This is a genomic window from Streptomyces sp. cmx-4-9 (assembly GCF_046548835.1).
Lineage (GTDB): Bacteria > Actinomycetota > Actinomycetes > Streptomycetales > Streptomycetaceae > Streptomyces.
In genome coordinates, this window is the sequence record NZ_JAEBEE010000004.1 from 450,766 (window position 1) to 507,227 (window position 56,462).

General features: G+C 71.1%; 50 protein-coding genes and 1 pseudogene (1 of these 51 running past the window's edge). 25 read left to right on the plus strand and 26 right to left on the minus strand.

Annotated elements, in window-relative coordinates:
- Nucleotides 1-413: 413 nt before the first annotated feature.
- Complete coding sequence (locus ACLJTM_RS15745; protein ID WP_411104181.1) at nt 414-881, plus strand: hypothetical protein; 468 nt, start codon at nt 414-416, stop codon at nt 879-881.
- A gap of 189 nt (nt 882-1,070) precedes the next feature.
- On the opposite strand, the gene ACLJTM_RS15750 is transcribed toward ACLJTM_RS15745, so the two are convergent.
- The 5 genes from ACLJTM_RS15750 to ACLJTM_RS15770 form a co-directional block, all read right to left on the minus strand.
- Nucleotides 1,071-2,195: an FUSC family protein gene (locus ACLJTM_RS15750; protein ID WP_411104182.1), complete on the minus strand. Its 1,125-nt coding sequence runs from the start codon at nt 2,193-2,195 to the stop codon at nt 1,071-1,073.
- Nucleotides 2,196-2,336: 141 nt separating this feature from the next.
- Nucleotides 2,337-3,926: a phytoene desaturase family protein gene (locus ACLJTM_RS15755; RefSeq protein ID WP_411104183.1), complete on the minus strand. Its 1,590-nt coding sequence runs from the start codon at nt 3,924-3,926 to the stop codon at nt 2,337-2,339.
- Nucleotides 3,919-4,371 carry an SRPBCC family protein gene (locus tag ACLJTM_RS15760; RefSeq protein WP_411104184.1) on the minus strand — a complete coding sequence of 151 codons (453 nt, stop codon included), beginning with the start codon at nt 4,369-4,371 and terminating at the stop codon, nt 3,919-3,921. The genes ACLJTM_RS15755 and ACLJTM_RS15760 overlap by 8 nt, the downstream gene beginning before the upstream one ends.
- Nucleotides 4,372-4,455: 84 nt before the next feature.
- Complete coding sequence (locus ACLJTM_RS15765) at nt 4,456-4,929, minus strand: hemerythrin domain-containing protein (protein ID WP_411104185.1); 474 nt, start codon at nt 4,927-4,929, stop codon at nt 4,456-4,458.
- A gap of 162 nt (nt 4,930-5,091) precedes the next feature.
- Entirely contained in the window at nt 5,092-6,318 is a 1,227-nt protein-coding gene (locus ACLJTM_RS15770; protein ID WP_411104186.1) for a spore photoproduct lyase family protein, read from the minus strand.
- Between the two features lie 222 nt (nt 6,319-6,540).
- Here ACLJTM_RS15770 and ACLJTM_RS15775 point away from each other — a divergent pair, with 222 nt between their 5' ends.
- Nucleotides 6,541-7,584, plus strand: a complete 1,044-nt coding sequence (locus ACLJTM_RS15775; RefSeq protein ID WP_411104187.1) for a YihY/virulence factor BrkB family protein — start codon at nt 6,541-6,543, stop codon at nt 7,582-7,584.
- A 15-nt stretch (nt 7,585-7,599) separates the two neighbouring features.
- Here the strand turns inward: ACLJTM_RS15775 and ACLJTM_RS15780 are convergent, their stop codons facing one another.
- The 4 genes from ACLJTM_RS15780 to ACLJTM_RS15795 form a co-directional block, all read right to left on the minus strand.
- Nucleotides 7,600-8,811, minus strand: a complete 1,212-nt coding sequence (locus ACLJTM_RS15780) for a PP2C family protein-serine/threonine phosphatase (protein ID WP_411104329.1) — start codon at nt 8,809-8,811, stop codon at nt 7,600-7,602.
- A 164-nt stretch (nt 8,812-8,975) separates the two neighbouring features.
- Entirely contained in the window at nt 8,976-9,260 is a 285-nt protein-coding gene (locus ACLJTM_RS15785; RefSeq protein WP_411104188.1) for a hypothetical protein, read from the minus strand.
- A gap of 251 nt (nt 9,261-9,511) precedes the next feature.
- Nucleotides 9,512-10,870: a geranylgeranyl reductase family protein gene (locus ACLJTM_RS15790; protein ID WP_411104330.1), complete on the minus strand. Its 1,359-nt coding sequence runs from the start codon at nt 10,868-10,870 to the stop codon at nt 9,512-9,514.
- 212 nt (nt 10,871-11,082) lie between these two features.
- The gene (locus tag ACLJTM_RS15795; protein ID WP_411104189.1) at nt 11,083-12,297 is read right to left on the minus strand and encodes a DUF1152 domain-containing protein; all 1,215 of its coding nucleotides are present in this window, start codon (nt 12,295-12,297) and stop codon (nt 11,083-11,085) included.
- A gap of 197 nt (nt 12,298-12,494) precedes the next feature.
- Between ACLJTM_RS15795 and ACLJTM_RS15800 the strand changes: the two genes are divergently transcribed.
- On the plus strand, nt 12,495-13,898 hold the full coding sequence (locus ACLJTM_RS15800; RefSeq protein WP_411104190.1) for an STM4012 family radical SAM protein: 1,404 nt from the start codon (nt 12,495-12,497) through the stop codon (nt 13,896-13,898).
- Nucleotides 13,899-14,019: 121 nt separating this feature from the next.
- On the opposite strand, the gene ACLJTM_RS15805 is transcribed toward ACLJTM_RS15800, so the two are convergent.
- On the minus strand, nt 14,020-15,042 hold the full coding sequence (locus ACLJTM_RS15805) for a DMT family transporter (RefSeq protein WP_411104191.1): 1,023 nt from the start codon (nt 15,040-15,042) through the stop codon (nt 14,020-14,022).
- A 297-nt stretch (nt 15,043-15,339) separates the two neighbouring features.
- On the opposite strand from ACLJTM_RS15805, the gene ACLJTM_RS15810 reads away from it, so the two are divergent.
- The gene (locus tag ACLJTM_RS15810) at nt 15,340-15,609 is read left to right on the plus strand and encodes a hypothetical protein (protein ID WP_411104192.1); all 270 of its coding nucleotides are present in this window, start codon (nt 15,340-15,342) and stop codon (nt 15,607-15,609) included.
- Between the two features lie 156 nt (nt 15,610-15,765).
- Here ACLJTM_RS15810 and ACLJTM_RS15815 read toward each other — a convergent pair whose 3' ends face one another.
- Nucleotides 15,766-16,599, minus strand: a complete 834-nt coding sequence (locus ACLJTM_RS15815) for a hypothetical protein (protein ID WP_411104193.1) — start codon at nt 16,597-16,599, stop codon at nt 15,766-15,768.
- Between the two features lie 571 nt (nt 16,600-17,170).
- On the opposite strand from ACLJTM_RS15815, the gene ACLJTM_RS15820 reads away from it, so the two are divergent.
- Nucleotides 17,171-17,395 (plus strand): response regulator transcription factor, encoded by a 225-nt coding sequence (locus ACLJTM_RS15820; protein ID WP_411104178.1) that lies wholly within the window; start codon nt 17,171-17,173, stop codon nt 17,393-17,395.
- Nucleotides 17,396-17,511: 116 nt separating this feature from the next.
- Here the strand turns inward: ACLJTM_RS15820 and ACLJTM_RS15825 are convergent, their stop codons facing one another.
- The gene (locus tag ACLJTM_RS15825) at nt 17,512-18,261 is read right to left on the minus strand and encodes a hypothetical protein (protein WP_411104194.1); all 750 of its coding nucleotides are present in this window, start codon (nt 18,259-18,261) and stop codon (nt 17,512-17,514) included.
- 115 nt (nt 18,262-18,376) lie between these two features.
- Between ACLJTM_RS15825 and ACLJTM_RS15830 the strand changes: the two genes are divergently transcribed.
- The 4 genes from ACLJTM_RS15830 (at nt 18,377) to ACLJTM_RS15845 (ending at nt 23,592) form a co-directional block, all read left to right on the plus strand.
- Nucleotides 18,377-19,027 (plus strand): TetR/AcrR family transcriptional regulator, encoded by a 651-nt coding sequence (locus ACLJTM_RS15830; RefSeq protein WP_411104195.1) that lies wholly within the window; start codon nt 18,377-18,379, stop codon nt 19,025-19,027.
- Nucleotides 19,028-19,249: 222 nt separating this feature from the next.
- Nucleotides 19,250-20,611, plus strand: coding sequence for an LGFP repeat-containing protein (locus tag ACLJTM_RS15835; protein WP_411104196.1), 1,362 nt, complete (start codon nt 19,250-19,252; stop codon nt 20,609-20,611).
- Nucleotides 20,612-20,667: 56 nt separating this feature from the next.
- Nucleotides 20,668-21,315 (plus strand): DUF402 domain-containing protein, encoded by a 648-nt coding sequence (locus ACLJTM_RS15840; protein ID WP_411104197.1) that lies wholly within the window; start codon nt 20,668-20,670, stop codon nt 21,313-21,315.
- 159 nt (nt 21,316-21,474) lie between these two features.
- A complete protein-coding gene (locus ACLJTM_RS15845; protein ID WP_411104198.1) occupies nt 21,475-23,592 on the plus strand; it encodes an MMPL family transporter in 2,118 nt (705 codons plus the stop codon).
- 120 nt (nt 23,593-23,712) lie between these two features.
- Here the strand turns inward: ACLJTM_RS15845 and ACLJTM_RS15850 are convergent, their stop codons facing one another.
- On the minus strand, nt 23,713-24,264 hold the full coding sequence (locus ACLJTM_RS15850) for an EF-hand domain-containing protein (protein ID WP_411104199.1): 552 nt from the start codon (nt 24,262-24,264) through the stop codon (nt 23,713-23,715).
- Nucleotides 24,265-24,399: 135 nt separating this feature from the next.
- A complete protein-coding gene (locus ACLJTM_RS15855) occupies nt 24,400-26,709 on the minus strand; it encodes a molybdopterin-dependent oxidoreductase (RefSeq protein WP_411104200.1) in 2,310 nt (769 codons plus the stop codon).
- Between the two features lie 224 nt (nt 26,710-26,933).
- On the opposite strand from ACLJTM_RS15855, the gene ACLJTM_RS15860 reads away from it, so the two are divergent.
- A complete protein-coding gene (locus ACLJTM_RS15860) occupies nt 26,934-27,914 on the plus strand; it encodes an SDR family oxidoreductase (RefSeq protein WP_411104201.1) in 981 nt (326 codons plus the stop codon).
- Here the strand turns inward: ACLJTM_RS15860 and ACLJTM_RS15865 are convergent.
- The 5 genes from ACLJTM_RS15865 to ACLJTM_RS15885 form a co-directional block, all read right to left on the minus strand.
- Entirely contained in the window at nt 27,905-28,963 is a 1,059-nt protein-coding gene (locus ACLJTM_RS15865; protein ID WP_411104202.1) for a helix-turn-helix transcriptional regulator, read from the minus strand. The two genes, ACLJTM_RS15860 and ACLJTM_RS15865, sit on opposite strands and share 10 nt — an antisense overlap.
- Before the next feature lie 122 nt (nt 28,964-29,085).
- Nucleotides 29,086-29,394 (minus strand): hypothetical protein, encoded by a 309-nt coding sequence (locus ACLJTM_RS15870; RefSeq protein WP_411104203.1) that lies wholly within the window; start codon nt 29,392-29,394, stop codon nt 29,086-29,088.
- Between the two features lie 268 nt (nt 29,395-29,662).
- A complete protein-coding gene (locus tag ACLJTM_RS15875) occupies nt 29,663-30,622 on the minus strand; it encodes a hypothetical protein (protein WP_411104204.1) in 960 nt (319 codons plus the stop codon).
- A gap of 10 nt (nt 30,623-30,632) precedes the next feature.
- Complete coding sequence (locus ACLJTM_RS15880; protein WP_411104205.1) at nt 30,633-31,196, minus strand: papain-like cysteine protease family protein; 564 nt, start codon at nt 31,194-31,196, stop codon at nt 30,633-30,635.
- A 334-nt stretch (nt 31,197-31,530) separates the two neighbouring features.
- Entirely contained in the window at nt 31,531-32,787 is a 1,257-nt protein-coding gene (locus ACLJTM_RS15885) for a PP2C family protein-serine/threonine phosphatase (RefSeq protein WP_411104331.1), read from the minus strand.
- Nucleotides 32,788-33,332: 545 nt separating this feature from the next.
- On the opposite strand from ACLJTM_RS15885, the gene ACLJTM_RS15890 reads away from it, so the two are divergent.
- The 4 genes and pseudogenes from ACLJTM_RS15890 (at nt 33,333) to ACLJTM_RS15905 (ending at nt 35,968) form a co-directional block, all read left to right on the plus strand.
- Nucleotides 33,333-33,536, plus strand: a complete 204-nt coding sequence (locus ACLJTM_RS15890) for a cold-shock protein (protein WP_030325187.1) — start codon at nt 33,333-33,335, stop codon at nt 33,534-33,536.
- A gap of 241 nt (nt 33,537-33,777) precedes the next feature.
- Entirely contained in the window at nt 33,778-34,188 is a 411-nt protein-coding gene (locus ACLJTM_RS15895) for a VOC family protein (protein ID WP_411104206.1), read from the plus strand.
- A 39-nt stretch (nt 34,189-34,227) separates the two neighbouring features.
- Nucleotides 34,228-35,004: pseudogene (locus ACLJTM_RS15900) on the plus strand (class I SAM-dependent methyltransferase).
- A 661-nt stretch (nt 35,005-35,665) separates the two neighbouring features.
- The gene (locus ACLJTM_RS15905; protein WP_411104207.1) at nt 35,666-35,968 is read left to right on the plus strand and encodes a hypothetical protein; all 303 of its coding nucleotides are present in this window, start codon (nt 35,666-35,668) and stop codon (nt 35,966-35,968) included.
- An 86-nt stretch (nt 35,969-36,054) separates the two neighbouring features.
- Here ACLJTM_RS15905 and ACLJTM_RS15910 read toward each other — a convergent pair whose 3' ends face one another.
- The 3 genes from ACLJTM_RS15910 to ACLJTM_RS15920 all read right to left on the minus strand — a co-directional run bounded on the left by ACLJTM_RS15910 (nt 36,055) and on the right by ACLJTM_RS15920 (nt 38,688).
- Nucleotides 36,055-37,290 carry a PP2C family protein-serine/threonine phosphatase gene (locus ACLJTM_RS15910; RefSeq protein ID WP_411104208.1) on the minus strand — a complete coding sequence of 412 codons (1,236 nt, stop codon included), beginning with the start codon at nt 37,288-37,290 and terminating at the stop codon, nt 36,055-36,057.
- A 164-nt stretch (nt 37,291-37,454) separates the two neighbouring features.
- The gene (locus ACLJTM_RS15915; RefSeq protein ID WP_411104209.1) at nt 37,455-37,976 is read right to left on the minus strand and encodes a DUF4142 domain-containing protein; all 522 of its coding nucleotides are present in this window, start codon (nt 37,974-37,976) and stop codon (nt 37,455-37,457) included.
- A 244-nt stretch (nt 37,977-38,220) separates the two neighbouring features.
- Nucleotides 38,221-38,688: a hypothetical protein gene (locus ACLJTM_RS15920; RefSeq protein ID WP_411104210.1), complete on the minus strand. Its 468-nt coding sequence runs from the start codon at nt 38,686-38,688 to the stop codon at nt 38,221-38,223.
- Nucleotides 38,689-38,837: 149 nt separating this feature from the next.
- Between ACLJTM_RS15920 and ACLJTM_RS15925 the strand changes: the two genes are divergently transcribed.
- The 3 genes from ACLJTM_RS15925 to ACLJTM_RS15935 all read left to right on the plus strand — a co-directional run bounded on the left by ACLJTM_RS15925 (nt 38,838) and on the right by ACLJTM_RS15935 (nt 41,200).
- Nucleotides 38,838-39,311, plus strand: coding sequence for an SPW repeat protein (locus ACLJTM_RS15925; RefSeq protein WP_411104211.1), 474 nt, complete (start codon nt 38,838-38,840; stop codon nt 39,309-39,311).
- A gap of 342 nt (nt 39,312-39,653) precedes the next feature.
- Complete coding sequence (locus ACLJTM_RS15930) at nt 39,654-40,250, plus strand: hypothetical protein (RefSeq protein ID WP_411104212.1); 597 nt, start codon at nt 39,654-39,656, stop codon at nt 40,248-40,250.
- A 671-nt stretch (nt 40,251-40,921) separates the two neighbouring features.
- On the plus strand, nt 40,922-41,200 hold the full coding sequence (locus ACLJTM_RS15935; protein WP_411104213.1) for a GlsB/YeaQ/YmgE family stress response membrane protein: 279 nt from the start codon (nt 40,922-40,924) through the stop codon (nt 41,198-41,200).
- 125 nt (nt 41,201-41,325) lie between these two features.
- Here the strand turns inward: ACLJTM_RS15935 and ACLJTM_RS15940 are convergent, their stop codons facing one another.
- On the minus strand, nt 41,326-43,122 hold the full coding sequence (locus tag ACLJTM_RS15940) for an oleate hydratase (protein ID WP_411104214.1): 1,797 nt from the start codon (nt 43,120-43,122) through the stop codon (nt 41,326-41,328).
- 263 nt (nt 43,123-43,385) lie between these two features.
- Here ACLJTM_RS15940 and ACLJTM_RS15945 point away from each other — a divergent pair, with 263 nt between their 5' ends.
- Nucleotides 43,386-44,084, plus strand: coding sequence for an esterase/lipase family protein (locus ACLJTM_RS15945; RefSeq protein ID WP_411104215.1), 699 nt, complete (start codon nt 43,386-43,388; stop codon nt 44,082-44,084).
- Nucleotides 44,085-44,597: 513 nt separating this feature from the next.
- Here the strand turns inward: ACLJTM_RS15945 and ACLJTM_RS15950 are convergent.
- Nucleotides 44,598-46,028: a pre-peptidase C-terminal domain-containing protein gene (locus ACLJTM_RS15950; protein ID WP_411104216.1), complete on the minus strand. Its 1,431-nt coding sequence runs from the start codon at nt 46,026-46,028 to the stop codon at nt 44,598-44,600.
- 352 nt (nt 46,029-46,380) lie between these two features.
- Here ACLJTM_RS15950 and ACLJTM_RS15955 point away from each other — a divergent pair, with 352 nt between their 5' ends.
- The 7 genes from ACLJTM_RS15955 to ACLJTM_RS15985 all read left to right on the plus strand — a co-directional run bounded on the left by ACLJTM_RS15955 (nt 46,381) and on the right by ACLJTM_RS15985 (nt 54,230).
- A complete protein-coding gene (locus ACLJTM_RS15955) occupies nt 46,381-47,343 on the plus strand; it encodes an ABC transporter substrate-binding protein (RefSeq protein ID WP_411104217.1) in 963 nt (320 codons plus the stop codon).
- A 27-nt stretch (nt 47,344-47,370) separates the two neighbouring features.
- Nucleotides 47,371-48,309, plus strand: a complete 939-nt coding sequence (locus ACLJTM_RS15960; protein WP_411104218.1) for an amino acid ABC transporter permease — start codon at nt 47,371-47,373, stop codon at nt 48,307-48,309.
- Nucleotides 48,306-49,070: an amino acid ABC transporter ATP-binding protein gene (locus ACLJTM_RS15965; protein WP_411104219.1), complete on the plus strand. Its 765-nt coding sequence runs from the start codon at nt 48,306-48,308 to the stop codon at nt 49,068-49,070. Before ACLJTM_RS15960 ends, ACLJTM_RS15965 begins: the two co-directional genes overlap by 4 nt.
- A complete protein-coding gene (locus ACLJTM_RS15970; protein WP_411104220.1) occupies nt 49,067-50,299 on the plus strand; it encodes a M20 family metallopeptidase in 1,233 nt (410 codons plus the stop codon). Before ACLJTM_RS15965 ends, ACLJTM_RS15970 begins: the two co-directional genes overlap by 4 nt.
- A 16-nt stretch (nt 50,300-50,315) precedes the next feature.
- Nucleotides 50,316-51,611: a cyanophycinase gene (locus tag ACLJTM_RS15975; RefSeq protein WP_411104221.1), complete on the plus strand. Its 1,296-nt coding sequence runs from the start codon at nt 50,316-50,318 to the stop codon at nt 51,609-51,611.
- Nucleotides 51,612-51,721: 110 nt separating this feature from the next.
- Complete coding sequence (locus ACLJTM_RS15980; protein ID WP_411104222.1) at nt 51,722-52,594, plus strand: MurR/RpiR family transcriptional regulator; 873 nt, start codon at nt 51,722-51,724, stop codon at nt 52,592-52,594.
- Nucleotides 52,595-52,688: 94 nt separating this feature from the next.
- Nucleotides 52,689-54,230, plus strand: coding sequence for a PucR family transcriptional regulator (locus tag ACLJTM_RS15985; protein ID WP_411104223.1), 1,542 nt, complete (start codon nt 52,689-52,691; stop codon nt 54,228-54,230).
- Between the two features lie 70 nt (nt 54,231-54,300).
- Here ACLJTM_RS15985 and lysA read toward each other — a convergent pair whose 3' ends face one another.
- Together lysA and ACLJTM_RS15995 are read right to left on the minus strand one after the other, a co-directional pair.
- The gene (gene lysA, locus ACLJTM_RS15990) at nt 54,301-55,623 is read right to left on the minus strand and encodes a diaminopimelate decarboxylase (protein ID WP_411104224.1); all 1,323 of its coding nucleotides are present in this window, start codon (nt 55,621-55,623) and stop codon (nt 54,301-54,303) included.
- A 25-nt stretch (nt 55,624-55,648) separates the two neighbouring features.
- On the minus strand, nt 55,649-56,462 hold the 3' portion of the coding sequence (locus tag ACLJTM_RS15995; protein ID WP_411104225.1) for a M20/M25/M40 family metallo-hydrolase. The gene runs 512 nt beyond the window's last position; the window shows 814 of its 1,326 coding nt (coding positions 513-1,326); its start codon lies beyond the right edge, outside the window; its stop codon occupies nt 55,649-55,651.

Genomic DNA, 56,462 nt, shown 5'->3' on the forward strand with positions numbered 1-56,462 from the left:
CACTCGTCGAGCCAGGGGCCGGCCCCGGGTCCGGGCCCGCGGTGGGCGCAAGCTTCTTCGCCTCGATCCAGCTCGTGATGAACTGGACCTCCATCTGCGCCTTCTCCAGCCTCCGGCGGTAGTGGTGGTCGGCGCTCCGTGCCTCCCGCCGGTCCCGCAGCACCAGGCTGATCCCGCCCACCAAGCCGGTGATCACGGGCACGAAGAACGGCGCGAACGACACCAGGGAGTCCAGGGAGGGCACCGGGAACGCCTCCTCACCCGCTCGGCCCGACGCGGGCCTCTCCTCCAGACTCGCACCCCGTACGCCGCCCGCCACCCCGCCGCCCGCCGCCCCGGTCGACACGCTTGAGGGCCCGGAGGACGATGAAGGAGCTGCGGCCGCCGATGCCCGGGCAGATCGGAGAAGCACCATGCACCGACACGCGCGCACCACCGCCGTCCTCCTCGCGCTGGCCGTCCCGGCTCTCGCCGTGCCCCAAGCGGCGTCCGCCCGGCCCGCAGCGACCTGCACCGTGTCCGCCGCCGACGCGGCGGGCCGGGTGACCGTCACGGGTGCGGGGTTCACCGCCGGGCAGGCCCGGCTGTCCTCGCCCTCGGCGGCCCCGACGTCCTTCACCGTCCCGGACGGCGGCGCCTTCCGGATCGGCGGCAAGGCGGACGACCGGTACGCAGTCACCCAGGCGGGCAGCACCACCGCGTGCAAGGGAGGCACCGAAGCCGCCACGACGCCCGGCAGCACCCGCAAGGCCGGTCTCACCGCAGGCTGGGACGCCGTCCAGGACGACTGCGCCGCGCGGCCCCCGGCCTCGGCCAACCAGGCCTTCCTGGAGGGCTGGAACAAGGGCGCGGCCGTGGCCCGTGAGGTCTTCTGCCCGTGACGGGCCACCGGCGGGTCGAACCCGTACGGGTCCCTCCTCCCCGGCACGTATCGGCCGATGGTGAGCCGGTCGAGGTCGTCGAGGTCGTCGAGGTCGACCAGGTCGACCAGGTCGGCCAGGGACACCCGGACCGGCCACAGGGGGCCGTCGTAGCCTCCGCCGCCGGGAGGACCACCAACACGCCGGCCCTCAGACCGCGGGGTCCAGGGTGCGGCAGCCCTGGCGGAGGTCCTCCACCAGACGCCCCGCGTCGGTGAGGAGCGTGCCCTGCAGCGCCGACACGCTCGGCCGGGCGCCCGGCGAGGGCAGGGTCCGGCGGTGGGCGTCCTCCAGTTCGGCGGACGCCCGCCCCAGGACCTCGCGCACCAGGCTCGGGTCGATGCGTTCCGCCCGGCCCACCTGCTCCATCGCGTCCGCAGCAGTCCGCAGCAGGGTGGCGTAGAGGCTGCAGAACGGGTCGGGCAGGGCTTCCAGTTCCCCGCTGTCCAGGGCGTAGGCAAGGCTGCGGCTGATCGAGCGCACGTGGTCGAGGCACCGCTGGACCACGTCGACCGCCCGGTGGGCCCGGGGGAGGGCGTCATGGGCTCCGTCGACGGTGCGGCGCGGGTTGAGGCGGCTGTTCTCCGTCTCCGCGTCGATGGCGAACCGGATGCGGTCGGCGTCCGCGGACAGCCTGCGCCACTCACTGCGCAGGCGGCGCACCTGCTGCTCGTCCGGGGCGTCCGCCTCGAACAGGTCGGCCAGCTCGCCGACCCGCTCGTGGACGCCGCCGAAGAGCTCGGCGACGGCCTCCTGCCGGTGGCGGGTGTGCCGGGCCGGCGCGAGGACCAGGTGCGCGGTGAGCCCGAAGGCGGCGCCGATGGCCACCGACGCGACGAGGTGCCCGATGTAGTCGATCCTGCCGTGTCCGGAGGAAAAGGCGAAGAAGCCGACGATCGCGACCTGCGTCCCGTGGGCCCCCAGCGGCCGGAACCGCCCCACGGCCAGGGCCAGCAGGGTGAGCAGGCCGAAAGTCCAGCCGTGGATGCCCGCGGCGGCCGCCAGCGTCGCGGCCAGGGCCGCGCCCACGGTCATCGCGATCAGGTACTGGGTGCAGTCGCGCACCGAGCGGTACAGCGTGGCCTGCAGCGCCACCAGGGCGGTGAACGGGGCGAACGTGGACACCGCCGGCGGCAGCAGGTAGCGGGCCAGCACCCACGCCCCTGTGGCCGCCACCACGGTCTTCGCACTCAGCAGCAGGTCATCCCGTTCACTGCCCGGTCGCGCCACCCCCCGCCGTACGTACCCGACCGCGTCGTACCCGGTCGTCCTCACCCTCGCCAGCATGTCGCGCCACAGCGGCATATGCCACCTCCCGGCAGGCGTCTGCCCCGCGACGGCGGGACCACGCGCGATGTCCCCGGGTCCCGGCCCCCTGCGCAGCCGGGACCCCGGAACATCCCCCGCGTACGGCCGTCAGACCCGCTGCGCGCGGTGGAGCAGGGAGTGCAGGCCGTGCGACCGCAGTGCGGCACGGGCCGCATTCGCCCCGGGCGCACCGTGGACGCCGCCGCCCGGGTGGGCGGCCGCGGACGCCAGGAACAGGCCCTTGACGGGGGTCTCGGGACGGCCGGTGCCCGGCGTGGGACGGAAGACGGCCTGCTGGTGGAGGGCGGTGGTGCCGTTGTTGATCGCACCGTTGTGGAGGTTCTCGTTCAGCGCTTGCAGGGTGGTCGGCGCCAGGATCCTGCGGGCCGCGATCCGCGCCCGGAAGCCCGGCGCGAACCGCTCCACCTGCTGTTCCACCCGGTCGGCCATGGCCTCCTGCTCCCGGGCGTCCCAGCAGCCGGTGATACCGTCACGGCCCGCGTCGGAAGTGATCCGCTGCGGAAGGTGGGTGTAGGCCCACGCCGACTCGGTGCCGACGGGCGAACGGCTCGGGTCGGCCGTGGTCATCTGCCCGAACAGGACGAAGGGCTCCTCGGGCACCTGCCCCATCGCGAGCTGCGCCGCGAACCGGGTCAGGCCGTCGACGCCGTCCGCCAGGTGCACCGTACCGGCCCCGGCGGCCTGCGGCGCCGTCCACGGCACCGGACCCGTCAGCGCCCAGTCCACCTTGAACGTCGCGAAGTCCCACTGGAAGCGCTCCAGATCCCGGACCAGCCGGCCCGGGAGGTGCTCCTCGCCCACGAGGTCCCGGTACAGGGCGGGCGCCGAGGTGTCGGCGAGCACGGCCCGGTGCGCCCGTACGCTCTCGCCCCCGGCCGTCTCGACCCCCACGGCCCGGCCGCCCCGTACGGCCACGGACACGACCCGCTCCCCGCAGCGCAGGACACCGCCGCGGCGCCGCAGACGGTTCACCAGGGCCGCGGTCAACTCACCCGAACCGCCGGCGGGCACCGGAAATCCGTGGCTCTGCCCCAGCATCGACATCAGCCAGCCGAAGCCGCCGCTGCCGGCCGCCTCCGGAGCCAGGTCCGCATGGAGGGCATTGCCCGCCAGCAGCAGCCGCCCGCCCTCCCCGGCGAACACCTCCTCACCCAGGCGCCGTACCGGCAGGGCCAGATTCCGGGCCAGCCGCAGCCCGCCGGCGGTCCGCAGGCGCGCCGCCAGGCGCAGCCCGGACCGCACCGGCGGGAACGGAGCGAACAGGGAACGCACCAGGTCGGGCCCGAGGCGGGCCCACCCCTCGTACAGGGCCCGCCACGCGTCGCCGTCCGCCGCAGCGAACCCGGCCAGCCCCGCGCAGGTGTCCTCCACCCGCCGCTCCAGCACCGCGCACCGCCCGTCCGCCAGCGGATGGGCGAGCACCCGCGGTGCGTGGCTCCACCGCAGGCCCTCGGCGGCCAGGTCGAGCCCCGCCAGCACCGGGGAGGCGACGGCCAGCGGGTAGAACGCGCTGAACACGTCCGAGACGTAGTCCGGGTGCACGCCCCGGTCGCTGCGCACCGCACCGCCCGGCTCCGGCTGCGCCTCCAGGACCTCGACCGACCAGCCGGCGTCGACCATCAGGTTCGCCGCCACCAGACCGTTGGGGCCGGCCCCGATCACCACGGCGTCAGGCACGGGCGGCCTCCGCCGGACGCCGCTCCACGGTCTTGGCCAGACGGGCCAGCATGCCCCGGTGGCGGATCTGCAGCAGGGCCTCGCTCGCCGGATTGTGCAGGGCGCCGCCCAGGCCGCGCAGCGGGTGCTCGTCGCAGACGACCAGGGTGTCCTCCCCCCACGGCCGGAGCTGGAGGAAGATCCTCGCCGTGCCCAGCCCCTTCGCCATCGCCTCCAGCTCCAGCTCCCTGCCGGGCTCGTTGTGGCGGACCGTCGTCACCCCCGCCGCCGACCAGGGTCCCAGCCGCACCGTGTAGCGCAGGCGCGCCCCGACCGCGGGCCATGCCTCGTCGAGCGGCTCGGACTCCGAGGGGCCCACCACCCACTCCCCGTACAGGGTCGGATCGGCGAGTACGGACCACACCGCCTGCGGGGGGCGCCTGATCAGCTGATGACGAACGGCCATGGGGACTCCAACCCTGCTGTCCGGGACGAGGTGACGGAAGACGGCCCGGTACGGCCGACCGGGCCGTACGCGCCGCGGAACCTGCTACTGGTCGGCGCTGGGCACGGCGAGCGGATCGCCCGGAGCGGTCTTCTTGGCCGCCTCCATCTCCGCGCCGAGCTCGGTGAGCCGGTTGCGGCCCATGGCCTTGCGGACATCGGGGAACCACTCCTTCTCCTCCTCCTCGACGTGGTGGCGCACGTTCTCCATGAGGACGGACATCTTCGCGTCGAAGCGCTCGTCCGACGGGTCGAGGCCCTTGAGTTCGGACAGCATCCACAGGACGACGTGGTGCTCCTCGACGCTCTCCAGGACGTGGTCCTTGGTGTCGGGGGCGGCCTCGCGGGCGGCCGGATAGAAGATCTTCTCCTCGATCCAGGTGTGCGTGGTGAGCTCCTCGATCACCTGGTCGGCGATCCGGCGCTTCTCCGCGTGGTCCTCCTCGCCGGCCTTCTCGAACTGTTTGAAGAGCTTCTCCACCGTCTTGTGGTCTTCCTTGAGCAGCACGATCCCGTCCACAGCGCTTCCTCACGTCGGCCTACCGGGGACGACGAGCGCCGCCCGGGACCCGTGTACCCGATCCGGCGGGCACCAGACGGCCGCGGGCCGCGGGTTGCCCCGGAATGGCGACGCCACTGAGCCGTACGCCGCTGACGGCGGGCGTTGCGGGGCGCGGGCCCGTCAGAAGGCGTAGCGGATCCGCAGCCAGGGGGCCCGGGCGGCCACCAGGCCCCGCAGGGTGTCGACGGCCCGCGCCTTTTCGGCGTTGCGGTACCGGACGTTCCAACTGCCGTTCTCGGAGCGCTTGGCCTGCTGCAGCTCCGGGCGCCACAGGGTGTCCTCGGCGCGCGGATGCCAGGCCAGGTTCAGTTCGTGCAGGTCCCGGTTGTGGGTCAGCATGATCACTTCCGCGGCGGCCTGCTCCTTGACCGCCGGCGGCAGGACGTCGTCCAGGTGACTCAGCAGCAGACCCCAGTCCTGTTCCCACCCGGGCCGGATGACGACGGGCGAGAGGTTGAAGTGGACCTCGTACCCGGCCTCCAGGAAGTCGGCTGCCGCCGCGATGCGCTCCTCTACGGGGCTGGTGCGGATGTCGAGCAGCCGGGAGTCCTGCGGCGGCATGACGGAGAACCGCACCCGGGTGCGGCCGCGCGGATCGAGCAGCAGCAGATCGGGGTTGACGTACTTGGTGGCGAAGGAGGCCTTCGCGGTGGGCCGGCGGGCGAAGGCGTGCACGAGGTCCGCGACGTTGTCGCTGATGAGGGCGTCCACGGAGCAGTCGCTGTTCTCGCCGATGTCGTAGACCCAGGCGCTCGGGTCGCACTGGTTGGGCTCCCGTTTGGGGCCCTGGCGGGCGATGTGCCGGTCGAGGTGGGCGGTGATCTGCTCGATGTTGGTGAAGACGGTGATCGGGTTGGCGTAGCCCTTGCGGCGCGGCACGTAGCAGTACGCGCAGGCCATCGCGCAGCCGTTCGCCGGGCCGGGGGCGATCCAGTCGGCGGACCGGCCGTTCGGCCGCGTGGCCAGCGTCTTCTTCTCGCCCAGGACCAGGACCTCGCTCTTGATCCGCACCCAGCGGTCGAGGTTCCCCTCGTTGCCGTGCAGCTGCGGGATGCGCCAGTGCGAGTCCACCTCGATGACGCGGGCCTCCGGGAAGCGGGCGAGCACCTGCCGGCCGCGGGGCGACGCCGCGGCCGCGGGCTCGGCGTGGATCTCGCGCACGGACAGCAGGCGGCGGGCGGCCGGGGAGTCGCGGAACGACGGGCCGACCAGGGGCCGGGCGCCGCCCGGTGCAGCCTGTACGGGACCGGGGAGGTCTTCGAGGCCGAACAGCGCGTCCGCCTCCGGGCCGCCCCCGGACGGCCCGCGGGACCGGCCGGGGCCGCCCGGTGACCGGGACTCGTCCATGAGGTGCGCTCCGGGATCCGCGCATCGCCGGACCCGCGTGCGACGGTCCCACGATGCGCTGCGGCAGTGACAGCAGGACCTTCCACTCTAGTGCCGTGCCCGCCCTCGCGGTCAGCCCGGATCCCTGCCCGGCGGACGCCGAACGGGGTGCCCGGCGCTGATCGATCGGATTTATCCCGCGCTCACGGACATGAGCGCGGCGCTCGTGGACAGCCGCTGGATATGACACGACTGACGAAGCCGGACCGCGGGGGAGAAGACGAGCGCCCGGTCACCCGCGAGGAGGACACCCCGGGGCCCGGCCCCGAGGTGGAGGACCGGGCCCCGGACCAGCCCACCGACCTGCCCAAACGCTCCTGGATGGCCGTACTGCGGGGGACGGTCAAGGAATTCGGGAAGGACGAGCTCTCCGACCGCGCCGCCGCCCTGACGTACTACGGGGTGCTGGCGCTCTTCCCCGCCCTGCTGGTCCTCGTGTCCCTGCTGGGCATCGCCGGCGAGTCGACGACCCGTAAGGTGCTCGACAACCTGCAGAAACTGGCCCCGGGGTCGGCCCGGGACGTCATCACCGACGCGGTGCAGCAGCTGCAGGGCCGCAGCGGCGTCGGATCGCTCGTGGCGATCGTCGGCCTGCTCGTCGCCCTGTGGTCCGCCTCCGGCTACATCGCCGCGTTCATGCGCGCCTCGAATGCCGTCTACGACGTCCCGGAAGGCCGCCCGATGTGGAAGGTCCTGCCGGTCCGCCTGGCCCTCACCGTCACCCTGATGGTCCTCGCCTGCGTCAGCGCCCTGATCGTGGTCTTCACCGGAGGCCTGGCCCAGCAGGCGGGCTCCGCCCTGGGGATCGGGGACACCGCGCTGACGGTGTGGTCGATCGCCAAGTGGCCGGTCCTGGTCCTGCTGGTCACGATCATGATCGCGCTCCTCTACTGGGCGGCGCCGAACGCCAAGGGCCGGGGATTCAAGTGGGTCACCCCCGGAAGCTTCCTCGCCCTGCTGATCTGGATGGCCGCCTCGGCGGGCTTCGCGTTCTACGTCGCGAACTTCGCCTCCTACAACAAGACGTACGGCACGGTCGCAGGCGTGATCGTCTTCCTGGTCTGGCTGTGGATCACGAACCTGGCCATCCTCCTCGGCCTCGAATTCGACGCGGAGATGGTGCGCCAACGCGCCATCGCCGGCGGATGGCCCAAGGGCGAGGAACCCTACGTCCAGCCCCGGGACACCCGCGCCTGGAGTGACGACGAACGCCGCCGCATGGAGTGAGCCCCCCCCGCAGGGTCAGGTGGCGGCCGGCAGGCCGACCCGGCTGCCGGCCTCGGAGCGGCCGCCCTCGGACCCCAGCCACTCGGCGACCAGGACGGTGGCGTCGTCCGCGAGGCGACCGGCGTGGTGCTCCATGATCGCCCGCATCAGGCGGCGCAGCGTCTCCGGAACGGGCAGTCCGTCGCTGTGGTGCCGGATCAGGAAGTCGACGAAACCCTCCAGCCCGAACTCCCGGCCGTCAGGGTTGCGCGCTTCGGTGATCCCGTCGGTGTAGAGGACGACGCGGTCGCCCGGCTCCAGCTGCTCCCGGCAGACGGTGGGACGCAGCCCCAGGTCGGTGCCCATGGGATGGGCCGGCGGGCACTGGAGACGGGTCGTCCAGCGGCCGCCCCTGATCACCACCGGCGGGTGGTGGCCCCGGTTGACCCAGGTCAATGCGCCGGTGGCGGTGCCGAGTTCGGCCAGGACTGCGGTGACGTACCGCTGCCGGCCGAACTCGGCGATGAGGGTCTGCTCGATCGCCACGGACGTCTCGGCCAGGCCCAGTCCCTGACGCCGGCCGTTGCGGCAGGCCGCGACCGCCAGATTGGCGGTGACACCGGCCGAGGTGTCGTGGCCCATGGCATCGAAGATGCCCAGGTGCAGTATGTGCCCGGCGCGCGCGTAGTCGAACGCGTCCCCGCCGACCGCGTACGCCGGCTCCAGCACACCGCCGACCACCACCCGGGGGTCGGCGTACGTCGTGGGCGGCATGAGGTGCCACTGCATCTCCGCGGCCACGTTCATCGGCCGGGTCCGCACCAGGCGGGCGTGCGTGTCACTGGACGCGCGCTTGCTGACCACCAGCAGCGCCACCAGTGCGGCCAGGAAGCCCAGATCCTCGCGGGTGGCCCGGTCATCGGCCTTCGTCACCGCCCGCATCACGCCCAACCGTTCGGTGCCGTCCAGCAAGGGCACCCACCACAGCACGCCCTGCTGCTCCGGCAGGGCCAGCGGCAGGAGCCGGCCGAGCTGGAAGGAACGCCCGGCCACCGTCGTGACCACGGACAGCTCGCCCTCACCCGCCTCGCCGGTCCCGCGGTCCAGCAGGCGCAGGACGTCCTCCTGGAGGTCGCAGAGGTAGATCCCGACCTGCCGGATGCCGGCCTCGGCGGCCCGCTCGGCGACCTGCCCGGCCAGTTCCTCCCACGCCATCAGGTGGCTGGTCTGGAGCAGCCCGCCGAGCATGTCACGGACCCGGCGGGCCCTGCCGTCCCCGGCCGGAGCCGGCTCGGGGCCACCCGTACGACCTGCATCCCCGACCGTCACGCCGCACCGCCTTCAGGAGTCGGGGCGCCGGCTGCACCCGCTGCCACAGCGGGTGCAGCCCGACACCCGTGACGCGTACGCCCTCAGGTGCGGAGGGGGAGGGTGGCGCCGCCGCCGGCGCGTACCGCGCCGAGGACGGCCTCGTGGAGCCCGCGGCTCGCCTCCTCGCTGCTGCACGCGGCGGGGCTGCCCGCCAGGGTGAGCCACTCGGAGCCGCCGCTGTACTGCACGGCGACCTGGGCCAGTCCGTCGTCCTGCGACCACGTCGTGTGGACGTCGAGCTCGCCGGTGAGGAGGGGCCCCGCCTCGGTCTTCACGCCGCCCCGGCCGGTGAAGACACCGCATGTGGTCCATGATGCCCAGCTCATCCGACCTCCAGACCCCGGCCCGACCGCAGGGGAGTCTCCGCACCAGCCGGCGGCGCCCCTGCCTCGGTCCGTCCTGTCGTGCGGAACGACAGCCCGGGTCCCTGCGGCTGCCCCTCACACCATCCTGCGGCGCGTGCCGTCCTGCAACCCGGACGGCGGAACGAGCCGCTCGTCTCCCCGCCGGGTGCCCGGTCAGCCCCGCGGCACCGGCCGGAGGCGGCTGGTGCGCCCGCCGGCTCCCGGCCGGGCGCTCAGGCCCGGGGGGTCGTGCGGCGGCCCCGCGGCAGGCTGCGCGGTACGGCGCGCAGCAGCGTGTGCAGCACGGCGTCGATGGTGTCGCGCGCCGGCTCGTCGGCCACGTGGGTCAGGAGGCGGGCGAGCGTGCGGACCAGGGGCGGGGACGCCATGACCCGCGGGTGGAGGATCGGCCGGTAGCCGTAGCGGCCCAGGATGAGGTCACCGGTGAGGTTGCCCAGGCGGTAGTAGCGCCCCCAGCGCCGGTGGATCTCGGCCGGGTACTGGCGCAGGGCGTGTTCCCGGCCGGCTCCGGCCGGCCGGGCCAGGGCCAGGGCGATGGTCTCCGCGGCGACTTCGCCGGCCTCCATGGCCTGGCCGATGCCCTCACCGCTCCACGGACTGACCATGCCCGCGCTGTCGCCGACCAGGAGCAGCCCCCGGTGGTACTGCGGATGCCGGTTGAACCCCATGGGCAGGGCGGCGCTGCGCAGGGGAGAGGTGGCGTTCTCCTCGGTCACCCCCCACTGCTCGGGCAGGCGGGTCAGCCAGCGGTCCATGGTGGCCCGCAGTTCCACCGGGCCGTGGCTGCGGTGCGGCATCGCGCCGAGCCCGATGTTGACGCGGCCGTCGCCCATGGGGAACACCCACCCGTACCCGGGCAGGTCCCGGCCGGTCCTGCTGCACAGCAGGTCGGCCCACAGTTCGAGGTAGGGGTCGTGGGAGCGGACCTCGCTGCGGTAGTAGCGGCGGGCGGCGGTGGCGATGTGGCGCCGGGGGTCGCGCTCCAGGCCCAGCATCAGGGCGGTCCGCGCCGACGCGCCGTCGGCGGCGACCACCAGCGGTGCCCGGTAGTGCACCGGCCGCTTCTCGGGACCGGCCAGGGCCGATACCCCGGTGATCCGCCCCGCGCGATCGGTCGAGGGGGCGGTGACCTTCACGCCGGTGTGCAGCCGCGCCCCGGCCGCCCGGGCGTGGGAGGCCAGGATGTCGTCGAAGTCGTGCCGGCTGCGGGTGAGTCCGAAGTCCGGGTGGCTGCCCAGGCGCGGCCAGTCGATGTCGACCTGCCGGCCGCCGCTCACCCACCGCATCCCGCGGTTGCGCGTCCAGCCGGGGGCGTTGATGTCGATGCCCATCCGCACCAGCTGCTGGACGCCACGGGGGGTCAGCCCGTCACCGCACACCTTGTCCCGGGGGAAGGTGCTCTTCTCCAGCAGGACGACGTCCACGCCCGCCCGGGCCAGGTGGAGCGCCGTGGCGGACCCCGCAGGGCCTGCGCCCACGACCAGGACCTCTGCTTGCTCACCGTCTTGGCCGGACGGGCGGTCGCCCGGACCGTCGGCCCCGTCCGTGCCCTCGTCATCGAGTCGCGTGATCACACGATCACTATGGACGATTCCCCGCCGCGCAAACGCTGATTGGTCCATTTCCCCTCCCCAGCGAGCCCGTCCCCAGCGAGCCCGCCCCCAGCGAGCCCGTCGCCAGCGTGCCCGCCCCCGCCGAGGCGTCACGTCCCTGCCCCGGACACCCCCGGACACCCCCGGGCGCCCCCGACCGCCGGGCTCCGGGGAGCGGATCCGGCGACCGTTCAGTGCGCGGCCAGCCGCCACAGAGGCGCCGAGCTCCGCATTGCACCGCCTGTGCGCAGCCCGTCCAGGAGCTCCCGGGCGCGCACCGCGTCCAGGTCCAGCTCCTCGACGATCCGCCGCGTGGTGACGTAGGCGAGGCCCCCGGCCCGTGCCTCGCGCTCCCAGGCCGCGAAGCGCGCCCGTACGGCGGGGGCGTCCTGCCGGTGCCTACCGCCCGGACCGGGCGGTACACGGACACCGGCACCCGCACCGGTACCTGCACCGGGACCAGAACCGGCCTCCCCGCCGCCTTCAGCACCGCCGCAGGCACCGCCACCGCCACCGGGGCCGCGGCCGGCAACCCTTGCGGCAGCCGCGCGTCCGCGTTCCCGGGCGATCTCGGAGAAGCCGCACACCGACCGGGACACCTCCTCCGCCTCCTCCAGGTCCGTCGTCCCGGCGAGTCCCCGGCCCAGCGGGCTCAGCGCGAGGACGCGCTCCAGGGTCAGCCGGTGTACGCCGCCGGCCGTGTCGTCCAGGGACACGGGCCGCGGGGAGTCCCGGGTGCCGCACACCCCGCGTACCCCGCGCGCCGCGGCGACCAGCAGGGCGCTCGCTTCGGACGGGTGCCAGTCGAAGACCCCGCCCACCACCCGGGTGTGCGCGGCTTCGAGAGCGAAGGCCGGCGGTCCCAGCCGGGGCAGCAGGTCGGGCAGGGGGACCTCGTTGTCGAGGCCGGGCCCGGCCACGTACACCGTGGTGTCCAGACCCGCGGCGGCGCAGGCGGCGACGGCGAGTGCGTCGCCCAGGGGGCTGCGCAGGGTGGGTTCGTCTCCCCGGGCGACGATGTCGCCCCCGACGTCGACGAGGTCCACCCGGTCGGCGCCGCACCAGCGGGCGGCGGCCCGGATCCGCCGGGCCAGGCCGGCGACGCCCTCGTACGGGTCGAGCAGCCCCAGGCGTGGGGCCAGCTCACCGGAGAGCCGCGGCAGCAGGGAGCCTGCGGGGGAGCGGGGCGCACTGGCCGGGGTGATCAGATCGAGGCCGGGCGCGACCCGGTCGAGGCCGGCGAAGTCACGGATGCGGCGCGGCCCGGGGACGGGGTCCACGACCAGCCGTTCCCACGCGTACGTCAGGACGAGGGCGGGAGCGTCCGCGCCGTGCAGGGCCGCGTGGATCACTGCGGCCGTGATCGCGTCGCCGCCGCCGCCGGCCGCTATCAGGAGTTTCGTCATGGCCGACACCGATACCGCACATTCCACTTGCGGCACGCGCGGAATCAATCATTCCGCAAAAAGTGCATATGAACCTCTACAGCCGAGAACGGATCTTCTCCCCATCACACTACAGAAATCGGCCCACGACGACCCTAGGGTGACGGAATGTCACGAACGGTGATGCGATCTCCCCTGAAAGAAGGTCAATTCCCTCTATGAGAACCCCCGTTGCCTTACCCGTCCCGTCCTTCCCGACCCCCCGGAACACGGCCGAGCTGCAACCGGCCACGCCCTACGAGCAGTACGTGTATGCCTACCCGCACCAGAAGGCGTACCGCCTGATGGAGGACGGACCCCTCCTCGGCGACCTGTGGTCCCGCGAACCCCTCGACGCGCTGTCGCTCTACGTGCACGTCCCCTTCTGCGAAGTGCGCTGCGGCTTCTGCAACCTCTTCACCCGCACCGGAGCCCCCGAAGAGATCACCACCGCGTTCCTCGCCACCCTGGAGCGGCAGGCACGCGTCACCCGCGAGGCCTTGGAGGCGAAGGGCGAGCCCATCCGGTTCACCCTCGCCGCGTTCGGAGGCGGCACCCCCACTTACCTGACGGCGCGCGAACTGACCACCCTGTGCGACATCTCCGAGAACGTCATGGGCGCCGACCTGCATGCCGCCTCCTGGTCGGTCGAGGCCTCCCCGGAGACGGCGACCGCCGACCGCGTGGCCGTACTCGCCGAACGCGGCGCCACCCGGCTGAGCATCGGCGTACAGAGCTTCATCGACGAGGAGGCCCGCGCCGCCGTCCGCCCGCAGAAGCGGGCGGAGGTCGAGGCCGCCCTCGCCCGCCTCAAGGAGGCCCGGTTCCCGATCCTCAACATCGACCTCATCTACGGCATCGAAGGCCAGACCGAACGCACCTTCCAGGTCTCGCTCGACGCCGCCCTGGCCTGGGAACCCGAGGAGATCTACCTCTACCCCCTGTACGTACGCCCCCTCACCGGCCTGAGCACCCGCCACGCCACGTCGCTCCAGGACTGGAACGACCAGCGGCTGCGCCTGTACCGCCACGGTCGCGACCACCTGCTCTCCGCCGGCTACGAGCAGACCTCCCTGCGCGCCTTCAGACGCCTGGGCACCGCCGCCGTCGACGACAGCGAGGGCAGCGGCATCAACGAGTACAACCAGCAGGCCGGCATGGTCGGCCTGGGTGTCGGAGCCCGCTCCTTCACCACCGACCTGCACTACACCACCGACTACGCCGTCGCCGTACCGGAGGTGCGCCGCATCATCGACGACTACATCGCCACCCCGACCGAACGCTTCCGCCGCGCCCAGTGGGCGTACCCCATGGACGCCTCGGAGCGGCGGCGGATGTACGTCCTGCAGCACCTGCTGGAAGCCCCCGGCCTGCGCACCGCCGCCTACGAGGAGCTGTTCGGCACCCGCTTCGAGGACGACTTCGGCCCGCAGCTCGCCACCCTGAGGAAACGTCACTGGGTGCGGGAGGCGAACGGGGCAGCGGCCCTGACGCCCGAAGGCATGGCCTGGGCCGACGCGGTCGGCCCGATGTTCTTCTCGGAGCAGGTCAGGCACAACATGCACACCTACCAGGACCGCTAAGCCCGGCCGCCGGGACCGTCCCCCCGGCCGCACGGTCGGTCCGCCGGGACCGTCCCCGCCCGGCCGCACGGTCCGGTCATGACGATCGGGACGGTCCGGTCGGCGGGGCCCGGCCACAGCACTAGGACGGGGGTGCCTCGACGGTGCGCGCCCCCTTCGGGCCGGGCCCCGGCCCGGGCGCACGCCCGGCCCCGCCCGTCGTCTCACCGGCTTCCCCGCCCGCCCGGCCGTCCCCGGGACGGGCTCCGGAAGCGGTCCGCGCCGCGTGGCGCTCCGGCAGGGACACCAGGACCAGCCCCAGCAGCAGCAGGCCCGCGCCCCCCGCCGCGGCCGCGCCGGGCCGCTCACCGAGGACCAGCACCCCCAGCACCGTCGCCACCAGCGGCTCGGTCAGGCTCAGCGTGCCCGTCGTCGCGGCGCTGAGCCGCCCCACCCCCCGCGTGAACAGCAGGTACCCGAGCGCCGTCGTCACCAGACCGAGCCAGCCGATCAGCGCCACCGACCGGACCGAGCCGAGCCCTTCCGGCGCCACCAGGACGTACGGGGACACCAGCAGCCCCGCGCACAGCACGCTCGCCGGAGCCGCCGCACCGAGGTCGGCGCCCCGCACGCCCAGTTGCTTCGACGCGGCGATGTAGACGCCGAAGCCGGCCCCGGCCACCACCGCCAGCAGGACACCCGGCAGGTCGACCCGCGCCCCGCTGCCCGGGAGCAGCAGCAGCGCGATTCCGGGCAGCGCGCACCCCGTCCCCCACCACCAGCGCGAGGTCAGCCGCTCGCCGGACAGCAGCCATGCGCACAGGCCGCCGACCACCGGCACCGTCCCGAAGGCGACGGCCGTGGCCAACGCGGCCCCCGAACGCTCGACCGCCTGGAGGAAGCACACCTGGAACGCGGCCGTGACCAGCACGCTGAGCACCAGCCACGGCCCCACCCCGGGCAGCCGCAGCGTCCGCAGCCCCGCCGGGCGTACCGTCAGCAGGCTCAGCACCGCACCCCCGAGCACCATCCGGCACGCCCCCAACGCCACGGGGTCGACACCGGAATCCGCCCAGAGTTGCGCCGGCCCCACCGTCCCCCACAGCACAGCCGCCGCCAACACCGACGCCACCGCTCCCACCAGAACCCCCCACGCCGCTACCACCCCTGCCGCTGCCCGGGAACGAACGTATCGAGGAGGGACCGACCAGACCTACTGGGTGAAACCCCGATGATCCGGCTCCCGAAACGCCAGGCTCCGTCGCATCACACCAAGACCGAGCCCGACGCCCACTACTCGGACGCCGGGTAGTGGTCGCCATGCCAGTGCCGCCTGTGCCTGTGCCTGGGGCCGTGCCTGTGGCCGTGCCGGGCGGGGGAGTCGTACCGTGCACCGTTCAGACTGGCCCGGATGCGGTCACTTTGTGGTGTCACTCTGTCGCGGTGTGGTCGTTGTTGATACATGACCGATGCCATGGTGAAGATCGCTGCCGACCGGCTCGCCCAAGTGTTCCTGCTGCTGAGGCGCAGCAGCGAGGGTGGGGCGCAGGCCGCTGCAGAGCAGCTGCAGACGTTCACGGAGAAGCCGGGACAGCGCGTGCCCGTTCCGCGCTCGACCGTGCTGCAGGCCGAAAAGGCGCTGAACAGAGAGCTGGAGCAGGAAACCGAGGCCGCCCGACGGCTGCTCCTGTCCCAGATGTCCCACTACCTCGGCAGTGCCCGCCTGGAGTGACGCCCAGAGGGTCGGACCCCGGCGCCCTCCGCGGCCGCGCCGCCGAGGGGTCGGGGCTCCCCCGACCGGGCCGGGGGAGTCGCCGGGTCGCATCCCGGCACGCCCCGGCAGCCGGTGCGCCGTCAAGGACAGTGCCGGCTCACCCTCCCGCCTTCCCTACCGGGACGGTGTGGCGACGGCCCCGGAATCGGGCGACTGCTGGAGGCCGGAGGCGTCGACGGCTTCAAAGTCGGTGCCCTTGAACGCTTTGAGGGCATCGAGTTGAGCGTTGTCCCAGGCGGAACTCTGGTCGCCGGAGATGTACCAGGGCGAGCCGTTGTCGGCGACGATGGCCCCGTACGTCTTGAGCGCGTCGGCCACGGCCTTGGCCTGCGGAGGCAGGTGTGCGGTGTCGACGCTGCTCTTGAGGCGCAGCCGCAGCCCCATGGGAGGCAACGACGCGTCGGCGGCGGCGCCGGCCTGGTGCCGCGCGGGCCACAGGTGGCTCTGGTCGGAGCGGGGGACGGTGATCCGGATGGCGTGGTCGATCCGTCCGGCAGCGGCTTCCTCGGAACGGGCCAGGCCCGGCAGGATCGCCAGGCCGGCCGCATCGGCCGAGGTCCAGCCGTCAGGCCGCAGCGCGTGGCTCTTCAGGTCGAACACCGCGCCCGAGCCGGCATGCCAGGTGCCACCGGACTGCGGCACCGCGTTCCACAGCTCGTAGGCCTTGCAGAGGGCCTTGTCCCAGACGACGACATGGCGGTCGCCCCTACTGGCGGGGCCGTCCTCGATGGCGGCGCCGGGCGGGACCCGGTAGCCGGACGGGTCGCTCTCCTCGGGATAGTCGAAGCCGACCTTGACCTCGGGCAGCTCGGTCTCCGTGACGGTGACGGGAATACCGAAGGGCCGGCCTTCTGTGAGCCCGGACCCGAAGTCCGGGTGGAGGGGTTCGTCCGCGCCGATGGAGGCGACGTAACGGGCAGAGCCGGGGTGGACGGGCAACCGGTCCACGGGAGCACGCCAGAAGCTGTCCGGCAGTGAGGTCGCGCAGGATGTGTCGACAGCGCCTCTCGCTGCGACCCCCGACGCCACCCCGACGCCCGTGCTTGTTTTTGTGCCGGTGGCCGCGTCCGCTCCCGCGCCGGGGTTCTGCGCCCCGGTCAGCAGACACGCGGACGCCAGTGCGGAGCAGGCAGCAACAGCGGGCCGCCACCCCCGGCCCGAGCGCCTCGGCGTTCCACGCGCTGCTGTCATCGGTCGTCGTCCTTGGTGGTGCCGGTGCACCTCAATCCGACGGAATCCCTGCCAACGGCTCCGCTCCATTTTAATGCGGGAGATGGTTTCGGGGCTGTCAGGAACGGTCCACACGACGGGGTGGCCGTGACGCCCGTCGCGAAGGCGGCACACACCCCCGGGGCGCGGGGCGGGGGCCTGTGACGTGCCTGTGACAGTCGGCGGACAGGGTCATGAAGTCGCCCGAACAGGCTTTTTAACAGGGACGAAACGCCGCATTTGGCCCAAAGTCTCCTGCTTCCGAGGATGTGAGCAGTGGTATCCGTACCGATACGTCGGAGGACATCCCATGAGCCTCACCCTTGCCGCCCCGCCCGCCGAGACCCCCGTACTGGCCCCCCGCGAGCAGGAGGCCCTGCGCCACATCGCCGCCGGCTGCACCTACCTGCAGACCGCCCGCCAAATGGGCCTGTCCCGGCACACCGTCGACGCCTACCTGCGCCGCATCCGCGCCAAGCTCGGCATCAACAGCACCGCCGAAATGACCCGCCTGGCCATCTCCATGGGCCTCTGACGGCGCCCCAGCACCCTTTCTGTACCGGGCGTGAGGTGGCTCTCGGTCGTACCAGGGGGAGTCGACGGATTGAGGTGCCGGACCGCCGGGGGCGCCCCGGCGGTCCGGGCGGGGGCTCAGGCGCGGGCGGCCGCTGCGGCGACGATCCAGTTCCGGAACTCGACGGCGTAGTGCCGCAGATGGTGGTCCAGGACCTCGTCCGGGCAGGTGACGGGGAAGTAGACGGTCAGGTTCGAGGTGAAGCCGTCAGCGGTGTCGCCGAACTGGATCAGCGCCCGCCCGATGACGGTGCCATCCGTCAGGAAGAGGTTCGAGGACATCTTGTGTGGGAAGTCCGACTCCGGGAGGAGTTCGGCCGCGTCCTTGGCCCAGTCCAGCGCGTCGGTGCCCCAACCTCCCATGTAGAAGGAAGCGACATGGGGGCCGATGTTCTCCACCACGCGGGCACCGATCTCGTCGGTGCCCATCACATAGTGCTCGGGGTGCGCGGCGAGGAGCGACTTCTCGTCGCCGGCGAAGGCCTTGTCCATCCAGGCCAGGAACTCGGCCGAGGTGAGGCCTCGGGTCGCCAGCACGGTGGTGCCGGCCTTGAAGTGGCCGTCGGAGGAGCGGGCGTTCTCGCGCAGGAAGGCATTGCCCTCCTCGATCTCCGCGGCCAGGAGGTCGAGCAGCCCCTGGCGGCCCAGCAGTGTCCGGAAGCGGTCCAGCGAGCGGCGGGCGTAGAAGAGCTCGAAGTCGTCTATGTTCTCGGCGCCTGCGGCACCTGCGGGTCCTGCGAGTCCTGCGGCACCTGCGGGTCCTGCGGGTCCTGCGGGTCCTGCCTCAAGGGTCACGGTGACGGGCTGGAGAGTCTGGTTGTCGGTCATGGTCGCACCTCCATAGATGCGAATGTGAATTCACGTTCGCATCAGTAGGGTACGCCGGGACGTGCGCCCGTTGTCAAAAGTTCCTGTTGAGAGCGCTCCGGATACGATGCCGGACATGACTGAGGAGCCCGACCGCCCGGCCGCCTACCGGGAGCCGCAGCAGGCCCGCAGTGCCGCGACCCTGGCGCGCGTCCTGCACGCGGCCGAGGAGATCGCCTCCGATGCCGGCTTGGAGGAGCTGACGATCGCCGGCGTCGCCAAGCGGGCCGGTGTCGCGGTCGGGACCATCTACCGTCGCTTCGAGGACAAAGAGCAGCTGATCACTGCTCTGACCGGGCGGATGCTGGAACGCCGCGAGGAATACGTGGCCGAGCGGCTGCGCGCGGCCGAGCCCTCGCTCTCCGGGGTCATGGACGCCTACGCGCACGCCTTGCTGCAGTCCTTCGCCGACAGCAGCAGCCTCTTCCCCGAGCTGTTGCGCACGCGCGGGGCCAGGTCACTGGATCGAGGCGCCCGCACCATCACCGAACTCCACCAGCTCCTGCTCGAAGCAGCAGCCCCGTACGCCGACCAGGTCCGCCGTGCCCGGCCTCAGCAGGCGCTCGACACCGCGGCCCGCGCGATCCTCGGCGCCTGCTTCCACAATTCCGTGCGCCCCGACGCCGCAACCGGCGAAGAGGCCACGCACCGGTACGCCGACGAGCTCGCCGACATGGCCGTCGCCTACCTGCTCACCCCCGACCTGCACCGCAGCGACCGAGGATGACGGAGCGCCGCACCGGCTGCCCCCGCCGCGGCGGGTCTGCACCCGACGCTCCGACATGGACGGGCAGCGCCGCCGGCCACTGTGCCAGGGCGTCGCGCATCGCGCCCGTGAGGCCTCGGCGGTTCTCGCTCGTGAAGCAGCTGGCCGGAGGTCGGTATCCCGACTCACCCTTGGCTTTGAGGGCACTGTCATGTTGTTGGCATGTGCACGAAAATCGCTCGGGTGAACGCCATCGAAGCACACTCAACCCCCCGCAGACGAAGCCGAAGTCGAGCCCGCGGACGGGGAGCGAACATCTCGCTCCTGCTCACCGTCCTTCTCGCCGGCTCCGTCCTCTTCCCGGCGACCGCCTCCGCCGCCGGGCCGGAGCCGGAACACATCTGCGGCCACATCGTCCAGGGCCGCATCCTGGAGAAGTACCGGGAGTACCGGGACACCCTCGGCTGCCCCCGGACCGGCGAGCTGACCGCTCCTGACGGGGTGGGCCGGTTCCACCACTTCGAGCGCGGCTCGATCTACTGGAGCCCTTCCACCGACGCCCACGCCGTCTGGGGACTCATCGGCGACAAGTGGGCCGCCATGGGGTGGGAGAAGGGCTCCCTCGGCTACCCCACCAGCGACGAACTGCCCCTCCCCGACGGCGCCGGTAAACGCCAGGTGTTCCAGGGCGGCTCGCTCTACTGGCATCCGACGCGCTCCAACGGCGTCCACCCGGTCTGGGGCCTCATCGGCCAGCGCTGGGGGCAGGCGGGCTGGGAAGGCGGGGTGTACGGCTACCCCGTGACCGACGAACTCCAGCAGGAGGGCGTCACCCAGATGTTCGAGCACGGCCCCATCCGATGGTCGCCGAACGAGACCCCGAACCCGTTGATTCCCCGCGCGAAAGCCAAGCTCTTCGACGGCAGGCCCACCCCGGGTGACCTGAACGAAAGCGCGACGCTGCTGCCCAAGGGCCCGGACCGCGGCATCGTCGTCGTACGCGGCTACATCGGCGACGACGGCAACCCGGTCAACCACTCCATCGGCAACCACCGCCTGTGGAGCACCGAACCCGAGGCCAGCTCCAAGGTGGTCTTCGCCTGGGACACCGCCACGGGTCAGGTCGGCGTCTACGTGGAGCGCTCCTGCGTCGGGGATCTGCCGTGCCGCAATGCCAAACCGCTCGTGCGCACCCAGCACGCCAAGGTCGTCCAGGACGACCGGGCTCCCCAGAACGAATACTGGGTGGAGCCCTACGGTGACGGCGGCCTGCGGGTCGACGTGTCGGCGGTCAACTCGTTCGCCGACGTACCGGGATCGAGCCTCGCCGACCTCGGCCGTATCAACGCGACGTTCTTCGTGTACCCCCACGGATACGACGGCAACAACAGGAACTTCACCGGCTTCGACGTCCAGGCGGTGAAGGACAGGTTCCCGTCCTGGGAAGTCCTGCGCTACCCGCGCCTCCTGGAGCGGCCCGACGCACCGCAGGCCCTGTGGCAGGGCGCCGTATGGCAGACCGGCGTAGGTGATTTGACGGCTCCGCAGCACTCCTGCCACCGGACCGACCCCGACCACGCCCCCGGCAACATGACCTGTAACTGATCCATCCGGGAGGGTCGGCGCGTCCGACCCTCCCGTAGGACGAGCGGGGTGGCCGGATGTGGAATCAGCCTTTCGGTACCGGGGAGACGGTCGTCCGGCGGGACGTGTACCGGGGCCGGGTGTGGAGCGCCCAGGCCCAACGGGTCATCGCGGACACGCCGGAGGCGCTGGTCACGGCCTGTGCGCCGGGGGCGGAGGTCCTGTGGCCGACTCCGTACGCGGCGACCCGCGCGGACAGCACCGGGGCGGGCCGTTTGGCGCCGTTCGACGCGCTGGCGTCGGGGGAGTGGGCGCTGACTGCGGCGCGGTGGCAGGAGACCGAGGTGCTGTTGTGGAAGCCCCCGCAGGCCTGGTTCAGCGTCAACGCCTTCTACACGGCCTCCGGTCTGCGGAACTGGTACGTGAACTTCGAGCACCCCGCCCATCGCACCGAAGCGGGGTTCGACACCTTCGACCTGGCCGTCGACCTGGTCATCGCGCCGGGCCTGGACCGGTGCACATGGAAGGACGAGGACGAGTACGCCCACGTGCGGCGGCTCGGCATCGTCAGTGACGCCGTGCACCGGGAGGTGGAGGCCGCACGGAGCCAGGTCCTGGCAATGGCCGAAGGCCGCACGGGCGTATTCGCGCACGCTGCGACGTGGTCTGCCTGGCGCTGGGACCCCGACTGGCCCTCACCGTGCCTGCCCCCGACCCCCGCATGACATGGCGCTGCGCACCGACCCCATGCCTGATGTGCATCAAGCCCGCCGAACGCCTGCCGGCGGCATGGGGGGAGGGGTGTCGTCGGCGTGCCTCTCCACAGCATATGATCTCTCATTCATTGAGATACTCGATGGTTGAGTGATGTGGAGGATTGGTTCATGACGGGCACATCGCGATGGATCCGCTGGCTGGTGCCGGTCACCCTGCTCGTGGTCTGGCTGGGCATCGGAGCGACGCTCGGTCCGTACGCGGGCAAGCTGGGGCAGGTCGCCACCAATGACCAGGCGGCATTCCTTCCGCAGAGCGCCGAATCCACCCAGGTCCTCACCGCCGGCAAGGCCTTCGAACGGTCCGCGTCGGTGCCCGCGATCATCGTCTGGCAGGCCGACGACGCAGAACGGGTCACCGACGCCCAGGAGCAGGCCGCGAGCCGCGCGGTGGCCACGCTCACGGGCAAGCCCGGCGTCTCGGGGCCGCCCTCGCCCGCCGTGCGCTCCCAGGACGGCGCAGCACTGCAAGCCGTAGCTCCGCTCGCCCCGGACCTCGGTGACGAACTGCCGGCCGTCCTGGAGGAAGTCCGGACGGCAGTCGGCTCGGTCCCGGGGCTGAGCGCGCAGATCGCCGGGCCTGCCGCCACCCAGGCCGACCTCGCGGACGCCTTCTCCGGCATCGACGGGCTCCTCCTGGGCGTGGCTCTCGGAGCCGTACTGCTGATCCTGCTGCTGGTGTACCGCAGCCTCCTGCTGCCCCTGATGATCATCATCAGCGCGGTCTTCGCCCTGGGCCTGGCCTGCGCCGTCGTCTACGCCCTGGCCGACCGCGGCATCGTACGAGTCGACGGTCAGGTACAGGGGATCCTGTCCATCCTGGTCATCGGCGCAGCAACCGACTACGCCCTGCTGCTGGCGGCGCGGTTCCGTGAGGAACTCACCGCGCGCGGCGACCGGACGGCCGCGGTGCTCGCGGCCGTCCGCCGCTCGGCAGGGGCGATCACCGCCAGCGCTGCGACCGTGGCGCTGGGCCTGCTCGCGCTGCTCGCCAGCGACCTGACCAACAACCGGGCCTTGGGCCCGGTCGGCGCCATCGGCATCGCCTGTGCCGTCCTGGCCACCCTCACCTTCCTGCCCGCCGTACTCGTCCTGCTCGGCCGGACCGCGTTCTGGCCCGCCGCGCCCAAGGCCGGCGGCGCCACGCAGGAAGGCCACCGGCTGTGGCGCCGCGTCGCGGCCGTGATCGACAGGGCGCCGCGCCGGGTGTGGACGTCCACCGCGCTGCTCTTGCTCGTCCTCGCTGCGTTCTCCCCGGCGCTGTCCGCCAAGGGCGTGCCCCTGGACGAGATCTTCGTCAAGGACGCCCCTTCGGTCGCCGCACAGGAAGCGCTCGGGCAGCACTTCCCCGGCGGTTCAGGCCAACCCGCGGTGATCATCGCGAACGCAGCGAAGGCAGCCGAAGTGCAGGAGGCCGCCCAGGCCACGGACGGCGTCGCCTCGGCAGCGGTGCGCACGGCCTCGGGACAGCCCGGCGGCGAGCGCGCCGTGGTCGGGGGCCGCATCCGGATCGACGCCACGCTCGAAGCCGCCGCAGACAGCGACGCCGCGAAGAAGACCATCGCCGACCTGCGCACCAACGTCCACGCGGTGGAGGCCGCAGACGCGAAGGTGGGCGGCTACACCGGCCAGCAGTACGACACCGAACGGACCGCGGTCCGCGACCGCATGCTCATCGTCCCGATCGTTCTCGGCATCATCCTGCTCATCCTCGTCCTGCTCCTGCGCTCTGCGCTGATCCCGCTGCTCCTCGTCGCGACCGTCGCACTCAACTTCCTCGCCACCCTGGGCGTGTCCGCACTCGTCTTCGAGCACCTGCTCGGTTTCAGCGGCACGGACGCCTCCGTCCCCTTGTACGGCTTCGTCTTCCTCGTGGCGCTCGGCGTCGACTACAACATCTTCCTGATGTCCCGCGTACGGGAGGAGTCCCTCAGCCTCGGCGTCCGCCGGGGAGTGCTCCGTGGCCTGACCACGACCGGCGGGGTCATCACCTCGGCCGGCGTGGTCCTGGCGGCCACCTTCGCCGCCTTGACGGTCGTCCCCCTGGCCTTCCTCGTCCAGATCGCCTTCATCGTCGCCTTCGGTGTCCTCCTCGACACCCTCGTCGTTCGATCCCTGCTGGTGCCGGCCCTGGTGATCGACATCGGACCGCGCAGCTGGTGGCCCGGCGCCCTGTCCCGCGGGAGCCAGCCGGCCCCGGCCGACCCCGGCGCCACCGGCACCCGGTAGCCGAAAGGCCACCGCCGCACCGTGCGGGCCCGCCCTCGGGCTGCGCGCGGCAGGCCTTCACGCAGCACGCCCACACCGACAGCGGTGTGGGCGTGCGGGCCCCGGCCTGCTGGTGGGGCGTCAGTCAGCGAACCTGCCGAAGAGGTGGTTGGCCGGAGCGTCCGGGTCGTTGCCGTAGAAGAACTCGGTGACCGCCTGGTGGAATTCGGCGCGGTCCAGCGCACCGGAGCCGTCCCGGTCCAGAGCGGCGAAGACCGCTGCGGAATCCTCCCCGGGTACGCCGGCGACCATGTCGTACATCTGCTGGAACTCCGCTTGATCGATCTTGCCGTCTCCGTTGAGATCGGCCAGGTCGAAGAAGCAGTCGGTCACCGGCTCGATCTGGTCCGGGTACCGGGCGGGGTCGGTCAGGACCTGCCTGAACCCTTCGGTCATCTCCCGCAGGTCGACCTTCCCGTCGCCGTCCTGATCCATCGGAGCGATCACGTTCGCCCAGAACCCGTCCATCCCCTGGGTCAGCAGGCGGCCCGACGCGGAGTCCGGCCCGGCCCCGCGGGCGGCGATGTAGCGCTCGCTCATCATGCGGACGTCCCGCTGGGTGATGAATCCGTCGCCGTCGACATCGGCGCCCTTGAACCACTGGCCGTACTTGCGGTCTTGCAGTGCAGTCATGACAGCGCACAGTATTCATGCCGTTACGCAGACGCAAACCGCGGGTGGAGGGGCCCCGGGCGGACCGGCCGGCCCGCCACGCGCCTGACGAGGACGTACCCGGAAACGCGCCCGAGGCGGCAGGCACCCCTCGTGTCAGTGTTCGAGGCCGGGTGGCGAGAAGGCGAGCACATCCGGCGGGGGATCCGCGTAGACCTCGACGTCGACCAGCGCACTGAGAGCGCTCGGCCCTTGGGACAGGCGTGAGCACGGCCTATCCGCCGTGAGGACGTTCGGATTGCCGTGCCGGTCCAATGTCCCGCTGAGGCCCGGCCGGACCGGATCCCACCACGCGCCGGTGGACAGCTGTACGACACCTGGCATGACGTCGTCAGACAGGACTGCGCCTGCGAGGCAGCTGCCCCGGTCGTTGTAGAGGCGTACGACCATGCCGCCCTCGATGCCGCGCGCTGCGGCGTCCGACGGATTCAGCGTCACGGGCTCACGGCCACGGATCTTCGAATCGAGGCTGTGGCCACCGTTGTCGTACTGGCTGTGCAGGCGTGATGCGGGCTGATTCGAGATCAGGTGCAGCGGGAAGCGGTTCGACAGACCGGCACGGAGCCACTCCACCGGCTCGTACCACCTCGGATGCCCGGCGCAGTCGTCGTAGCCGAACGCGTCGATCTCCTCGGAGAAGATCTCGATCCTGCCCGACGGCGTCGGCAGGGGGAAACGCTGCGGATCGGAACGGAGCGCCTGGAAGCTCCCGGGAAACGGTCCGACCAGTGCCGGCAGCTCGGCGGTGGAACGTCGCCAGAAGTCGTCGAAGTCCGGCAAGGCGGCATCGTCGCCGAGCCCGGCCCTCGTCTGCTCGTAGAGGTGCCGAACCCATTCGATCTCGGAGCGCGACTCCGTGAACTCCTGCTCGTACCCGAGCCGGGAAGCCAAGGCGGCGAAGATCTGATGGTCGGTGCGGGACTCGCCCTCCGGCGCGCGGACCTTCGGCATCGCGACGAGGTGGGGGTCCGAGAATCCGGCCGCGAAGTCGTCGCGCTCCAAGCCGGTGGCGACGGGGAGGACGATGTCCGCGAACTTGGCCGTGGTGTTCCACCAGGCCTCGTGTACCACCACCGTGTCGGGGGCCTGCCAGGCCCGGGCCAACCGGTGCAGGTCCTGGTGGTGGTGGAACGGATTGCCTCCGCACCAGTAGACCAGGCGGAGCTCGGGCAGTGTGAGCCGTCGGCCGTCGTAGTCGATGGTCCTTCCCGGATGCAGCAGGGTGTCGGCGATCCTGGCGACCGGGATGAAATCCGGAACGGGGTTGGGGACCGCGGGAATCGACGCCACGGAGGGGCGCCCCGGGGCGACGCCGGTCGCGTCCATCGTGGCGTAACCTGCGCCCCAGCCGCAGCCTGCCCGGCCCATCGAACCCGTCATCGCGGCCAGCACGACGGACATCCAGATCGGTTGCTCGCCGTGGTCTGCCCGCTGAACGGCGTAATTGACCATGATGAGCGACCGTTGGGTGGTGAGGCGGCGAGCGAGGTCGGTGATCACGTCGTGACTGATTCCCGTGATCCCCGCAGCCCAGGCAGCGTCCTTGGGGACGCCGTCGAGCTCGCCGAGCAGGTAGGAGGCGAAGCGGTCGAAGCCGACGCAGCACCGGCGGAGGAAGTCCTCATCGTGCCACCCGTTGACCAGCATGGTGTGGGCGATGCCGAGCATCGCGGCGGTATCGGTGTTGGGGACGACGGGCAGCCACTCGGCGTCGAGGAAACCCGCGACATCGCTACGGAGGGGACTGACGTTCACGAACCGCACCCCGGCCGCACGGCACCGGCGCTGCAGGTCCTGCGTCTGGTGCCTGGCCAGCCCGCCCGGGTTGATCTGGCTGTTCTTGAGGGCCAGCCCGCCGAACGCCACGACCAGCTCGCAGTGCTCGGCGATCTCGTCCCACATCGGCATCCGGGACTGGTAGCTCCACGGATGCCCGCCGATCACATGGGGGAGGATGACCTCCAAAGCCGCGGTGCTGTACGTGTTGCGGGAGTCGGTGTAGCCCCCGCCCAGCGCGAGGAACCGATGGAGTTGCCCTTGCGCGTTGTGGAACGCGCCCGCACTCGCCCAGCCGTAGGACCCGCCGAACACCGCGCTGTCCCCGTGCTCTGCACGCACCCGACGAAGTTCATCGCTGACCAGCGTGATCGCATCGTCCCAGCTCACCTCCACGAAGGCGTCCGCGCCTCTGGCCGTGTCACGGTCGCGGGGCAGGCCGTTCAGCCAGCCCTTGCGCACCGCGGGGCGCATCACGCGAGCGCTGTCGTCGGCCGCTGTCACCATTCCGGGGCCGATGGGCGACGGCGCGGGGTCATCACCCGTCGGCTCGATGCGCACCAACCTGCCGGAATCGACGACCGCGACAAAACTGCCCCAGTGCGTCGCCACCGACATGCGTCGTTCCACCACGCATCACCCCATCCCCGGAATTCCCCCTGCTGTCGGACGACGGCGCTTGCGCCACAGGGGCTCCTCGTCAGCCGACGCTCTGCGGGACGGAGACTTCCCCCCTGGCCCGCCCCCCAACCCCGCCGAGGCGGGGCCCTTCCGTTCCGTAGCGGAGACTCCCTTCGCGGGTCGGTCGTAAAAGGTGACGGGTTCTGTCAGTTTTGGCATGAACGATGGATGACATGAGCAACGAAGACGCCATCACCCCCACCATGCAGAACACCGCGCACGCCGGCCCGGCGGGTCCGCTCGCCGGGCGGGTCGCGCTCGTGGCCGGTGCCACCCGCGGGGCGGGACGGGCCCAGGCTGTGGAGCTCGGCCGGGCCGGTGCCACCGTGTACGTCACCGGCCGTACCACCCGGACCCGGCTCAGCGAAGTCGGCCGGAGCACCGAGACCATCGAGGAGAGCGCCGAACTCGTCACCGCGGCCGGCGGCACCGGGATCGCGGTTCCCACCGACCATCTCGACGAAGCCCAGGTACGCGCGCTCGTCGAGCGGATCGACGGGGAGCACGGCCGGCTCGACATCCTCGTCAACGACCTGTGGGGCGGCGAGCACCTCCTGTCCGACGCGGTGTTCGGGAAGAAGAGCTGGGAGACACCGCTCGCTGACGGCCTGCGGATCCTGGAACTCGGCGCGCGCTCACACGTGATCACGGCGGCGCTGCTGCTTCCGCTCCTGATCCGTTCCGACGCGCCCCTGCACGTGGAGGTCACCGACGGGACCGCGCACTCCAACCGCCGCTATCGCGAGAACATCTACTACGACCTGGCGAAGAACGCCCCGATCCGGCTCGCGTTCGGACTGGGACAGGAGCTCGCGGAGTACGGAGGCACGGCGGTCGCCGTCTCGCCGGGATTCCTGCGCTCCGAGCAGATGCTCTCCCACTTCGGGGTGAGCGAGGAGAACTGGCGGGACGCGATCGCCCAGGAACCGACCTTCGCGATTGCGGAGTCCCCGCGCTACCTGGCCCGTACGGTCGCGGCGCTGGCCGCCGACCCGGACCGCGCGGAGCGGTGGAACGGCACGTCCACGTCCAGCGGGGAACTCGCCAAGGTGTACGGGGTGACGGACGTGGACGGAAGCCAGCCGGACGCCTGGGCGTACTTCGAGGACGTCATCCACGGCGGCAAGGAAGGCTCCGCGGACGATTACCGCTGATCCTCGCCGCCCTCGGGTTCCGCCTCCCGGGGGTCCGCCCGGTACAGGGTGGCCAAGGCCTCGGCACGCGCACGGAAGCGGGCGCGCAGGCGAGCCGGGGCCAGCACCTCCACCTCCGCACCGAGCCGGGCCAGCTGGTCGAAGGCGACGTCCTCGGATTCCGCCGGCAGGTCGAGGGTGACCCAGCCGACGGGGTCCGGGGCGCCCGCGGAGGCGAAAGCATCGGCGACGGCAGCCCCGTCCACGACGGCGGGCAACTGCCGTAGCCCCCGGCCGGTCAGCCGGACCGTGACGGTGGTGCGCAGCAGGGTACGGGCGAAAGCAGCCGACCGGGCCTCCCAGTGCGCGCCCAGCTCGAAGGCCGGGTCGCGCACGAACGGCTCGTGCGCTCCGGGAACGGAGTCGAGGGCGGTGATCCGGTCGACGCGGTACGTTCGCCAGCCGCCGTCCTGCGCTTCCCGTTCATCGGGGATGCGGGCCACGGCGTACCAGGTACCGGCCTTCAGCACCAGCCCGTACGGCTCCACCACCCGCGTCACGGCAGAGGACGGTGCGCCGTCCCGGCCCGGCCGTACGTACGACACCTGGACGATCCGGTCCGCCCACACCGCGCGGGCCAGCTCCGGAAGCAGTTCCGGGGTGGCGGGCTCCCGGAACCAGGCCGGGGCGTCGAGGTGGAAGCGGCGTACCGAGGATTCGGCGGCCTGGCGCACCGACGGGAGCAGGGTCGCGGTCAGCTTCAGCCGGGCGGTTTGCGCCGCGTCCGACAGCCCCAGATCCTGCAGCGCAGCGGGCAGGCCGGACAGGAAGAGCGTCTCCGCCTCACTCGGGTGGAGCGTGGTGAGCCGGGTCCGGTACCCCGCGGCAAGGAAGTACCCGCCCACCCGCCCCTTCTCCGACCGGACGGGGACGCCGGCCTCCTGCAACGCCTGAGCGTCGCGGATCACGGTCCGTTCGGAGATCTCCAGCTCACGGGCGAGAGCGGCCGCGGTCAGGCCAGGGTGCGACTGGATCAGGAGCGCCATCCGGATCAGACGGGCAGCACGCATCCTTCGACAGCACCTCCTTCGCCTGCTTCAACCTGCCGACAACCGCTCCCGAGAGCCCCCGGACACCGGCCGGCACGGCACGGCACGGCAGTGCACGGGCAGGCGCCGGGGGACTGGGACGGTCAGTACTCCTCGTCGGGGTAGCCCCACTGGACCTGCGCCCGCGCATCGGCGGCCACCTCCGCGACGGTCGCTGCGAAAAGCCCTTCGAAGTGCGGCTGCCACAGGTAGAAGCGGCTGATCCCGAGCGGGAAGTCGGACTCCCCGGACACGAAGAACGCGCCGTCGTCGTCCACGGCGACCCCCAGGGACACCTGAAGGGCGAGGGACTCCTCGCGCAACAACTCCTCCAGGGCGCGGACGATTTCCTGTGCTTGCGGCTCATCCTTGACACCGGTGACGGTGAAGGCGAGATCAATGTTGACCGACATGGGAGGAGAGTAGGCGGTGCCACCGACAGCGCCCGACATGGGTGCCGCGCACTGCGTCGGCAGTAGGCGGGACACGGCTTGCGGAGGCCGTAGCCGTGGCGGCGTGGCGGCGACGGTGCGGTTCCGTAGTCGGCCATGTGAGGCGAGTCGGACCGGCTCGCCTGCATCCCCTCTGCGACGGCCGGACCGCGCCCCCCGCTCCGTCCCGGTCGGCTGCTGGACGGACGGACCGGGAGGGGCGGTCCGGGGTGGCGGTCCGGGGTGGGGTTCAGTGCGTGCTTGCGCGTCGGCGCCGGCGCAGCACGAGGGCTCCGCCGGCCAGGACTACTGCCGCGCTGGAACCGCCGCCGAGGAGCAGGGCGGAGGCCGGGGCGTCGGCGTCGTCCTCCGTACGGGCGAGGCTGTAGCCGCTGGAATAGCCGGTGGAGTCGTACGCGGAACCGGGCAGCTTGTCGGCGTAGCGGGCCTTGACCAGTTTCTGGTAATCGCCGAGTGACACCGAAGCCTGGCCGCCGAGTCCCTGCCGAGCCTGGTCGTTCAGGGGTTCCACCGTGGTGATCTTGAGGCGGTACCAGCCGCGGATCTGCGGCTCGCTGAAGACCAGTGTGCCGAGGGTCGCCTGGCCGGCGTAGGTGGCGTCGCTGTCACCGTCGCGCACGGCTGCCAGGTGCCAACCGCCACCCTGGGTGGGGGCGAGCATGACGGTGGCGTTTCGGCCGTTGACGGTGGTGCTGAGCGAGGAGACCAGTTGCGTCAGCTTGACCGCCTCGGTGGGCAGTGGCTGGGCGGTGCCTGCAACGAACCCGGGGGTGATTTCGTTCAGTGCCACCGGGTCCTTAATAGTGAAGACGGGGAGGGACTGGCACGGTTCGGCTGTTTCGGGGATCGTCTGCACCGGACCGCCGGCGTCGCCGGTGGGCACGGGAGTACGCAGGAAACGGCATACCGCGTTGCGGACGTCAGTGGACTTCACCGCGTCGAGGGCGGCCTGGTAGTCGGGGATGTCAGCCGGAAGCGGGTCCTTGACCGGGGCCGCGTGCGCCGGGCCGACGACCGACAGCAGCGCGGATGCAGCCGCGGCCGTGAGGAGGGACAGACGGGAGGAACGCGCGCCCGCCCGCTTGCCGGGCGCATGGGCGCCGTCGCTGTCTCTGGTCGCGTTGGTGCCACTGGTGCTGTTGGTGCTGTTGGTGCTGTTGGTGTTGCTGGTGTTGCTGGTGTCGCGCATGTGGCCTGCCTTAGCGGGAGATACCGATGCGGGAGTGGGTCCACTTGGACGAGCTGTTGCTCACGTAGTCGTTGTAGTTCCACCACGTGTAGGTGGTGGTGTCCGGCCACGGGTCGGCCACGGCGATTGTGTTGTTCGACGTGTCGAAGCCGTAGACCACGTTCATGTGGCCGCCGCCGGACGTCCACCCGATGCGGGCACCGATCGGTCGGGCCGCCTTGACGTCGGTGTACACCTGGTTGAACGTGGCCGCGCTGCTCAGGCCGGTGCCGGTGTGGGTCATGCCGAGGCTGCTCCAGCCCTTGGCCATGTCGTCGAGCGTGGCGGGCTGGTTGTTGCAGCCGTAGGAGGGCTGAGCCCGGTTGCAGAAGTCCGTCTGCGTGGAGCCGAACCCCTGGAACTTGGCGATGGTCAGCCCGGAGGCGACCCAGCACCACTGGGACTTCTCCTGCTTCAGCATGGTGATGGTGTCCTGGCCCGCTTCCGCGTGAGCTGTGCCCCCCGCGGCCGCGAGCGATCCCAAGGCGGCCAGCGCGATGGCCGACGCCGTGGTTCCGTACCTGAACCTGCCCATTTTCCTGCCTTCCCCAGATGGGTACAACGAGATGAACGGGGCAATCTGGCAGGAATATGACAGCGCATCATGTCTGCGGCACATGGACGACGTGCGGAGAAGTAGCCCGCATCGACTATTAGTCGTCTCATGAGCTGATGCGGCCATGACGCATGACGCATGACGGATGGCGGATGGCGGAGGACGGAAGACGCATGGCGGAGCACGGAAGACGTGATGGCGGTAACGGCCGGGGGGCCTCCCTTCGCGCCACCGTCGCACGTCAAGGCTCCCTACGCGGTCTGCCCGGCCCGGTCGGTCCTGCGCGGGGACCTCGGCTCGGGGGACCCCCCGGTCACTCAGTCACCGGAAGGGAGCCGGGGTCCTTTCGTTGCAGTGGTGAGGCGTTGGTGAGGTCGGCGCCGGTGGCGGCGTCCCGGTCGGAGTGGTGAACGCCGTGCCAGTCCAGGCACATGACGGTGGCGTCGTCGTCGAGGTGTCCGTCGCCGGCGTCGACGATCGCTTTGATGAGAGTGCGGGCGGCTTCCCGGGGGTGCAGTGCGCGGGTGCGGATGATCAGCTCGGGCAGATCGAGGTTCTCGGCGTTGCGTTCCAGCATGCCGTCGGTCAGCATGATCAGCCGGTCGCCCGGACGCAGGTCGAGTGTCTGCACCCGGTAGTCGTGGGCCCTCGGTCCGTGGAGGCTGAGGCCGAACGGCGGATCGATCTCCGGAACGATCTCCTCGACTTCCCCGTTGCGCATCCGTAGCGGCCACGGGTGTCCGGCGTTGATGAACTCGGTCCGGCCGTCGAGCAGGCTGATGCGCAGCAGCTGACCGGTGACGTAGCCGCTGCGGCCGTGGTCGCGCATGGCCTGGTCGGCCTGGTGGGCCTGTTCGACGAGGTCGGCGCCCGCCCGCCGGGCCCGCCGCAGAGCGCCCACGACGAGGGTGGCGAGCACCGCGGCGCCGACGTCGTGGCCCATGGCGTCGGTGACGGAGAGCTGCACGGTGTCGCGGTCGATGACGTAGTCGAAGGTGTCGCCTCCGACGTGGTCGGCCGGTTCCAAAGCCCCGGCGACCGCGAACTGCGCGGCCTCGCAGGCCAGTGACGCGGGGAGCAGGCGGTGCTGGATCTCGGCGGCCAGGCTCAACGGCTTGGTGCGCCGGCCCCACTGGTAGACGTCGGTGTGCGACCGGTTGGCGATGACGATGTACGCGAGTGCGTGCGCGGTCTCGCCGATTTCCTGCATCACGTCCGCGTCCGGTGCCGCGGGCAGGAACAGCTCCAGGAGTCCGAGGGCATCCCCACGGTTGGTCACGGGGGCGACGACCCGCACGTGCTGCCCTGCGCCTCGGCGTTCGACCTTCGGCTGCTGGCTGCGGATCACGTCGTCGTAGAGGGTGCCCTTCAGCGGGATGCGCTGGGCCGGCTCATCGGTCTCGACGCTGTCCGCGGCTCCCAGCCGAACGACCGAGCTGCCGCTGAAGTCGGTGATGAGGAAGGACACCGATGCGGCCCCGAGGTGGTCTTTGAGCAGGCGGGCGACGACGTCGAGCGATTCCACGGGCGCAGCGGTCTCCGCAGCTTCCAGCATCCCGCCCAAGGTCATCGTCCCGCGCCGGCTGCTTCCACCCGCACCCGGATGGGACCTCTGCTCGCCGTCCGGCTCTCCTGCGGTCACAGCGACCCCTTGTTCCTCGATGCCTCGACGGATTGTTGTCCCGGACGCACGAAAGTCCGTGCCCCGCGGGACGGGACGGGCCAATTCCACCACGAGACCCCCCGGGCCCGGCGGCCCGGCCGATCCGCGTGGCCTCCCTTTGGCCCCTGCGCCCGGCCCGAAGCCGCTTGATCATGCCGCTTCCTTCGCGGATGGCGACGCGGCAGGCGGCGTCGGGCGCGGCCTGAGACCGTACGCCAGCGCCCGCGTCCGGCCGAGGGCCGGCAGCCTCGGCTGGAACACGCCGGCGGGTCTCCTCTGGTGACAGGATGTGCGGGCGTGTACCGTCTGGGTCAGCTGTCGTGGTTCGGAAGTTCCCTTTGCCCACGCCTTCGGCGTGGGTGTTTTGCTGTGCTGTGCCGCAGGAACCAGGGCGATCACCTCCGCCTTCCGCAGGGTGCGGGAGGCGTTCATCGACTGGAAGGGCATGAGACATGGCTACGGGAACTGTGAAGTGGTTCAACGCGGAGAAGGGCTTCGGCTTCATCGCCCAGGACGGCGGCGGCCCTGACGTCTTCGCCCACTACTCCGCGATCAACTCCTCGGGCTTCCGCGAGCTCCAGGAGGGTCAGACCGTGACGTTCGACGTCACCCAGGGCCAGAAGGGCCCCCAGGCCGAGAACATCAACCTGGCCTGACCTCCACCCACCCTGCCGGCGGTAACCCTGATCGGCCTCGCCTGCCTCCGGGGCAGCCCGCTGACGGCCGCCCCGACCAGTGCCAGGCCGGACAGCCATCTCCGGCGGGGCGGGTAGGAACCTGCATCCGGTCGAGGGCCGCGCGCCTACGCGCGGCCCTCGCCTGTAGCGGTCCCCGTCCCGCCATGTGTCGCATGCGGGCGGCGGCCAACCGGGTGGCAGCCTGTGGCAAGATCGAAGGATGCTGCGACTCACGGATTTCATCATCGACTGCCCGGACACGATGAAGCTGGCGGCCTTCTACTCCGAGGTGACGGGCCGTCCGATCAAGGAAGGCAGTTCCGAGGACTGGGCCGGCATCCGGTTCGGCGAGATCGAGCTGGCATTCATCCGGGTGGACGACTACCGCGCTCCGCAGTGGCCCGACCATGAGCACCCCAAGCAGTTCCACCTCGACTTCGAAGTGGACGAGATCGAGCCCGAGCATCGCCGCGTCCTCGACCTCGGCGCGACGCTGAGGCAAGACTTCATCGGCCCGAACGGCTACGGCTGGCGGGTCTACACCGACCCGATCGGCCACCCCTTCTGCCTGTGCCGCAACAAGGGCGTCACCTGGACCGAGCAGGGCCCGGTCTGGCCCATCCGCGACTAGGGCCTGTCCGGCCGATCTTGTGGCTACTAGGCTGCGACGATGGACCGCTTACCCGATGTGCCCGAGCGCCTTGCCCGGTCTGCGGATCTGGCCCGGGTGAATGACTACGACAGTTTCGCCGAGGCGTACTCGGCGGAGAACGAGTACAGCCTCGTAAATGCCTACTACGCGGCCAGCGATGCTGGACCTCGCCGGAGACGTGGCCGGCCGCCGCATCCTGGACGCCGGCTGCGGCTCCGGCCCCCTCTCCGCTCCGCATCACTGCGCGACCGCGGCGCCGTCGTCACTGGCATAGACGCCAGCGCAGGGATGCTGGAACTGGCCAAGCGACGGCTCGGTGACGACGCGGACGTGCACCAGGTCGACCTTCGCGACCGCTTGCCCTCCGACGATGGCGCCTTCGATGACGTGGTCTGCTCGCTGGTCCTGCACTACCTGGAGGACTGGGGGCCGACGCTCGCCGAGTTGCGGCGCGTGCTCAGGCCCGGCGGCCGGCTGATCGCGTCGGTGGACCACCCGTTCGTGGCCTACACGATCCAGGAACCTCGGCCCGACTACTTCGCGACCACCAGCTATACCTTCGACTGGACGTTCGGCGGGCAGACCGTCCCGATGAAGTTCTGGCGCAAGCCGTTGCACGCGATGACCGATGCCTTCACCACCGCCGGCTTCCGCCTTTCCACCATCAGCGAGCCGCAGCCCGACCCGGCCGCCCGTGAACTCTTCCCCGACGGCCTCCACGACCTTTCGGCCAAACCCTGCTTTCTGTTCTTTGTCGCACAGGTGCCGCCTTCGGCCACCGGCTCAGACGACTAGCGAGTCGCGGATCACGAGCGGAGCCAGAGTCGGATCGGGGCGACGATGACGGTGCCGCGGAAGACGCAGGCGCGTAGCCCGGAACAGGTTTCCGTTGATCACCCTCCGGTGACCGCTCCCTCGCCCGCCCCGGCGACCCGGCTTCGGTGGATGCCGTGCACGTCGCGCCACTACCGGTGTATGCCGCTGCGCCGCCGCCGAGGACCGGCCCTTCCTCAGAAAGCCGGTCTCGTCGATGATCAGCACCCCACCGACGCTGCCGAGATGGTTGACGGCGTGGCGCGCACTTCGCCACGGACCGCATCGGCGTGCCGGGGCACTTCGCAGCAGACGCTGCACCGGCCCGGGACGAGCGTGACCACCCTGTGCGGAAAGCCCCCAGCAGGTCTTCGGCTTCATGCCGGAGGGCATTCCGAGGAGGTACGCGCGGGCGGTGGTCCGCGGTTCAACCCGCCCGAACCGCCTGGCGATCCGGCTTGAGAGTTGGTCCAACATCGCCGACCGGCGGGCTGGGTCTACGCTACGACCCGTGGGCACCGCACGATCTTCAGGAGTCCACACAACCTGCCGTGATCACGCGGTGGCCGTGCTCCTGGCCGCATGCAGGGCCGTACCAAACCCCTCGCTTCGGCCCGACGGCCCTGATCGACAAAATGTGCGCATGGACAGGGAACCTCTGCAGATCCCGCTTGATCGGCTCCGGCGCGCCTTCGAGCTGGCACTGCGACACATCGAAGCGTCAACCGGCAGGACTGTGGCGCTCGAACGCGACTACTTCTGGTCTGTTCCGGGCGATGAACTCTACGACGTCCCCAACGAACCGAGAACGATCACGATCGGGCAGCTCTCCGAGTCCTGGCAGCACCTTGAAGGCCTGCTCGCCGACCCGGACCGAGCCGTGGGCCACCACCTGGTCTGGCTCTCCGATGTCCTCCGCGCGATCGGACAGGAGAACGTCCGATAGCCGGCGCGCTCGCGGCGGGACGACCGGACTGTATGCGCGGCGCGTCCGAGACTTTGCCATGCCGGCGCGGCAGTGGCGGGGGCCGGTCATGCGGGGGGTTCGGGGTCCGTGGGGCGGAGTTGCTTGTTGCGGCTGGGGCCGTGCCATTCCAGGCACAGGACGGTGGCGTCGTCGGCCAGGCGTCCGTCGTGGTAGTCCAGGACGGCTTGCATGAGTCGGCGCAGGGTCTCGGGGACGGGGAGGCCGTTGGCGTGGTGGCGGATGACGAAGTCGGTGAACTGGTCCATGCCGAAGGGGCGGCCGTAGCGGTCGCGGGCTTCGGTGATGCCGTCGGTGTAGAGCAGGATGCGGTCGCCGGGCTCCAGCTGCTCGCGGCACAGGGTGACGGGGAGCCCCAGGTCGGTGCCCAGGGGATGGGCGGGCGGGCAGGACAGGGTGGTGGTCCAGCGACCCGAGCGGATGAGGATGGGCGGGTGGTGGCCCCGGTTGATCCAGCTGAAGAGTCCGGTGTCGGCGCTGACGTCTCCCAGGACGGCGGTGACGTAGGTGGTGTGCCCGAAGTGCTCGATCAGGCGTTTCTCGACGCGTTCGCTGGTGGTGGCCAGATCGGTGTCCTGGCGGCGTTCGTTGCGGCAGGCGGCCACCGCCAGGTTCGCGGCGAGCCCGGCGTGGCTGTCGTGGCCCATGGCGTCGAAGATGCCCAGGTGCACCTGGTCGCCCGCGATCGCGTAGTCGAAGGCGTCGCCGCCGACCTCGTACGCAGGCTCCATCGCCGCGGCGACCGCCACACCCGGGTTGGCAAAGGAGCGGGGCGGCATCAGGTTCCACTGCAGTTCGGCGGCGAGATTCATCGCCTCCGTGCGTACCAGGCGGGGGTAGGCGTCGCTGTGGGGCCGTTTGCCGACCACCAGCAGGCCCACGAGGGAGGCCAGGGTGTTCAGCTGGTCCGGCTCGGTACCGTCGGCGAGGCCGGCGCCCAAAACACCGATGCGTTCGGTTCCGTCGAGGATGGGGACCCACCATCTGCGCAGCGCGCCTCCCGGGGCCTCTGGGCCGGGCAGGGCGCGGATGGTCGTGAACACGCGGCCGGGCAGGGTGCTCTCGATGGGGAGTGTCTCGCCGCCTTCGGCAGCGTCGATGCCGCGGCCGGTCACCTCCCGCAGGACCTGCTCGCGCAGGTCGGCCAGGAAGATCCGCACGTGCTCCAAGCCGGCCTGGTCGGCATGGCCGGCGACCAGGGCCGGCAGCTGGTCGAAGGAACGCAGGTGCCCGTCGTCCAGGATGCGGGTGAGCATCTTCAGCATGTCCGATGGCCGGTCCACGTCCTCATCCTCCAAGCCGTGGATGCCCCCTCCCAGCATGCGCCTCCATACGAGGGTGGTCAGGCCCCCTGCCTCACGACGGACCGGAGTCCGCGGTGGCCGACCGAGAGGACGAGTCCGCCTCACCGCCCTTGCGCTCCCTCGACAGGAGTCCGCTGTCCTTGTCACATGGTGTGGCAGGTTCCACCGCGGACCATTTCCAGGTGCATGGCGACCACGGGGCGGGCCTTCTTGGCCGCGGCGGTGGTGTCGGCGTCCTTGCCCTGGTTGATCTGCTGGTCGATCAGCGTCAGCGTCTTGGTGTGGCCCGCTTCCTGAGCCATCAGCCCCGCCTTGTCGTACTCGGGGCTGCCGGCTTTCGAACGGACCTCGGCGAGTACGGTCTGCTGCTCACGGGTCGGGGTGCCCGGCAGCGAGACGTCACCCTTCTTTGCCAACGCGGCGAGTTCCGCGTCGAGCTTGGTGTGGTCCTTGACGAGGGTGGCGCCGGCCTGCTTGACGCAGGTGGTGGTCGCGTTCTTCTGGGCGTCCTGACCGGCGGCGATCTCCGCCGCATTGCTCTGGTGGGCCATCTGCACGAAACGCGCATCGGGGCTGTCCGGAGCCGGTGCGGCGGCCACTGCCGCCACGCCTGAGCATGCCAGGGAAGCGGTGAACACGGCGATCGTCAACACTCTTGCACGCATGGTTCCTCCCGGCCCGCGGGCGGCCCGAACGGGCCGGGAAGACCGCGGCACCTGGCGCCTGTCCATCCCGTCTGGGAACAAACCACACGCCAAGGCTCCCGGGCGGCGACCGGGGCGGCGACCAGGGTGGCCTGCCCGAATGCGTGCGCCCGGTGAGGTGCCCCGGGCCGGCGGGGGGCCCGGTCTCGGCCACGGAGTGAGCGAGCCGACCGCCCCCATGCGGTCTCCGGTTCCGGAAGACGGGCTATCCCGCCGGATGCATGCACCTGCTGCCAGGCCGCTCGGTACGGCTCAGGGGGCGGTAGCGGAGGCCGCGGCGCGTGTTCGTGGGGTGCCAGGTGAGATCGGGGTGGCGGAACCGCAGGTGGGACAGGGCGCTGGTATGCAGGCGTGCCCCTATGGACTCGTAGGAGGTGTCGATGTCGACGGCGGTGATCACGCCTTCACCGCAGGAGGTGCAGGCCCGGTAGTGGATCTGCCCGACGACCTTCCGGAAGCGAACGAGCAGCAGGCACCTCCGGCCGCCGGCCGCGGCTCCGTCACCGGGGATGTGCGAGGGGAGGATGTCGATGTCGCGGTGTGCGCGGATCCTGCGCCGCAGCCGTGTGCCGATACCCGCGCGCCGTCCGCGCCGCACCCGCGGCGCGGCTGCCTCGGCGGGGCGGGCGGACCGTGGGAACGGGCTTCGGGGACGTGCGTGGACTACGGACATGGCCCTCCCGTGCCCGCCATGTCGTCCAGGGACCCGGCTCTTGACCGTATCGACATCAAACTAGAGAGATTTGTCCCCATTCATATCTATTTATTTTGGCTTTAGGGGTAGGCCATATGCGGGCAACCGCTCCTTCTCTGGAGGTCATCATGGCGTCAACCCACCGCGCTCCGATCGAAGAGCACCCGGACCTGATGGACCTGCGCGCCCGGCACGACCGCGCGGCCGCGACCCCGCGAGCCCAGATGGTCGAGGCCCTGGCCCTGCTGACCGGGCTCTACCTCGCCGCATCGCCGTGGATCGCGGGCTTCAACGGTTTCACCACCCTCGCCGTCACCAACCTCATCGCCGGCATCGCCTACATGCTCCTGCTCGGCGGCCTGGGCAACTCCTACGAGCGCACCCACTCGATGGCCTGGGCCGCGGCCGCCATCGGCATCTGGACCTGCGTCGCCCCGTGGGTCGTCGCCGGCGATGTCGCCCACACCCGTTCGATCACCAGCAACCTCATCACCGGCGTCATCGCCACCCTCCTGGCCCTCGCCGCCGCCTCGGCCGCCCGCGACAAGGACACCAACCGCCACGGCCCCGGCACCCGCCGACCCATGCCCGGCACCCACTGAACACCCACGCCGGCCGCTCCGCATACGCCGTATGGCTGCGGAACTCCCGCCTCCGTCGCACGCTGACGGATGCGGGAGTTCTGCCATGGGCGTGCTCCGACCGGGTCGGTCCATCGGGTCGGTCCATCGGGTTGGTCGACCGGGTCGGTCGATCGGGTCGGTTCGCCGCACACCAGCGCGGCGCCTCGTCCGCGCCCGGAACCGCGGGGAAGCGTTACCGCCCGACGGCGTCGCGGCCGTACGGCCCAGTTGCCCTCGCGGGACCCCCGACGGCGGGCGACGGTGACCGTAGCGTCGGCGCCCTTGCCGGCGTGCGCACCGACCCGATGGAGGAGCCCTGCCATGTCCGAACGCAACACCGTCCTGCGCAGCCTGCACGATGTGGGCCTGGCCGCCTGGTTCGGAGGATCGCTCATGGGGGCGGTCGGCCTCAACGGGGCCGCCAAGGGCCACAGTGACAGCTGGCGGGACAATGCCCGGATCGCCAGCGACGGCTGGGCGAAGTGGACGCCGGTGAATGCGGCGGCGATCGGCGCCCACCTGGTCGGCGCCAGTGGGCTGCTCGCCGTGAACGCACCCCGGGTCGCCACCCAGCAGGGAGTGGCAGCGTCCACGCTGGCCAAGACCGTCCTGACCGGCGCCGCTCTGGCTGCCACGGCCTACGCCCGGATGCTCGGCAAGAAGATCGAACTCGCGTCGTCGCAGGACCCTCAGGACGCGGAGGAGGCCGCCGCTTCCTTCGACACCGGCAAGGCGGAGAAGCACCTGTCCTACGCGCAGTGGCTGGTCCCGGCGCTGACCGGCGGCCTCCTCGTCCTCATTGCCCTGCACGGCGAGCAGCAGCGCCCGGCAGAGCAGGCGAGGGGCATGTGGGAGCGTGCCCGCGACCTGTCACCGCACCTGCCCTCCAGCGACCGCTGGCCTCATCCCGGCTGCTGAGCCGCACCAGCCGCAAGGGCCCGCCGACCCGTGCGTACGGCGGCGGGCGTGTGATCGCGGCAACGGCGGGAGCGAGACCCTGGACGACAGGTGCGCGGCCCGGCCGTGGGTAGCCGGACCGGGAGGGCGGCGTACACCGCCCTCCCGCGCCGACGCCGAAAGCCCCGAGTCCGTCCTAGGGAGCCGACCATGGCCGCGCCCCACGCCGCGTATGCCGTCACCGCCGCCGCCATGACGACCGGCGTACTGGTGGCCCGCTGGTGGGCAACCAGAACGATCAGGGGCAAAACCCACGAGCCCGGCGCGGCCCAGGCCCCGTGGCGTCGGACCGCGCCCCCCGCCGCCGCAGGTCACCGTGCCTCCGCTGCGAACCCCCGGCTGCCGGGCTGGCATCCGACCCCGCGCTGCGTGCAACCGACGCTGGGCTGGACCGCCACTGGAAGACCCGCAGCGCGTCTACCCGGGCCACGTCTCCCGCCGTCGCGACGAGCGGCCCTGACGGTGGCGACCGGTTCTCCGCAGTGCATGGGCCGGTAAGTCGGACAGCCCTACAGCCCTACAGCCCTACTGTCGGACCTTCGCAATGATCAACCGATCCGCACGTTTGAAAGCTCCGGCACGGTGAAGACGGTTGTTAACACCGGCTTTATTCATCGAGGTAGGAGAAGCGCATGGGCATCATCGCCTGGATTCTGATCGGACTGCTCGCGGGCTTCATCGCCAAGGCCATCATGCCGGGCAAGGACCCGGGTGGCGTCATCATCACCATGCTCATCGGCATCGCGGGCGGTCTGCTCGGCGGCTTCCTCGGCAAGGTCATCTTCGGCGTCGACTCCATCGACGGGTTCTTCGACCTGTCCACCTGGATCGCCGCCATCATCGGCTCGGTCATCCTCCTCGCCGTCTACCGACTGGTCACCGGCAACAAGCGACACCACAGCCACGCCTGACCGGCCCGGTCCACCCGGAACGGCCCCCCTTCTCCTGAAGGGGGGCCGTTTCGCTGCCTTTGCGACAGAACCAGGCGCTGTCTCCTCGGAAGGGTGGCCGGGCGGACAGCCGCGCGGCGGCGCGCCTACGGCGTGTCGGGGAGGAGTCCGGAGTCTGTCAGCAGCCGGCCGATCTCGGTGGTGTCCAGTCTGGCCACGAGGTGCCTGCGCACGGCCTCGGGCCCCGGGAGGTCCAGGGGCTTGCCGTCGCGGAGGTGGTGGGCCGCGTCGAGGAGGGTGCGTACGTCGTAGGTGGAGCCGAAGACTTCCGGGATGCCGCGTTCGATGCCGAGGAGCTGGTAGGCGGCTTCCATACCGGTGCGGACCGAGTACTCGGTCGTGAAGATCGTGTCCCGGGTGGTCTCGGCGAACTGTCCGATGAACGCGAAGTTCACGGACTTCTCCGGGACCACAGCAGGGCGGTCGCCGGCCCGGCGGGGCAGGAAGAACGAGGTGACGTACGGCATCATCACCGGAACGCAGCGAGCGCCGGTCGCCGCGAGTTCATCGATCTCGTCGACGGGCACGCCGAGGTGGTAGAGCCACTCCTGGGTGATCTCTTCCCCCGTGCAGTCCTGCATGGGCTTCTTGACGTAGTCGCCGGGGCGTTCGGCGAACAGTCCGTACAGCCAGACGACGATCTGGTCCGCGGGCTGCTGCTTGAAGTGCGGCTGCCGGTTGACGGTCCAGCTCAGGAGCCAGCTGGAGTCCCGTACGGACACGATGCCGCCGGTGACGACCTTTCCGCTGAACGGGTCGCGCCGGGTGATCTTCTCGATCACGCGGGGGATGCGCGGGTCGAGGGTGGTGACGGTGGCCGACTCCCACTTGCTCTCGGGGATGTTGCCGCAGAACACGTCGGGCCGGCCGAAGGCCGGATCGTGGCGGGCGATGCGCCGCCACAGGTCCCAGGCCGGGGCCGGGCCGTCCAGCAGCCGGGCCGCCGTGTGGTGGTCCCCGTCGTCCGAGTTCTCGGTCAGCGACCCGATCGTGGTGAACACCAGGTCGTCCTCGCCCAGCTCCACACCGCCCGCCTCACCCCCGGAGAGCCAGTAGATGCGCGTCGCCCGCTTGCGCTCGGGGGTGATGTCGAAGTCGATGTCGGTGACCTCGGTGTCGAACCGGAAGGTCACCCCCTGGTCCACCAGCCACCTGGTCAGCGGGAGCACGAGGGACTCGTACTGGTTGTACTTGGTGAACTTCAGCGCCGACAGGTCGGGGAGTCCGCCCACGTGGTGGACGAAGCGGTGCAGGTAGAGCTTCATCTCCAGCGCGCTGTGCCACTCCTCGAACGCGAACATCGTCCGCCAGTACAGCCAGAAGGTGCTGTCCAGGAACTCCCGCCCGAACACCTCGTTGATGCGCTTGCCCTCCATGTCCTCCCTGGTGGCCAGAAAGGCCTTCAGGACGTCCCTCTGCGCGCGCTCGCTCAGCGAGAACCGGCCCTCGGTGCGCGCGTCGCGTCCCTGGCGCTCGGTGACCCGTTGGAGGGAGACGTTCGGGTCGTCCTTGTTCAGCCAGTAGAACTCGTCCAGCACCGAGGCGCCTTCGATCTCGATGGAGGGGATGGACCGGAAGAGGTCCCACAGGCATTCCATGTGGTCCTCGAGCTCCCGGCCGCCGCGGATCACGAAGCCCTTCTCCGGTTCCTTGATGCCGTCGAGGGCCCCACCGGCGAGCCCCAGCCGTTCCAGGACGGTGATCCGGTCGCCGCTCATCTGCCCGTCCCGGATCAGGAACGCCGCGCCCGCCAGCGAGGCGAGTCCGGAGCCGACGAACCAGGCCGTCTTCCGATCCACCCCCTCGGGCTTGCGGGGGCGGGCGAACGCCTCGTAGTTGCCGCTGCTGTAGTACACGCTGACCTCTTCCCAGACGGATGCCACGGCCGGAGACCTTGACGGCCGACTACAACGGGAACATATCCGCCGATAAACGGCAGAACCGGTGCAGGCGTGACGTGGGCGGGTGGACTACCGCGGCGTGGCCGGCACGAGGCAGCGGTGGGCCCGGTCGGCCAGGTCCGTTTCCCACCGGCCGGCTGCCAGGCGCGAGCTGTCACGTTTCTGCGGTGAACTGCGGCCCCCGCGCGGGTGAGCAGAGGCGGGGATCCCTGTCCCCGTCGCCGCCGGGACGCTACAAACCGGCCGTGATCAAAAACCTGTCGTGGAGCGCTTCCACGCTCCTCCTCGCGCTCCTCCCCCTCCTCCCCGCCTCCGCGTCCGCAGCCGACGACCGGCACCGGGCGGCCGGCCCTGACCCGGTCGTCTTCGTCCACGGCTGGAACTCCGACGGTTCCACCTGGCAGACCATGGCCGACCGCTTCCGCGCCGACGGATGGCCGGCCGGACACCTCGACCAGTGGACCTACAACGCCAACCAGTCCAATGCCACCGTGGCCGTCCAACTCGCCGAAGAGATCGACCGCGTCCTGGACGCCACCGGCGCCGGCACGGTGGACGTCGTCACCCACTCGATGGGAGCCCTGTCCTCCCGCTACTACCTCAAGAACCTCGGCGGCGCCGCCAAAGTCGACGCGTGGGTCTCCCTGGCCGGACCCAACCACGGCACCGAGACCGCACGCTGGTGCGGCGGCGCCCCCTGTATCGAGATGCGACCGGGGTCCGACTTCCTCGCCACACTCAACTCCGGTGACGAAACCCCCGGCACCCCCCGTTACGCCACCTGGGGGTCCCCCTGCGACAGCGTCATCAACCCCGCCGACAGCGTTGCCCTCGACGGAGCCGCCCACACCACCACCGCCTGCCTCGACCACAGCGGACTGCGTACCGACCGGAGGGTCTACGAGGAGGTCAAGGCGCACATCCACCCATCCGTCCGGCGCTGATCACTGCCGTCCCGGGCCCGGGCGGCATCGACCGCAGGGGAGGGCCGACCGGTGGGGCGGCCCGCAGCGCCTGCGCCGTCCGGGCGGATCTGCTGCTGTGCGTGGATCCGCAGACGTGGATCCGTAAATGTGGATCCGCAGACGTGGGTCCGCAGGCGCGGATCCGCAGGCCGGGCTCGACCTCTGCCGCCGTCGGCGGAGCTGCCGTCGGCGGACCTGCATCCGGCGGACCCGCCGCCACCCTCGGTGGGGACCACCACCGACACGCCTTCCCGACCCTCCCCGGCCGTTCTCGACTGGTCTCGACCGTTCTCGACCGTTCTCGACCGTGCCGGGAGGGCGACCGCCGAGCCGCTGTGGCCGGCGGCCGCCCTCCCGGACGCCGCCTGGCCATCGGGTCCCGACGACGGGACCGGCGGGACCGGGGCGCGCCATCGCGCCCCGGCCCCCCCGTCTTCCGCAGCTCGGGGCGTACCCGCCCCCACCGGTTGCGGGCCCCGGCTTCGCTGTGCGTCAGGCGTTGGTCATCGCGCAGCTGTAGGGGGAGGAGCCCGAACCGCTGTAGGCCTCGACGTCGAGGTAGTAGGTGCCGGTGCCCGCGGCGGTTCTGGTGAAGGTGAGCGTTTCGTCGGTGCCGGCGCCGTCGCCGGTCGAGCGCACGAGGGTACTGCCGGCGGAGTCGAGCAGGTAGACGTCGGCGTCGTAAGCGTCGGGCACCGCGCACTGGACGGTGAGCGTCTGGTTCGGGGCGAGGGAGATCCGGAAGTAGTCCCGGTCGGTGGTGGACTTCATGCCGCCGGTGAGGGTGGCGGGCTGGGTGAGGGCCGTCGCGTCATTCGCGGTGGTACGGGTGTCGTTCGGTTCGGTTTCGGTGTAGGTCACGCCGCTGGGCGGGGTGCTGCAGTCGCTGCGCGGCGTTCCGTCGTAGAGGTTGGCGTCCGCGACGCCATTGGTGACGCTGCGGAGGTAGTAGCCGCAGGTGGGACGGTTCTTGAAGTCGTACGTCTGCCCGGCGGCCAGGTGCCAGATCTTGTAGTTCGAGTAGGTCAGCGGCTTGCCCGCCGAGGCCTGTTCGGGCTGGTGGTCGCCGAGGACGACGTAGGCGCCCTTGCCGTAGAGGGTGGCCTGCCCGGAACTGTCGAGGTACAGGGAGCTGCCCTCGTCCACCCCTACGCCCCACGCCTTGCCGCCGGTGGTCCGTCCGTCCTTGATGGCACGGGCGAGGAAGGCCATGGTGCGGCCCATGCGGTCGCGGGCGACGAAGTGGGAGTCGTTGATGACGCCGCCGTAGTCCGCCCATTCGAACATGCCGGTGGTGAACGACATGTAGCTGTTGTACGGGTCGGCCAGGGCTTCGGGGGTGGTGACGCTGCCGTTGCAGGCGTCGTAGACGACGGGACTGTTGATGTGGTGGCCGGCGCTGCCTCCACCGGAGCCGCCGCCCTTGGCCACGACCGACTCCGCCGAAGCCTCCAGTGCGGTGCCCTTCCACGCGGCGTAGCGGCACTGGTCGCCGCCGGCGAAGAACACGAACTCGGCGTTGCGGATGTCGGTGTTGACCTGGGTGTTGTCGCCGTCCCGTGCTGCGGTCAGCGTCCAGGTCGTACAGGAGTTGACCCCCGGCAGGGTCATGACGGTGTCGCACTCGGGGGTCTTGCTCCCCGAGGTGGGCGCCGAGCCGCCGAGGACGACCACGTCCAGGCTGCCGGTGCCCCCGCGGATGGCGTCGATGGCGCGCCCCATCGGGGCGGTGAGGATCTTGCCGTCACCGTTCATTGTGAAGGCGGGACCCTGCCAGGAGGCGCGGTTCACGTCGGAGGCGCTGCCCAGGCGGATACGCGTGGCGGCTGCCTCGGCGGGGCTTGCCGCGGCGATGGTGGCGGTGAGGGTGAGCAGCGCGAGGGCCGTGGGGGCCAGGGTGGCGCGCAGAGTTCTGGGTCTCATGGGAGGTCTCTCTGGGGATGGGGGACGGGTCCCGCTGGCGGGCAGGACCCGACAGCGCCGTGGGAAGGACCGGGCTGTCGGCCTCGATCGTCCGCTGACGGCGATGTGGTAGCGGAACTTACAAGCCACGCCGTCTCGGCGGTAGATGTACGAGGGAAAACATTGGATTAGGCCACCCGGCGGGCGGTTGACGGTCTTGGGCAGCCGGATACCGGACGGCGCATGGCGTGTTTCCGCTCGTTACGTGAACGTAATGAGCGATACATCTAGCCAAGGTTTTGAAAGATCTGTAACTTCCCTGTGCAGTCGACGGCGAACGCTTCCGTCGGCCCGACCGGAGAGGTTCGACCCGATGAACGTTCATTTCGCCCGACCGCTGGCAGCAGCCCTTGGCGCGGCGACGGCACTGGCCGTCCTGACCGCGTGTTCCGACTCGAGCGCCGACTCAGCGGCCGGCGGAGCCGACACGACGGTCGCCGGCACGACGGTCGCCGGCACGGCGATCACCAAGGACCAGGCGCTCCACGACGCGCTTCCCGCCGCGATCAAGAAGTCGGGAACCGTGCGGGTGGCAACCGATGTGCCGTACGCGCCCTTCGAGATGTTCGTCAAGGAAGGCGAGAGTGCGCTCACCGGCGTGGACTACGACCTCGGCCAGGCGCTGGGGGCCAAGCTGGGGGTGAAGTTCGCCTTCACCCCGCAGAAGTTCGACGGCATCGTGCCCGCCATCCAGGCCGGGAAGTTCGACGCGGCGATGTCCGCCATCACCGACAACATGGAGCGGCAGAAGGTCGTCGACTTCGTCGACTACTCGCAGTCCGGTTCCGGCATCATGGTCGCCGAAGGCAACCCCGCGAAGATCGCCACACTGGACGACCTGTGCGGAAAGCCGGTCGGTGTCCAGGCCGCCACCAACCAGCTCGACCTCCTCAAGGCACACCAGAGCAGATGCACGGCCACGGGCAAGGGCGAGATCGCCATCCAGACCTTCCCCAAGGACTCCGACGCCCAGCTCGCCCTGCGTGCCGGGAAGGTCGTCGCGGACGTGCTGACCAAGCCCGCAGCGGGGTGGACGGCCAAGACCGCCGACGACGGCAAGGCATTCGACCTGGTCGACGACCCCGCGGCTCTCGGCGGCTACAACGCCTCCCCGAACGGCATCGCCGTCTCCAAGAAGCTGCCGGAGCTGACCGGCGCCATCCAGAAGGCACTGCAGCAGCTCATCGACGACGGCACCCTGAACAAGATCTGCGACAAGTACGGCGTCGCTTCCATCGCGGTCAAGGAAGCCACCCGGAATGCGTCGGTGAACTGATCCATGGCGACCCTCTCCCCTACGGACATGAAACGGGACCTGCACGGCTCGGACGAGAGCCTCGAGGTCGTACCGCTGCGTCACTACGGCCGCTGGATCGCCGCGGCGGCCGCGATCGCCGCGCTGGTCGGACTGGTCGGATCGCTGGCCAAGAACGACAACCTGCGTTGGACGGTGGTCGGGGACTACCTCTTCGCCGGCCTCATCTTCGACGGCCTGGCAACCACCCTGTGGCTGACCGTGGCGGCCATGGCCCTGGGCCTCGGGCTGGGCACCGTCATCGCGGTGATGCGACTCTCCAGCAGCCCCATCCTCTACGGGATGTCCTCCCTGTTCGTCTGGGCCTTCCGCGGAACCCCGCTCCTGGTGCAGATCATCTTCTGGGGCTATGCCGCCGCGCTCTACTCCCAGATCAAGATCGGTGTCCCCTTCACCGACATCACCTTCGTCTCGTGGGACACCAACAGCGTCCTGACCCCGACCGTGGCCGCCCTCCTCGCTCTCGGCCTCAACGAAGCCGCCTACGCATCCGAGATCGTCCGCGCCGGCATCCAGTCCGTCGACCCGGGCCAGGCCGAGGCAGGCCACTCCCTCGGCATGCGTCCGGCCCTGACCATGCGCCGGATCGTCCTCCCGCAGGCCATGCGCGTCATCATCCCGCCCATGGGCAACGAGACCATCAACATGCTCAAGATGACCGCCCTGGTCTCCATCATCGGGGCCCACGACCTCATGTCGAACATCCAAGAGGTCTACGCCCAGAACTACCAGGTCATCCCCATGCTCGTCGTCGCCAGTCTCTGGTACCTGGCCCTCGTCTCCCTGCTGAGCATTCCGCAGGCCTGGCTGGAACGCCGCTACGGCCGCGGCACCACCCGCAGCCAGAGCTCGTCCGTGATCCAGCGCATGCTCGGCAGCGCGAGCACCACCCTGGCACGCCGCACCAAGAAGGAGGCCGGCCGATGACCACGCCCATGGTGCAGGCCAAGGCCGTCACCAAGAACTACGGCAAGCTCGAAGTCCTCAAGGGCATCGACCTGACCGTCGACCGTGGACAGGTCTGCTGCCTGCTGGGCCCCTCCGGCTCCGGCAAGTCCACCTTCCTGCGCTGCATCAACCACCTGGAGCGCATCGACTCCGGAACACTGACCGTCGACGGCGACCTCGTCGGCTACCGCCGCCACGGCCAGAAGCTCCACGAACTGCGCGAGAGCGAGATCGCCCTGCGGCGCCGCGACATCGGCATGGTCTTCCAGCGCTTCAACCTCTTCCCCCACATGACGGCGTTGCAGAACATCATCGAAGCGCCCGTCAACGTGGCCGGCATCCCGAGGGCGCAGGCCACGCAGGAAGCGCACGACCTCCTCGAACAGGTCGGTCTCGCCGACCGCGCCGGCCACTACCCCGCGCAGCTCTCCGGCGGCCAGCAGCAACGCGTCGCCATCGCCCGCGCCCTGGCCATGAAACCCAAGCTGATGCTGTTCGACGAACCCACCTCCGCGCTCGACCCCGAACTGGTCGGCGACGTACTCGACGTCATGCGCACCCTGGCAAGCGAGGGCATGACGATGGTCGTCGTCACCCACGAGATCGGATTCGCGCGCGAAGTCGCCGACACCGCCGTCTTCATGGACGAGGGTTTCGTCGTCGAAGCGGGCGACCCCCGCCACATCCTCGTCGAGCCCGAACAGGAACGCACCCGCGCGTTCCTCTCCGCAGTCCTGTGACCGCCGCGCTCAGCCGGCAGCTCCACGCGCGCACCCTGCACAGCAGAGCCAGCGCCCGGCACAGTGAGTACCTGGCAGACCTCAGCGCCCTCGTCGCCATCGACTCCGGGTCCTACAGCCCCGACGGCGTCAACCGCGTCGCCGCGTGGTTCGAAGCCCGCCTGGAGCGGATCGGTTTCACCACCGAGCGCACGGCTCTGCCGGGAATCCGGGGCCGCGCCCTCGGCGACGTACTGGTCGCACGCAAGAAGGGCAGCCTGCCCGTCGGCGCGGGCGGGCGACGCATCCTCCTCGCCGGCCACATGGACACCGTCTTCGAAGACGGCACCGCCGCAGCCCGGCCCTTCACACTGGCCGGATCCCTGGCCCACGGACCAGGCGTCAGCGACGACAAGGGCGGCCTCCTCGCCGGCCTCACCGCCCTGGAGATCCTTGAGGAAGCCGGTTTCCACCAGTACGCGGAACTGGTGCTGCTCGCCACCCCCGACGAGGAGATCGGCTCCCCTTCCAGCACCGAAGTCACCCGGCAGACCGCCCGCGGCATGCACTACGCGCTGGCCCTGGAATGCGCCCGGGAGAACGGCGACGTGGTCATCGCCCGCAAAGGCGTCGCCGACTTCCTGATCACGGTCAACGGGCGCGCCGCCCACGCCGGAATCGAACCCGAACGGGGAGCACACGCCGCCCTGGCGGCAGCCCACCTCACCCTCGCTCTCCAGGCGCTCAACGGGCGGTGGGACGACGCCACCGTCAACGTCGGCGTCGTCCGGGCCGGCACCCGGGCCAACATCGTGCCCCCGCAGGCCGAACTGCACGTCGAGGTCCGCGCCGCCACCGCCGCCACCGTGCAGCGCATCAGTGCGGCCATCCAGGAGCTGGCAAGCCGCACCGAAGTGCCGGGCACCACCGCCGACGTGCGGCAACTCGACCTGTGCCCGCCCATGGAGGACACGCCCGCGAGCCGCCGCATGTTCCAACTGGCGCGCGCCGAGGGCTACAAACTCGGCCTGCACTTCGGGGCGGCAGCCACCGGCGGTGTCGGCGACGCCAATGCCATCGCCGGCACGGGCGTACCCGTGCTCGACGGGCTCGGCCCCGTCGGGGGAGCCGACCACACCCCCGAGGAGTGGCTGGACACCGACTCCATCGCCCCGCGCATCGCGCTGCTCGCCTCCCTGGTGGTCGCCCTCGCCGACGACCGCAACCCCGCCCCCGCCCCCCAGCCCTGACCCACAGGAGGACCCCATGCGCCCCCCGTCCACCTCACCCCGACGCGCCGTCCTCACCGCCGGCGCCGCCGGCCTCGTCCTGGCCCTTTCCACGACCCCCCTCGCCCACGCCGACCCCGGCCCGGGGCCCCACGGCAGCGGCTCCCTGGTCCTGGTCGGCGGAGGCCTCAAGGCGGACAACACCGCCGTGTACGGCGAGATCATCAAGCGCGCCGGAGGCACCGGCGCACGCATCGGAGTCATCACCGCAGCCTCCGTCCCGGCCAGTCAGGACCCGCACGCCGACGACCCCGACCAGTGCAGCAACTCCGCCTGCAACGGCGCGTACTACGCCGGTCTGTTCAAGCAGCACGGCGCCGCCGACGCCCAGTGGATACCCGTGGACCTGGACCACGTCGACGCCGCCGACTCCGACCAGGTCGTGGCCCAGATCAACGCCATGACCGGCTTCTTCTTCGGCGGCGGCGACCAGTACCGCTACGTCACCACCCTCCTGCACGGCGCCCGGCACACCGACTCCAAGGTCTTCGCAGCGATTCGCGCCAAGCTCGCCTCCGGCGCCGTCATCGCCGGCTCCTCCGCCGGAGCCCAGATCGCCGCCGGCCGTGACATGGTCACCGGAGGCGACTCCTACCAAGGACTGCGCGACGGCAGCGCACCCGGCTACTTCGACGACCCCGCACGGCTGGGCTACCTGCCCGCGGGCGGCTTCGGCTTCCTCACCTCCGGCCTCATCGACACCCACACCGGGGTGTACGGACGTGAAGGACGGGCCCTGCGCCTGGCCGCCGACACCGGCCACGACCGCGTGTACGCCCTGGAGGAGGACACCGCCCTCGTCGTCGACCGGCCCGGCACCGCGAGCGAGAGCATCACCGTCCGCGGCACCAACGGCGTCACCATCCTCGACCTGCGCCGCGCACAGACCAAGAAGACCTCCCAGGGCTGGTCCCTGCACGGTGCCCGCTACAACCACCTCACCGACGGCGACCGCTACACCGCCCACACCTGGACCACCCGCCCCGCCGCCACCAAGCGCCACTTGCAGGCACGCGGCCAGGCCCCCGTACCCGTCAACGCGGACGTCTTCCACTCCGCGGACAACCCCGACGGCCGCCCCTACTCCCTGCTCGGTACGGCCCGTGCCCTGGCAGCGACCCGGGTGCAGCGCACCGCTACCGCCACCACCCATGAGGCCGCGCCCCGTTTCACCGTCACGCTCACCAAGGGCAGCCGGTCCGCGGCCTGGACCTCGGACGGCTCGACCCCGGCCACCGTGACCGGGCTCGATCTTTCGATCGCCGCGCAGTAGCACCCCCTGAAGCTCCCGGCAGGCGGCGGCCCGCCGGGGCACCGCATCCGCCGGGCCTGGCACTAGGCTCGGCGGGTGCGGCCTGCACCACCAGAGAGGACCCCCATCCGATGAGCAGCACCCTTGCCGACGACATCCGCAGCAAACTCGGCGCCCTCAGCCCCGCGGAGCGCAAAGTCGCCCGCGTGCTCCTCGCCGGATACCCCGCCTCCGTGTTCGAGACCGTCGCCATCATCGCGGAACGCGCCGCCGTGTCGGCCCCCACCGTCCTGCGCTTCGCCGCCCGCCTCGGCTACCGGGGGTTCCCCGAACTGCAAGCCGCACTTCGCAGCGAACTCGATGCCCGCAACGCCTCGCCCCTCACCCTGTACGAGAGCACCGACTTCGCCGGCGACGACGACTCGCCGAGCGCGACCCAGCCCGGCTCGCTGGCCCGGGCCAGCACGGTACTGCCCGCCGCCCTCGTCCAGACCTGTGCCGAGATACCGCCCCACGACTTCGAGCGCGCCGTGACCCTCCTCTCGGACCGCAAGCGGCACATCACCGTCGCGGGTGGCCGCTTCACCCACCTCCTGGCGCAGTACCTGGGTCTGCACCTGATGCAGCTGCGCCAGGACGTGCGCCTCCTGCCCGACCGTCCGGTCGAACGGACCGCCGCTCTCTCCGCGCTCGGCAAGCGCGACGTGGTGGTCCTCTTCGACTACCGCCGCTACGAGGACGACAAGACGGCCATTGCCCAACGCGTCCGCGAGTCGGCCGGCAAAGTGATCGTCTTCACCGATCCCTGGCTGTCCCCCGCCGCGACCCACGCGGACGTGGTCCTGCCCAGCCAAGTGGGCAGCCTCTCGCCCTACGACAGCCTCGTCCCCACCCTCGCCGTCGTCGAGGCACTGGTGGCCGGCGTGATCAACGCGCTGGGAGCCGAAGCGCACGAGCGGATGAAGAACCACGAGGAAGTGGCCCGAGGCTCGGGACTCGTCTGACCACGACCCGGCACGCCGTGCCGGGAAGGGCAGACGGTTACCCACAGCTTCCCCCCGCGTCGACAACCCGCACGGTTCAGCCGAGGATTTGGCCATGCCCCTCACGGTTCGCGACCTTCTCGCCATCCCCTCGCTCCACCTCGCCCTGGCAGCGGGGGGCAAGGGACTGAGCCGCACCGTGGAAGCCGCCTACGCCTCCGAAGTGACCCGGCCTTCCGCATGGATGGAGGGAGGCGAAGTAGTCATGACCACGGCCCTGCTCCTCGGCGCCGACCCCCAGGACCACGCCGCGTACGTCGACGACCTGAGCCGGGCTCGCGCCGCCGCACTCGTCCTGGGACTGGGCCCGTCCCTGCCCCTGCAGCACGTGCCCGCCGCACTGGGCGACCTCGCCGAGCAGTGCGGTCTCCCGCTGCTGACGATCCCTGAAGGAGTCCCCCCGGCCGCCGTCACCAAGGCCGTCTTCGACGCGCGCGCGGCGGAGGAACGACGCCTCCTCGAACGCACGCTCCGTACCCAGCGCCGCCTGACGGCCGCCGCGGCATCGGGGGACGGCCTCGACGGTCTCCTCCGGGCCTGGCACCTGGCAACCGGCATGGCGGCGGTGGTGTGCGACGTCCTCGGGCGTCCGCTGGCCGGTGTCGGCACGCAGGCGCCCACCGTCCTCGCGCAGGCCGCCGAAATCCTCGAAGCGGTTGCCCTGCGCGGGCTGCGCGGCAGCGCAGGGGGTGACATACCCTCCGGCCGGGTGCAGGTACAGCCCCTCGGGGCGGCGCGCCTGCGAGGGTTCGTGCTGCTCCTCGGAACCGACAGCACCGAATCACGCCTGCTGAGCAGCGTCCTCGTGTCCTTGTTGTCGGTGGAGCTGGAACGACGGCACCTGGCCGACGAGCCCGAACGCCGGCGACGCGCAGCGCTGCTCGCCCGGCTCTTCGCCGGCGATCTCGCTGCCGGCCACGCCGAAGCCCTCCTGAAATCGGTGGGCCTGGGCACCGGACCCATCCGTGCGGTGGCGATCCAAGCCCAGCCCGGCCCTCCGCCCGGAGCTGCCCGGGCGGAGGGCTCCAACCGGCGCGAGGACGTGCTGGCCCTGGCGGCGGACCTGGCACTGGCCGTTCCGGGCGGCCTGGTTCGCGTCATCGGCACCACTGTCGAAGCCGTCCTCCCCGAGGGGACGGACGTCACGTCCCTGCTCACTCGCTTCGCCCCCGGGCGGCCCGCCGGCATCGGTCCGGCCGTCACCCCCCAGCACGCGGCCCTCACACTGAGGCAGGCCATCGCCCTTCTCCCCGCGAGTGTCGAGCTCGCCCGCCCCGTCATGGCAACCGAGGCCGGATCGGTCCGCCTGCTGCTGAGCCTGGGCAGCCCGGCGGTGCTGGCCGCCTTCGCCGATACCGCATTGGCTCCGCTCGACACCGCAGACGGGGACGGCGAGCTCATCGAAACGCTGAGGGTATGGCTGGAGACCAACGGATCCTGGGCGGAAACCTCCGCGCTGCTCGGCCTGCACCGCCATACGGTGCAGAACCGCATAGCGAAAATCGCGAAACTCACGGGCCGGCAGATGGAACGCTGCGAGGACCGAGTGGACCTCTGGCTCGCCCTCCAGGCTCGCGAGCAGGCCACCGGTCACTAGTGCGGTGACCGGTCGCCACGTCGCTCGCCGCAGACGAGCGCGGCAGTCCCCGGCAGGAACCCGGGCAGCCTCAGGTGCGCACGTCGAGGCGCTGAAGGTCCTCCAGCGTTTCCCGCCGCACGATGGGGCGTGCCTGACCGTTGCTGACGGCGATCACCGGCGGCCTCGGCTGCATGTTGTAGGTACTGGCCATGGACCGGTGATAGGCACCCGAAGCAGGGACCGCCAGGAGGTCCCCGACTTCGAGGTCGCCGGGCAGCAGTACGTCCTTGGCGATGACATCACCCGACTCGCAGTGGCGGCCGCAGACAGTGAACACTTCCGCGGCGTGCGCACTCGTACGGTTCGCCAGAGCCACACTGTACGGAGCCCCGTACAGGGCGGGCCTGATGTTGTCGCTCATGCCGCCGTCGACGGCCACCCAGGTGCGCAGTCCCTGCTGCCGTTTGACGGTGCCCACCCGGTAGAGCGTCACGGCAGTCGGTCCGGCGACGGCGCGGCCGGGTTCGACCGCGAGCCGGGGGACGGGCAGGCCGGCGTCCTGGCAGGCGCGGGTCACCCAGTCGATGAGCCGGGGGGCGATCGTCGCGATGTCGAGGGGGGCGTCGTCGGGGGTGTAGGCGATGGCGTAGCCCCCGCCCAGGTCGAGGACTTCGGTGCTGACTCCGCGCCGCTGCGCCAGTGACCCCATGAAGGTCACGAGCGCCACGATGCCCGCGTGCAGCACCTCCGGCCGGGTGATCTGGGACCCCAGGTGCGCATGCAGGCCGACCAGGCGCAGCCCCGGGGAGGCGAGGACGGCTTCTGCTGCTTCGGCAGCGGCGCCGGCGCGCAGCGAGAAGCCGAACTTCTGGTCGTCGGTGCTGGTGGTGATGTGGGTGTGCGTGTGCGCGTCGATGCCCGGGGTGACGCGGATGAGGACGCGCTGTTCGCGGCCTGCCGCGGTGGCGGCTGCCGAAAGGCGCCGGATCTCGTCGAGCGAGTCGATCACCACCAGGTTGACCTGGTGGTGCACTGCTGCTGCCAGTTCGTCAGCGGACTTGTTGTTGCCGTGCATCACGATGGACCGGGGTGCGATTCCGCCGTCCAAGGCGGTGCGCAGCTCCCCTTCTGAGCACACGTCGATGCCCATGCCTTCCTCGTTCAGCCAGGAGGCGGTCGCGTGACACAGGAATGCCTTGGCCGCGTAGTAGACGTCGTGGCCCGCGAACGCCCGGCGCCAGGCGCGGCAGCGGGCCCGGAAGTCGTCCTCGTCCAGGATGACGGCCGGGGTTCCGTACGCCTCGGCGAGATCCGACAGCGGGATGCCCGACAGGCAGAGACCGGCCGGTGTGATGCCGGTCCCGGCGGGCCACAGCCGGCCGGCGAGCGGGGATTGAACGATGGTGGTCACAGGTTCTCCGGGTGCGGTGGGAGGTTCAGTAGCCGGTCAGGAAGCGGTCCAGGACGCGAACGCCGAATGCGAGTCCGGCGATCGGAACGCGTTCGTCTATGCCGTGGAACATGCCGTAGTAGTGCAGGGCGGGGTCCAGGAGGAGCGGTGTGAAGCCGTACGTTCCGATGCCGATGCGCGCGAAGGACTTGGCGTCGGTACCGCCCGACATGACGAAGGGCACGGGATGCCCGTCGCGGTCCTCCGCGCGCAAGGCGTCGGACATCGCGGCGAAGGCGCTGCCGGTGTGCTCGGCGGATACGGAGTCTTCGAGGTTGATGAACTCGCGGCTGACACCGGGGCCCAGCAGACGCTCGACGGTGGCCAGGAACTGATCGCGCTGGCCGGGCAGGAACCGGCCGTCGACCTGGGCGTGCGCGACGCCGGGGATCACGTTGACCTTGTTGCCGGCCTGCAGCACGGTGGGATTCGCCGAATTGCGCAGGGTGCAGTCGAACAGTTCGCCGACCTGGCCCATCCGGGCAGCCTCCGCCTCCAGACGGTCACGGTCGATGCCGATGCCGAGGATGCGCTCCAGCTCCCGCAGCAGGCCCTCGACGGGCGGGGTCAAGACGGTGGGCCATCGATGGGCTGCCAGCCGGGAGAGGGCGTGGACCAGTGTGGCGACGGCGTTGTCCCCGCCGTTCTTCGACCCGTGTCCGGCGGTCCCCTTCGCTTGCAGCCGCATCCATGCGGTGCCCCGCTCACCCACGGCAATGGGGTAGATGCGCACCTCCCGGCCCTTCCGGGCGCCGGTGCGAGGCCGGTCGGTGATGGAGAAGCCGCCCGATTCGCTGATG

Coding starts and splice junctions, on each gene's coding strand:
- ACLJTM_RS15745 (WP_411104181.1), top strand. CDS start 414: ATGCACCGACACGCGCGCACCACCGCCGTCCTCCTCGCGCTGGCCGTC.
- ACLJTM_RS15760 (WP_411104184.1), bottom strand. CDS start 4,371: ATGGCCGTTCGTCATCAGCTGATCAGGCGCCCCCCGCAGGCGGTGTGG.
- ACLJTM_RS15770 (WP_411104186.1), bottom strand. CDS start 6,318: ATGGACGAGTCCCGGTCACCGGGCGGCCCCGGCCGGTCCCGCGGGCCG.
- ACLJTM_RS15775 (WP_411104187.1), top strand. CDS start 6,541: ATGACACGACTGACGAAGCCGGACCGCGGGGGAGAAGACGAGCGCCCG.
- ACLJTM_RS15780 (WP_411104329.1), bottom strand. CDS start 8,811: ATGCTCGGCGGGCTGCTCCAGACCAGCCACCTGATGGCGTGGGAGGAA.
- ACLJTM_RS15785 (WP_411104188.1), bottom strand. CDS start 9,260: ATGAGCTGGGCATCATGGACCACATGCGGTGTCTTCACCGGCCGGGGC.
- ACLJTM_RS15795 (WP_411104189.1), bottom strand. CDS start 12,297: ATGACGAAACTCCTGATAGCGGCCGGCGGCGGCGGCGACGCGATCACG.
- ACLJTM_RS15800 (WP_411104190.1), top strand. CDS start 12,495: ATGAGAACCCCCGTTGCCTTACCCGTCCCGTCCTTCCCGACCCCCCGG.
- ACLJTM_RS15810 (WP_411104192.1), top strand. CDS start 15,340: ATGACCGATGCCATGGTGAAGATCGCTGCCGACCGGCTCGCCCAAGTG.
- ACLJTM_RS15820 (WP_411104178.1), top strand. CDS start 17,171: ATGAGCCTCACCCTTGCCGCCCCGCCCGCCGAGACCCCCGTACTGGCC.
- ACLJTM_RS15825 (WP_411104194.1), bottom strand. CDS start 18,261: ATGACCGACAACCAGACTCTCCAGCCCGTCACCGTGACCCTTGAGGCA.
- ACLJTM_RS15830 (WP_411104195.1), top strand. CDS start 18,377: ATGACTGAGGAGCCCGACCGCCCGGCCGCCTACCGGGAGCCGCAGCAG.
- ACLJTM_RS15840 (WP_411104197.1), top strand. CDS start 20,668: ATGTGGAATCAGCCTTTCGGTACCGGGGAGACGGTCGTCCGGCGGGAC.
- ACLJTM_RS15845 (WP_411104198.1), top strand. CDS start 21,475: ATGACGGGCACATCGCGATGGATCCGCTGGCTGGTGCCGGTCACCCTG.
- ACLJTM_RS15850 (WP_411104199.1), bottom strand. CDS start 24,264: ATGACTGCACTGCAAGACCGCAAGTACGGCCAGTGGTTCAAGGGCGCC.
- ACLJTM_RS15860 (WP_411104201.1), top strand. CDS start 26,934: ATGAGCAACGAAGACGCCATCACCCCCACCATGCAGAACACCGCGCAC.
- ACLJTM_RS15865 (WP_411104202.1), bottom strand. CDS start 28,963: ATGCGTGCTGCCCGTCTGATCCGGATGGCGCTCCTGATCCAGTCGCAC.
- ACLJTM_RS15870 (WP_411104203.1), bottom strand. CDS start 29,394: ATGTCGGTCAACATTGATCTCGCCTTCACCGTCACCGGTGTCAAGGAT.
- ACLJTM_RS15875 (WP_411104204.1), bottom strand. CDS start 30,622: ATGCGCGACACCAGCAACACCAGCAACACCAACAGCACCAACAGCACC.
- ACLJTM_RS15880 (WP_411104205.1), bottom strand. CDS start 31,196: ATGGGCAGGTTCAGGTACGGAACCACGGCGTCGGCCATCGCGCTGGCC.
- ACLJTM_RS15885 (WP_411104331.1), bottom strand. CDS start 32,787: ATGACCTTGGGCGGGATGCTGGAAGCTGCGGAGACCGCTGCGCCCGTG.
- ACLJTM_RS15890 (WP_030325187.1), top strand. CDS start 33,333: ATGGCTACGGGAACTGTGAAGTGGTTCAACGCGGAGAAGGGCTTCGGC.
- ACLJTM_RS15895 (WP_411104206.1), top strand. CDS start 33,778: ATGCTGCGACTCACGGATTTCATCATCGACTGCCCGGACACGATGAAG.
- ACLJTM_RS15905 (WP_411104207.1), top strand. CDS start 35,666: ATGGACAGGGAACCTCTGCAGATCCCGCTTGATCGGCTCCGGCGCGCC.
- ACLJTM_RS15915 (WP_411104209.1), bottom strand. CDS start 37,976: ATGCGTGCAAGAGTGTTGACGATCGCCGTGTTCACCGCTTCCCTGGCA.
- ACLJTM_RS15920 (WP_411104210.1), bottom strand. CDS start 38,688: ATGTCCGTAGTCCACGCACGTCCCCGAAGCCCGTTCCCACGGTCCGCC.
- ACLJTM_RS15925 (WP_411104211.1), top strand. CDS start 38,838: ATGGCGTCAACCCACCGCGCTCCGATCGAAGAGCACCCGGACCTGATG.
- ACLJTM_RS15930 (WP_411104212.1), top strand. CDS start 39,654: ATGTCCGAACGCAACACCGTCCTGCGCAGCCTGCACGATGTGGGCCTG.
- ACLJTM_RS15935 (WP_411104213.1), top strand. CDS start 40,922: ATGGGCATCATCGCCTGGATTCTGATCGGACTGCTCGCGGGCTTCATC.
- ACLJTM_RS15950 (WP_411104216.1), bottom strand. CDS start 46,028: ATGAGACCCAGAACTCTGCGCGCCACCCTGGCCCCCACGGCCCTCGCG.
- ACLJTM_RS15955 (WP_411104217.1), top strand. CDS start 46,381: ATGAACGTTCATTTCGCCCGACCGCTGGCAGCAGCCCTTGGCGCGGCG.
- ACLJTM_RS15960 (WP_411104218.1), top strand. CDS start 47,371: ATGAAACGGGACCTGCACGGCTCGGACGAGAGCCTCGAGGTCGTACCG.
- ACLJTM_RS15965 (WP_411104219.1), top strand. CDS start 48,306: ATGACCACGCCCATGGTGCAGGCCAAGGCCGTCACCAAGAACTACGGC.
- ACLJTM_RS15975 (WP_411104221.1), top strand. CDS start 50,316: ATGCGCCCCCCGTCCACCTCACCCCGACGCGCCGTCCTCACCGCCGGC.
- ACLJTM_RS15980 (WP_411104222.1), top strand. CDS start 51,722: ATGAGCAGCACCCTTGCCGACGACATCCGCAGCAAACTCGGCGCCCTC.
- ACLJTM_RS15985 (WP_411104223.1), top strand. CDS start 52,689: ATGCCCCTCACGGTTCGCGACCTTCTCGCCATCCCCTCGCTCCACCTC.